Raw genomic sequence first — 56488 nt, 5'->3', positions numbered from 1 at the left:
TTCCAAGTAAGGGAACTCTTTTTTTAAGGCAAACACGCCTTGCAGGTCGGCGCCTTTAAAAAGAGGCGGTGCCGGAAGGGAACCGGTAGCCAGAATTAATTTATCATAAATAATATCTTCAGCGAAGGCGGTGGTGACGCATTTGCCCTGGCGGTCAATGGCTGTCACTTCATCGATTACCAGTTCAATTCCCTCATCATAAAGACGGTCGTCCCGCAAGACATTGTTATAGAGTGTACCTTTAGCGCAATTGTAAGCAAGGCACCACGGGATTAAAGCCCGGACTTCTTTACGCACCAGGGTGATCTTTTTGCCGCCATAGTAGCGCCTGGCAGCCAGCGCTGCCGTATACCCGCAAATACCCCCGCCCACAACCAGCACATCCGTCCGTTTCATGGCTGCACCCCTTTCCGGTTTTTAACCCAGGCAACTGGCCAGGCGCCCGTTATCCGGCATTGGTGGAGGGAGACGCAGAACCTTTACCGTTTCTTCGTCAATCCCGATTTCACCCAGTATCTTCTTGACACGGCGCCAGGCCTGCTCCTGGCAAATCATAGGGTCGGGTCCAGAGCGCTGGCTGCCGAAGGCCCTGGCCGGCCGGAAGTGGCACTGGCCTTCAATGCAGCCCGTCAGTAAAATCTCCTGCGCGCCGGCTTCAATGGCCTTAAGCACCTCCAGGGTGCCAATCCGGCTTAAACACGGTACCTGCAATACAAAAACGTCATTCTGGCAGTCCAGGCCAGCAGCATTTTCAAAGTTGGCATAAGCGCAGTAGCTGCAGGTGAAGATAACGGTAGGCAACACTTTTCCTGGCTCATCTGGCAGGGCCTTGAGTTCAGCTTCCATTTCAGTATGACTGTAACCTGTAAGGGTAATGGCTTGCGCCGGGCATGCCGCCACGCAGGCGCCGCATCCCTGGCAGAGCAGGGGATCGATATATGAACGGTGTTCCTTAATTACAGGGGCACCATGGGGACAAACACGCACACAGGTAAGACAGGCCGCGCAGGCGCCTTCTACCCGGGCTACCCGTTCGGGAATGGTTTGGCGCTCTTGCACCAGGAGGGCGGCCGCCTTCGCGGCCGCGGCCTGAGCTGAAGCTATGGCTTCCTCGAGATTCTTAGGCCCTTCTGCCAGCCCGCAGGTGAAGATGCCTGGCACCGGCGTCTCAACAGTTTTTAATTTGGGATGGCTGGTAGCAAAGAAACCATTCTCGTCCAGGGGGATGTGGCATAAAGACGCCAGGCACCAATTCTCCGCCCGTGGCTCCATCCCGGTCGCCAGCACCAGGAGATCGGCATCAATGACAATTTCTTCGCCCAGGATGGGATCGTAAACCCGGACTTGTACTTTGCCCTCTGGTCCTGCTTTCTTTGCGGGCACCGTTACTTCCGGCGGCGCTTCCAGGTTATAACGCAGGAACAGGATGCCCTGAGAGCGGGCGGTCTCGTACCACTGCTCCTGCAGGCCGTAGGTCATAATATCCCGGTTGAGCACGTATACATCAACTTCTGGGTTAATTTTCTTGAGTTCAAGGGCATTTTTTAAAGTTTCACTACAGCAGATCCGGCTGCAGTAAGGATGGGAGTCATCGCGGGAATCTACGCATTGAATAAAGACAACCTTTTGCAGGCTGTCCAGTCGCCGGCTCCGGGTTTTAAGCAGGTCTTCTAACTCCAGGCCGGTAATTGCTGCCGGGTGCTGGCCATACAAGTACTGCCGCGGCTTCTTTTCTGCAGCACCGGTGGCAATAATAATTACGCCGTGCCGGATGTTTTCCTTTCGCCCGCCTGTACCTTCTATCTCTGTAGCAAAACTTCCCAGCTGGCCGGTTATGGTCCTAGCTTGAGCGTTCAGGTGGATATGGATGCGGGGGTGTTTGCTGAGACGCTGGCTTAGCCTGGCCAGATATGCCTCAACGTCGGCGCCTTGTAAGGTGTACTGCAGGCGAAGGGCATTACCACCCAGTCGTCCCTCCTTTTCTACCAGGTGGACTTCGAAATCGAGATCGGCCAGGGTAAGGGCGGCAACCATGCCGGCCACCCCACCACCGATTACCAGGGCGGCGGGTGTTATTGACCATTCCTCCACCATGCCGGCAGGAGCAGTCAATGCCCTGGCCGCTCCCATCCGCACCAGGTCCCTGGCTTTTCTGGTAGCGCGATCTTTCCGGCCACTGTAAATCCGGACCGCATGATCCAGGACATTAACCACCTTTGCTACATTGCCCGGCAGGCCAGCCTGCCGCAAATAAGTGTTTACCAGGGGTTCCAGGGCACGCACACTGCAGGCAGCTACTACAATCCGGTTTAAACTATGTTCCTTTATGGCCTGGCGTAATTGTTCGCCCGCCCCCCCGGCGCAAAGGGATAATCTTTCCACCCAGGCAACCCCAGGCAAGGAGCGGCTATATTCTTCCAGCTCCTTTAAATCCAGGCCGGCAGACAGCTGGTCACACCCGCAGACAAAGACGCCGGTCCGCGGCGGGATACTATTGCCGCCAGGAAGTGAAACCAATTGTATTTTAGGGGGCAGGGAACTCCAATAAAATAAACCTGCTTCTTTTAGCCAGGAAGCGCAGGCAGCGGCAGCGGCCGAGCCCTGGGTGACGGCGTCGATTACGTCACAGGGGCCGCTAAAGGCGCCGGCGACAAATACTCCTTCCCGGGTGGTGGCCAAGGGAGAAAGGGCAGGGGACTGGCAGAAACCATAGGTATCGACCTTAATATCCAGCCTGGCAGCCAGTTCCCGGGCGCCATCCGGCGGTCGCAAGCCGGTAGCCAGTACTGCCAGGTCAAATTCTTCGACGTTGATCTGGCCGTTTTCCTGGGCATAGCGAATGACCAGCCGGGGATCTCCTGGAGACTGGATAATGCTGTGAATGCGGGAACGAACAAGCCTTAATCCGTATTCCCGCCGGGCCTTCTCCAGATATTCCTGGTAAGTTTTGCTGTAGGTACGCAGGTCCATGTAAAATAGGGTTATTTGCGGTAAAGGGAGTTTCAAAGCAGCAGCGGTCTCATAAAGCATCAGGGCCTCCTTCAGGGCATACATACAGCAGACGGCCGAGCAGTAAGCCACTCCGGTGGCGGGATCGCGGGAGCCGGCACACTGGATGAAAGCCACCCGTTGCACCGGCTCTTTGCCCGGAGGACGGTGCGGGTACCCACTGTTAGCCAACTGTTGCTCCAGCTCCAGGCCCGTCAAGACACCGCTATAACGGCCATAACCGTAACGGGCGTTTAAACTGGGAGGTAAATATTCCTCATAACCGGGACAAAGGATGATGGCAGCCACATTGATGGTTTCTTCCCGGCCCTGCCGGTTAAGATGGAGACAAAAATGGCCTGCTTTCCCGGTTAAGTTTTTAACTTCAGCACCGGTCAAGAGTACGATTTTATCTTCCCCAGCCAGCCTGATAAAGTGCGGGGAGCGTATACAGAAGAAACCATGCCAGGGCGTCAAAGCGCAGGCGCTGCAGTCGTTGGTGGGAAAGGTCTTGGATAAAATAGCCAGCTTACCGCCCGGCCGGGCAGCGCGTTCTACCAGGATTACCTGGTGGCCGAGGCAGGCCAGGTCTAGAGCCGCCTGGACCCCGGCGATGCCTGCTCCCAGTACGGCTACCGGCAACGAACCATTTTTATCCATCAATACCTCACTCCTTGCCATTAATTACGAGAGCGTCGGCTACCAGCTCGACTATGTTTTTCGCCTTAACATCGAGGTGATAATGACGGCACAAATCGTTCAATTGGTCAACGCAGTTATGGCAGGGAGTGGCGATAATCTTTGCTCCCGTGCGCTGGATCTGTTCTATTTTCACCTTTCCTTTAGCCATCCGTTCCTGGCCAAACTCGCTCAAAGAGAGCATGCCGCCACCGCCACCGCAGCAGTAGTTATTCTCACGGTTGGGTGTCATCTCCCGGAAATCTGCTACCGCCGCCCGGAGTATCTGCCGCGGTTCTTCAAAAATGCCCTCCTTGCGGCCTAGATTGCAGGGATCGTGATAGGTTACCGGTTCGCTGTTGCGGGAGGGGTCAAGGCGGATGCGGCCGTCTTGTAGGTATTCGGCCATGAGCTGGACGATACTGCGCACGCTGAAGGGGAGTTTGTACCCCAGCCACTGCTCCGGCCCCCAGCGAATGGCGCGGAAGGCATGGCCGCACTCGGTCATGATCAACTCCTGGCAGCCCAGGCGCTCCACCTCATCGGCCAGGCGCTGCACCAGGATAGCGCCGGCTTTGTCGTCCCCGGAGAAAAGGGCGTAGTTGGTCGCGTCCCAGTAGCGGCTGGAAAGGGTCCAGCTTTCGCCGGCGGCATGGAACACTTTGGCCGCCGCTAGAATGGAGAGGGGGAAGAACTTCGCTTCCCGCGGGTTGATAACGTACAATATCCTGGCGTCCTTCTTATCAACGGGTATTTCCGCCTCATTGCCGAACTCCGCCTGGAGCTCTTCTTGCATCCAGTCCAGGGTGTCGAGGTAATCCTCCTGGCTGATTCCCATATTATTGCCGGACTCTAGAGCCAGGTCTACCACTTTCTGCAGGTTTACAGGGACGCGGCCTTTTGCCGCCAGTTCCGACCGCATGGCCCGGACCAGGTCGCCCATATTCACGCCCACCGGGCAGTACACTGTACAGCGGCCGCACATGGTGCAGAGCCAGATCATATCTGACGCCAGGAGCCGGTCTTCCATCCCCAACAGGAGCAGGCGCACCATTTTACGGGGGTCTACTGGTGCGCCGATGTCGCCGGCAGGGCAGCCGCCGGTGCACACGCCGCAGGCCAGGCAGGCCTGCAGGCTGGCTCCGCCCATGGCCCGGGAGATTTTTGCTTGTAAATTTAGATGATGGGGTGTAAGGGTAGGCGCTTCTTTAGCCAGTAAAATGGCCATAAACAACACTCCTGTATAAAATTGAGATTCCCTTGCCTTTTAACCACGGCTATCATTTCCAGTGGAGCTGGGAGCCAGCCTTATGTTATGGGACCTGTCCCGGGCAATACCAGTTTTTCTTTTGCCAGCAAGGACGCGCCCCTTCCTTTGGCTCTTCTAAAGGGGTGCTTATACATTTGCCGTCCTGCCAGCAGGGGTAAAAGGCGAGGTAATTGGGGAGATTTGCAAGCTGGCAGTGTTTGCCATCAAGGAGACGTTTAATAAACATTAACCGCTGTAAGTCCAGTTCCGAATAGCAGCGCCGGCCGTTTTTCCTCGTGGGAACGACCAGTCCCTTTCGTTCCCAGCGACGCAGGCGGTGGGGAGAAATATCTAAAACCTGGATAACCATACCGATGGGATACACCGGCCTTCTTCGCCCCGCTTACTATTGATCTTACTTATATCATATTTCTTGAACATAACTGTGTCAATAAACTTATAAAAAATATTACAAGAAAGTTATTTAGATATAGCGAAAATATGTTTCCAAAAGGAGAAAAGCGACACTTGATCTGGGATGATAAGTTAACGTAAAATAAAGCTGTAAATAATTTATAACCTGATTGTTAAGCGAGGCGGCTTCCCATGCCGGAACAAATGTTATATACTATCAGCGTGGTCGCCGATTTACTGGGCATACAGCCGGGCACCCTGCGGGTCTGGGAAAGACATAAACTCATCCAGCCCGCACGCAAGAACGGGCGGCGCCTTTACTCAAATAATGACTTGAAACGGCTGCGCTTCATTCAAAAGCTCATCGATAAAGGCTTTAATTTAAACTCCATCAAACACTACCTGGCCTTCTATCCTTGTTGGTTATACGAGGACTGCCCGGCCTGCTCCCGTAAGACTGAACGTATAGGGTGCGCCAAGCCATGCTGGAAGGAGGAAGGGACTTACTGCCAGATCTCCTTTGACGATCCCTCCCTTTGTAATACATGCCCCCATAGAAGCCAGGAAATAAAGTAATTCCAACAGGAAAAAATAGCCCCTGGTGAATAAAAACCGTTATTGACCAGGGGGATAGTTATAACGGCAGGAATTTGCCTCTTCTTTGTCGAACATTACCAGAAAACGATTCTCGCGGGTGCCAGGGAAGCCGGTGCAAGTCCGGCGCGGTGCCGCCACTGTGAGGGGGAGTACCTGCTAAAGGAGCCACTGGTCCAGCACTCAGCAAGATATTTACCGCTACGGGTTAATTTCTTATAGTATTAAGAAGTACCCGGAGTAGTGCAGCTAAAGGAGCTGAGTGCTGGACTGGGAAGGCAGCAGGGAGCGTTGAACCCGAGCCAGGAGACCTGCCCGTGGGATTTCACCGTTAAACCACGGCCATGGTGAAGGTGAGGTAAGGAAGAATTTACCCCAGCTACGCAGGCGTGGTTGGGGTTTTTAATTAAGGCAGGCGAAAGGAGATTTAAATTTTATCATGATACCCAGGAAAATCATCAAGCGCGACGGCCGGGTAGTTGACTTTGACGAGGAAAGGATTATCAATGCTATTTATAAAGCGGCCCTGGCTGTTGGGGGCCAGGACCGCCGCCTGGCCAGTCGGCTGGCCAACCAGGTGACGGCCCTTCTAGCGGAAAAATTTGTCGATAGGCTGCCTACCGTCGAAGACGTGCAGGACCTGGTAGAAAAAGTATTGATTGAGAACGGCCATGCCCGGACGGCCAAGGCCTATATACTTTACCGGCAACAACATGCGGAATGGCGGGATTTCCGCCACCTCCTGGTCAACGTGCAGGAAATGGTCCAGGGCTACCTGGACGGCCAGGACTGGCGGATTAATGAGAACAGCAACATGAATTATTCCCTCCAGGGCCTCAACAACCATATCATTGCCGCAGTCAGTTCCAGGTACTGGCTGGAAAAGGTCTACCCGCCAGCTATCCGCGAGGCCCATGAAAGGGGCGATATCCATATCCACGACCTGGGGTTGCTGGCGCCCTATTGCTGTGGCTGGGACCTGGCCGATTTACTGGAAAGCGGCTTTGCCGGCGTGGGTCAAAAGGTGGAAAGCGCACCGCCCAGGCATTTCCGGACGGCCCTGGGTCAGATAGCCAATTTCTTTTATACCTTGCAGGGGGAAGCTGCCGGGGCCCAGGCCTTTTCCAGTTTCGATACTTACCTCGCTCCCTTTATCCGTTACGACGGCCTGGACTACCGGGAAGTCAAGCAGGCCCTGCAGGAGTTTATCTTTAATCTCAATGTGCCCACCAGGGTGGGCTTCCAGACGCCCTTTGTCAACCTGACCATGGATGTGGTCGTGCCGCAAGTTTTAGCCAGCGAGCCGGTCATCATCGGCGGCGAGCGGCGCGAGGAATGCTATGGCGACTTCCAGCAAGAGATGGACTGGCTGAATATGGCCTTTTGCGAGGTGATGATGGCGGGGGATGCCAGGGGCCGCATTTTTACCTTCCCCATACCCACGTACAACATCACGCCTGATTTTCCCTGGGAAACCCCGGTGGCAGATAAGATCATGGCCATGACGGCCAAATACGGCATCCCCTACTTCGCCAACTTTATCAACTCCGATTTAAAGCCCGAGGACGTCCGCAGCATGTGTCTTTTCCCGGAAGAGGATATTTTGGTTAAAGAAAATGGGATTATCCGGAAGTTAACTATCGGAGAACTCTTTGAACTATACAAAGGACAGCAGCTTGACCATGAGTGGTTTGAGGTAGATAACCATGTCGAGGCTCTTTCCCTAAACCCTAGGTCAGGTAAATTAGAGTGGGTTAAAATTAAAAGACTGCTTAAAGTTACTGATCGAGCTGTTGTTCATATTACAACCAAAGACGGTAAAACCATGAGAGTCTCTCCGAACCATTTAGTTGCCGTTTATACAAAAGATGGTATTACAACAAAAAAAGCCTGTGATATATCTGCCGGCGATTTTCTTTTAGTGATGCGTGATGGCTCAAAAGTTCTAAATCAAGAGACAGAATTTGTCTCCAAAGAATTGGCTTGGTTTATAGGATTATTTGTGGCTGATGGTAATTATTTATATGACTCACGGGAAAATTGGAAAAAACGGCATAGAGGGATCCAGATTAATTTTAATGAAAAACAACAAGCCCTAATTGAAAAGACTAAGACTGTTGTTCGTCGGCTTTTAAATTATGATATGAAGTTTATTCATGACCCTCGCTATGAGAACTCTCTAAGAGGATATATATACAGCAGCGATTTTGCTCGTACATTAGAAGAAAAGTATCAGGTTCATAAATATGGCAGTCTTCCTGAATGGATTTGGTCTGTATCTCCAGAAATAATCTTATCTTTTATTGAAGGATTCTTTGAAGGTGATGGCTATACCGTTGGAAAGGAGATTCATATTAATGACCAACGGCTGGCCGAAGAACTAAATTTACTTCTGCAATTAGTAGGGATTAGTACGACCTATATAGTAAAACAAAACTCTCAGGTGATTCGAATACAACACGTTTTAGGGCGCGGTGCAAGGGGGGACAGAGTAATCCGCGACAAGCTGCACAATAATATACCTGAATTCCTAGTTGAACAGAAATATATACGCTCTGAAGACGGTTCCATTCTTTATCAATGTTACGGTTGTAAAACTGTAGGATTTTCTACAATAGATAGATGGGGTATTACCACCGAAAAGATAGAATGGCTTCGTAATGCAGATTTTGCAGTAGTAGAAGTAGCCGTTTCAACCCTAGAACAGCTTGATTATGATCAGGTTTTTTATGATATAGAATTGAGCAAGAATCACTATTTTGTTCACTCGCAGGGCAATATTACGCACAACTGCTGTCGCCTGCGTCTGGATAACCGGGAACTTAAAAAACGCGGCGGCGGTCTCTTTGGGGCCAACCCCCTTACCGGGTCTATCGGGGTAGTGACCATAAATTTGCCCCGTCTAGGTTATCTTTCCAAAAACAAGGAAGAATTCTTCGCCGGCCTCAAGGCAAGGATGGATCTGGCGAAGGAGAGCCTGCTTTTGAAGCGTAACATACTAGAAAAACTTACGGAGCAGGGGCTTTATCCTTACTCCCGGTTCTATTTGCGGCAGGTTAAAGAGCGTTTCGGCAGGTACTGGGAGAACCATTTTAATACCATCGGTATTGTGGGCATGCACGAGGCCCTCCTGAATTTTATAGGGAAAGGTATTAATACCCGCGAGGGAAGGGGCCTGGCTTTAGAAATCCTGGACTTCATGCGTTCTGTCCTGGCCACCTACCAGGTAGAAACCGGCCAGCTCTTCAACCTGGAAGCCACGCCGGCGGAAGGCACTTCTTACCGCCTGGCCCGGCTGGACAGGCGCCTTTATCCTGATATTATCACCTCCGGGACAAAAGAACCGTATTATACCAATTCCACCCATCTGCCGGTCGGCTACACCGACGACGTGTTTACCGCCCTGGAGCACCAGGACGAGCTGCAGCTAAAATATACCGGAGGTACGGTCTTTCACGCCTACCTGGGGGAAAGGGTGACTGATACAGCAACCTGCCGGCGTTTTCTGCAGACGGTGATGCATAATTTCCGCCTGCCCTATTTCACCATTACGCCTACCTTTAGCATCTGCCCCGAGCACGGGTATCTTTCCGGCGAGCAGTGGACATGCCCGGCCTGCGGCTGGGAAACGGAGGTCTGGAGCCGGATCGTCGGCTATTACCGGCCGGTGAAGAACTGGAATAAAGGCAAGCAGGAGGAGTTCCGGGAGCGGCGGAGCTTTCGTCCTGTCACCGGCGGCGGCGAATAACCCGGCCGTCGAGTGGTTCGGGAAAAGCCAGGTAAGATGCTGCCCAATGTAGCCCCGTAAGGGAATATTGACGGCCTGTTGTTGCCCGGCGGGAACGAGGCAGGTCCACCAGGCCTGGCAGGGAGACCGGTTTTCCTCACGCTGCAGATGCAGGAGAAGAGTGCCAAGAGTGCCCTGGAGACTATTTTAAAGGGGGGGGGCGGTACCCATAACCATTAGAGGCATCCAGTTAACGAGCCTGGTGGACTTCCCCGGCGAGGTCTGCACCACCGTCTTTTATGGCGGGTGCAATTTCCGCTGCCCCTGGTGCCACAATGCCGACCTGGTGCTACGTCCTTTTACTTTGCCGGAAATCAGCCCTGAGGAGGTTTTAAACCTGTTGAGTCGGCGCCGCTCCTGGGTGCAGGCCGTTTGTATAACCGGAGGAGAGCCAAGCCTGGCGCCAGGCCTGGAGGAATTTATCCGCTCCCTGAAATCCTGCGGTTTTAAAGTCAAACTGGATACCAACGGCACGCACCCGGGAATACTGGCCAGACTATTGACTGATGGCCTCCTAGACTACGTGGCCATGGACGTGAAAGCGCCGCCCGAGAAGTATAACCTTTTAGCCGGTACTAAGGTTGATCTGGAGTCTGTCAGGGAAAGCATTGCCTTCATTAAAAATAGTAGGATCGCTTACGAGTTTCGTACCACGGTAGTTCCCGGCCTGTTACTGGAGCAAGATCTCCTGGCCATAGGCCGGCTGCTGCGGGGAGCACGGCGTTATGTACTACAGCAGTACCAGCCTGCCGGAACGTTGCTGGATGCAGATTTCCAGGCACTCCGGCCTTATCCCGGGGCAACTTTGCAAAGCATGGCGCAAAAATTGCATTCCTTTATTCACAAGGTAGATATTAGGAACTAACCGGGAAAAAATAGTACCACAGCAAAAATCCCCCGCCTTCGACAGGCAGGGGATTTTTATCTTAGCCACTATGGGCATATTTTTACCCGCAGAAGGAATGGTTAAGAAGAGTAAGATAACGGACGGACAGCCAGGCCTCCGGTTAATTTATCAATAGTTAAATCATAACAAAAAGGAATACAAATTATAAAGGAAAAATCCGGTGCAGCGCGAACATCTAGTTTAGATATTTTATCATGAGGAGTTGATCCCCTTGAGCGAAGCTTACCGGGAAATGTGGCGTGCACTGGACATGGATTTAGAAAAACACGACGTTTTTCTGGGGGCCCTGCCGGGAGCCTTCAGCGAGGTGTTTTTGCAGCAGAAAAACCGGCCGGCGAGGATGGCCTATTTTGATAATGCTTTAGCTGAAGCTCATGGCGGCAGGATTAAGGAAATCCTGGAACAAAAAAAGGCCGGTAGGCCGGTGGCCGGTACATTTTGCGTCTTTGTGCCCGAAGAACTTATCTTCGCCGTGGAGGGCATCAGCATTGGCCTCTGCGGCGGGGCCCAGTTTACCATTCCCACCGGCGAGCAGGTACTGCCCCGGAATCTGTGCCCGCTGATTAAGTCCTTAATGGGCTTTAAATTGGACCGGATCTGCCCCTACTTCCAGGCCGTCGACTTCCTCATTGGCGAGACTACCTGTGACGGCAAAAAGAAGACCTGGGAAATCCTCAATGAATACGTGCCCACTTACGTCATGGAGTTGCCCCAGAAGAAAACGGCGGCCGATCTAACCCTCTGGGAAGGAGAGATTAACCGCCTCAAGGGAGAGATCGAGCGGCGGTCCGGCCAGGCCATCTCGGCAGAAAAACTGGCAGCAGGAATTAAAAAGGCCAACGCCCGCCGGGCGGCATTGGCGCGCCTGTACCGGGCCCGCCAGGCCGACCCGGCGCCCATCAGCGGCAAAGACGCCCTGCTGATCTCCCAGCTTGCTTTCTTTGATGACCCGGAACGCTTTACGGCCCAGGTAAACAGCCTTTGCGACGAACTGGAAGAACGCATCGCCAGGGGAGAGGGCGTGGCCAGGAAAGGGGCGCCGCGCATCCTGGTCACGGGTACGCCCATGGCCCTGCCTTACTGGAAGTTACACCACTTGGTAGAGACGGCCGGGGCGGTAATCGTCGGCGAAGAGACCTGCACCGGCACCCGGTATTTTGCCGGCCAGGTGGCGGAAGACGGCCTGACGGTAGAAGAACAGGTTAAAAACCTCGCCCGGCGGCTGACGGCCATCAACTGCGCCTGCTTCACACCCAACAAAGAACGGGTGGAAGATATCCTGCGCCTGGCACGGGAGGCCAAAGCTGACGGAGTGATCTATTTCTCCTTGCAGTTCTGCCAGCCCTTTAGCGTCGAAGGCCGGCTGGTGGAAAAGGCCCTCCAGGAGGCAGGGCTGCCGATACTGCGCCTGGAGAGCGACTACAGCGAGGAAGACGCAGCCCAGCTAAAAACGCGGATTGATGCTTTTCTAGAAATGATTACAGCATGATAACAGCAACGGCCTGGGTATTTAACACCTGACCGTCCAGGCCGGTAGGCTACAGGAAGAAGTTCCTTTAGCAGCCATCGAACAGCCGGGCCATTTTTTTGCTGTTCAGAAGCCTCCAAAGGAGGAATTTTTAAACCAATGACGAATATAACTAGCGACTAAATTACCTGGCAGGTAGCCAGGGTAAAAAGAGAACCATGGAGGTTCTTCGCCGGCGCGGAGCTGCTTCCATGGTTTTTTATTTGCCAGGAATAGGTTCCGGGCCAGAACTGCATTCCGAAATTTTGGGAGGTCGATATTATGTTTTCCTCAAGAACCATGGGTCGTTTCCTGGCCAATATCATTTTGCTATTCCTTTTGCTATTTGTTGCTACTGGTTGTAATTCCCGGCAGACGAGTAATAAGCTCAAAGTAGTAACCGGCACCTCTCTTTTGATGACTGCTGTGCAGGAAGTAGGTAAGGACAGGGTAGAAGTAAAGAATATTATCCCGCCGGCCTCCTGCCCCGGACACTTCGACATCAAGCCTTCCGATGTAGCCGTACTTAGCCAGGCCCGGGTTTTCCTGATGCATGACTGGCAGGGCAAACTTTTTACCAAAGAATTAGTGGCTTCCGCCAATAATCCCCAGTTAGAAGTAGTCCCGGTGGCAGTAAAGGGTAACTGGATGGCACCACCGGTATGGCAGCAGGCGTTACAGGCAGTAGCCAGTATACTCGCAGAGAAGGACCCGGCTAATAAAGACTACTATAAGGCTAAGGCCCAGGAAGCTGTTGACCAGGCAGCCAGGGTGGGACAAGAAACGCAGGCCCGCCTGCAGGCAGCGGGTACGGGAAAGTTGAAAGTACTCTGCTCCGACCAGCAAGAGGGCTTTGTTCGCTGGGCCGGTTTCCAGGTTATAGGTACTTATGGCCGTCCGGAAGAACTTACACCGCAGCGAGTAAAGGAACTGGTAGATAAGGGCCGGCAGGCAGGTGTGCAATTAATAATTGATAATCTTCAGAGCGGGCCGGATGCCGGCGCCGGTATTGCTAAGGAACTGGGAATACCCAGGGTTACTATTTCCAACTTTCCCGGCGGCCTCCCTGGAACAGATAAATGGGACCAGGCTTTACAAAAAAACGTCGAATTGCTGCTGGCGGCCCTCCCCAAATAGGGAAGAAAAGCAATGGTACCAGTAGTTATTAAAATTAAAAAAGCAGTAGTATCCTATCGTGAAGATGTAGCGCTACGTGGCGTGTCGCTAGAAGTTAAAGCAGGGGAACTAATAGGGATCATTGGTCCCAATGGGGCCGGGAAAACGACACTGCTAACCCTGGTCAATGGCCTGGGACATTTGCTCCAGGGAGAAGTATGGGTGCTGGGCCATAACCTGGCACGTGGCTGCCCGGCGGCCCTGCGCAGTAAAATTGGCTACGTCCCCCAACTGCCAGCCATCGATCCCCGGATGCCGGTAACAGCAAGGGAAGTAGTCATGATAGGGCGCTACGGACGGTTGGGCTTTCTTCGCTGGCCGGGACCCGGCGATTGGCAGTTAGTAGACCGCATGCTGGAGCTGGTAGGTATGACGGCTTTGGCCAGGCGTCCCATCGGCCATCTTTCTGGCGGCGAACAACAGCGGGTAGCCATCGCCCGCGCCCTGGCCCAGGAACCGTCAATTCTCTTGCTAGATGAACCCACCGCTTCCCTGGACCGGCGGGCGCAGCAGCAAATATTACAGCTGGTACAACGTATTCACCAGGAACGCAAGTTAACTACTTTAATGGTTACCCATTCCCTGGCGGGGTTGACTGGACTGTGCGACCGCCTGGTGCTCATGAAAAAAGGGCGTATCTGGAAAACAGGAAACCCGGAAGAGCTACTCCAGGACAGGGTGTTGGAGCAGCTATTTTAACTTGCTTGAAAATAGCAACCGCCATTTTCATCCTCTAGTAGAGCCGTTTGTCGGCATGTGTGTTTAAATTTAATTTTAGGAAGAAGCAGGAAATGTCTATTTTAAGCTACAAGTTTATGCAGGAGGCTTTGCTGGCCGGCCTGCTGGCCGGCGTAGCCTGCTCCTTGATCGGCGTTTTTGTCGTTACTATGCACCTTTCATTTATTGGGGTTTCCCTTTCCCATGCCGCCTTTGCCGGGGCCCTCTTTGCTACCTGGCTGGGCTTTGAACCATTACTGGGAGCCATACTCTTCAGCCTGGCCGGGGCGGCTGCCATCGGACCCCTGGCCGACAGGGGCGAATTTAACCTCGATACGCCCATCGGCATTATATTTTCCATAACTATGGGCCTGGCTTTCCTTTTTATGGGCCTGCTGCCCGGTCCCAAAACCCAGGCCTTAGAACTCCTGTGGGGCAGTATCCTGACGGTCACGACAGCGGATCTCTGGCTCCTGGCCGTCGTGACGATCATAGTTACCGGGCTGGTCGTCATGTTTTTTAAAGAGATCCAGGTGGTTATCTTTCACCGGGAAATGGCCCGGGCGGTAGGCATACCTGCCGACGCCATCTTTTACAGTATCCTTTTTCTTACCGGCGCTACTGTAACTGCTTCCCTGCGCAGCATTGGCGGCCTGTTAATTTTTAATCTGATTTTAAATCCGGCAGCCGCTGCTTACCAGCTCACCTATAGCTTGAAATACATGTTTTTCCTGGCGGCGCTTTTTGGTGTCCTTTCCTGCTGGGCCGGGCTTGGTGTTTCTTATATCCTGGATGTTCCCAGCGGGGCGGCGATAGTCCTTACTTCGGCCGTTATTTTTGTCCTGGCAACAATTTTCTCCCCGAAACGCAAGGTAAAACAGTGGCAAGAAAATGAGTGATTGCGGGTTAAACAATATGCGAGCGCAGGAGGGAGTTATATGCTTACCCACCGCGAGTATTTTAACAGCAAGGCTGATATTTGGGACAGCCTGTGTGCGCCGGAAGAAAAAGCCAAGCTGGAAACAATTATTAAAGGATTAAACATTGCTCCCGGCAGCATGGTGTTAGATGTGGGTTGCGGCACGGGGATATTAATTCCCTATTTACTAGCTGCCGTAGGCCCTGCTGGCCGGATAGTGGCCATGGATATAGCCGAGGCTATGCTGGAACGGGCGCAAAGTAAAGGGTTCCCCGCTAATGTGGAGTTCATTTGCGCCGACGTTGTTTCCATACCCTATCCGGATGCTACTTTCGACGAGGTCATCTGCAACTCAGCTTTCCCCCATTTTCCCCATAAACTTAAGGCCTTAAAAGAGATGGCCCGGGTGTTGAAACAAGGCGGGCGGGTGATTATCTGCCATACGGCAGCACGGGAAACCATAAATAATTTGCATAGATCCCTGGGGGGCGTTGTGGCCGGGGACCAGATCCCGCCGGGCAACGAAATGATTGGTATGCTGGTAGCTGCCGGGCTAACGGAAATCGAGATTGACGATGGTCCTAATTATTACCTGGCATCTGGGGTCAAGGCGAGGTATGAGTAATCGCCAAACTACCAGCAGGATTTTGCTATACGGTTTAGAGAACTTTTAGAGTTTGATTAAAAGGTCTCTTAACCATTTTTATTTTTGGGGGTCCTGTTTTGTTTCATAGGTATAACAAAAAGTCATACAAAATATGAAGGAATATCCTTCCGGCGGATAGAAATGGATGTTAACCGGAGGTGTTTTAATAAATGAATAGGGTTTTTTCGCCAAAGAACTTCATGATTATGGCAGGGTTTGTTGGCGGTGCCCTGGCAGCCTTTATGACCTACCTTGGCAATCCCGCCAATATGGGCATTTGTATCGCCTGTTTCTACCGGGACATTGCCGGCGCCCTGGGTCTGCACCGGGCAGCGATAGTCCAGTATTTGCGGCCGGAAATTATGGGGATCGCTTTAGGGGCCTTCCTGTCCGCCCTTGTTTTCGGTGAATTCCGGGCCCGCGGTGGCTCGGCACCCCTGGTACGGTTCTTTTTGGGCGCCTTTTTCATGATCGGGGCTCTAGTGTTTTTAGGATGCCCGGTAAGGGTTGTATTGCGCCTTGCCGGCGGTGACTTGAACGCTGTCGCCGGCTTGGCGGGGGTAGTGACAGGTGCTTTGATGGGTATTTATTTTCTCAAGCGAGGTTTCAACTTGGGCCGCTGGCAATCTACCTATACAGCGGCCGGCTCGTTGATGCCGCTCTTCATGCTGGGGTTGCTCCTCCTTGCTATTGCCAGGCCCTCATTTATTTTCTTCAGCAAGGAAGGCCCCGGCGCTGCCCATGCCCTGTTGGGAGTTTCCCTGACGGCAGGTTTAATTATCGGTTTTTTAGCCCAGAGAACCAGGATGTGTTTTGTCGGCGGCTGGCGCGATCTTTTCCTGGTAAAGGATACCTACCTCTTCAGTGGCATCGCGGCCTTTTTTGCGGGGGCTCTTGTAGTTAACGCCATCCTTGGTAAAATTAACATCGGTTTTGCGGGCCAGCCCGTGGCCCATACAAATCAATTATGGAATTTTTTAGGAATGACCCTGGCCGGACTTACCGCTACCTTGCTGGGCGGCTGTCCCTTGCGGCAAACAGTTCTCGCTGGTGAAGGTGACACCGACGCAGGAGTGTCTATAATGGGCATGCTGGCAGGGGCTGCCTTTGCCCACAATTTCCAAATTGCCTCCAGCCCCCAGGGCCCCGGCCCCTTCGGGCCCACAGCTGTAATAATAGGTCTGGTTTTCGCCGCCGGCGTCGGTTTCTTTATGCGGGAGAGTCTAGATTAACGTAATAAGCGGGGGAATGCCAAATGGTTTTAAGCTGGCTGAAAAAAAGCTTAGAGGCCCGGGCCGGAACTGCTGACGCCAGGGGTTTGGTGATTTTCACCACGGTGGAAGAAGCTATGAAAGCCGAAAAGGTGTTGAAAAAAGCCGGCTTCGACTGCAAACTGGTAGCGCCCCCGCCCGATATGCGCAAAGGCTGCGACCTGGCCCTGGAAATCGACCTGGTCGAGCAAACGGCAGTAGCCAGAGCTCTTACCGGCAGGGTGTCCTTCATGGGTATTTATCCCTGCAAGGGCGAGATGGAACCCCTACAGGTAGAAAAAGTAACCCGGTTTGCAGAGCACATTATGATAAAGTCAGGTAATATGAAACTTGTTTTTGATATAAAGACAGGTGTGATAGTTAATATTTCCGGTGGTGGCTGTCCAGATATCCCCTATCTTTATACCAGGCTGGTGGGCACTCACCTGGCCGCAGCTCCTAGGCCCAAGGACGAAGGCCGTACCCTGTGCGCCCTGATGCTCGACCGCGCCATGGAAAAGGCTTTAGAAATTTGGAAAGGGGTAGCGCCCAGGTGATGCTTATTGCCGGGACCGTCCCAGTAACAGACATGCCCCTAATCTTTGGCCGGGTGGAAAAGGAAGGGAAAAAACTTCGGGTCGACGGCCATTATTTGCCTTGTACCCAGGGGACAATGGCCATGGTAAGTGCGGCTCTGGCCACTACCTGTCACCTTGGGCTGGAACCGCCCCGGGTACTGCTGGCAGGCGATATTGGTACAGGAAAAGGAAGCAGGTTGATTTACCAGTATCTGATTGAACATATAGAGGAGCTGGCGCCCAGGGTTTTAGCTCTCCATTATTGTCTACCCATCGTTACGTTAATGCAAAAGCTCTATACCGCAGTAGAAAAATGCCGCCCCAGGCCGGTGCTAATTGCCGATGCCGGCTCCATGTACGCGGCCAAGGCGGCAGGTGTAGCGCCCTACTTTGATATTTTCACCCCGGACCCCAGTGAAATTGCTTTCCTGGCCGACCCGGAAGCCGTCCACCCGGCTTATATCAGCCGCCATCTGTTCGAGGATGCCTTCGCCCGCGTACCCGATCTAATTAAACGCGCTTATGCTAACGGGGGTGCGGCCAAATGCCTCCTGGTTAAAGGAGCTGTCGATTATATAGTAAAAGATGGAGTTATCGCTGATGAGATTAAAGAGCCGGATGTTCCCCAAATGGAGTGCATAGGCGGCACGGGCGATACCATCACCGGTATGGTCACTGCTTTCGCTTATGCCGGGCTGGATCCGGGCCAGGCGGCCAGCATCAGCGCAAAAGCCAACCGGGCAGCAGGCCAGAGGGCAAACCCGACGCCTGCCACCAGTGTTGCCGAAATCATTGAGCAGTTGCCCGGTGTTTTCAGGGAAAATCTCTGCAGTTGGAGCGGTATTTGCACCAGGTAACTTCAGGATAAAAGGAGGAGATGTTTTTATGGTGGAAGTTGATGTGCGCGGGCTTTCCTGTCCCATACCTGTAGTAAAGACAAAAAAGGCCATGGAACAAAACCCGGGCCAAACCCTGGCAGTATTGACCGATAACGAGACCTCCAAAGAAAACGTGACCCGCCTAGCAGAAAACCGGGGTTATCAGGTCCAGGTGGAAAAGGTGGCCGGTGGCTACCGGCTATTATTGACCCCCAATAAAAGCTGAATTGGCTTCCTTCATATGAAACCCCTGGTAGAATAGTCGCCAGGGGTTATTTTTTTACTCTGCTTGCCAGGGAATGTTATATTGAAGCGGAGGGTTAGGCCACCACATACCTATGCTTGTTACAGGAATTTCCATAGCGTTCGGAGCAGGATCAAAGGCGACCTCCTACAGGGGCACAGGGGATCTGTTTTGGGCGGTACTATAAAGTTAGGTATTCCGGCAGGAATCTGCTTTTTTACAGCGAATACTATATAAAGAACATATGCTTAGATATACAATCCTCCGAGCCATCCTGGCCTAAAGGAGCAACCCATGGCAGGCTGGCCTGGACCGCTGGTCCACGGGGTGTACCGGGAAACGGGTATGCCTTCCAGGTATTGAAAAGGAGGGGGTTAGCTATAGGAGAGAGCTATGGCTTTTTCAGTTAACCCGCTCCGCCGTGGAGACGGGGTTTTTAATTTGTTGCTGATTAGCCAGGAAAGGGGATAGCTTTAGATGCAGTTCTTAGAAGGCATCAGAGAAAAATTATACAGACTGGTAAAAGACAGGCACCTAAGCGGCGAGGAAGAAATCAAGGTGGTCAGCGCCCGGCCCCTGACCCCCGAAGAAGCCATCGGCCGGCCGGAACGCCGGGACTTTCCCCTTTTGAAGGGTAAAGAATCTATGATCCAGGCCAGCTTTAAGGACGCCTGCGGGCAGGCGTATACCGATATGCCGGGGAATTACCAGGGCACCCTCAAGGAAGTCATGGCCCTGCCGTTACGTAACAACTACGAGCGGGCCATATTTATCGCCACCCTGAACGCCGTCATGCGGCACCTAAAGCTGGTAGATAAGACCGTCCACTGCCGCGATCAAGAACCGGGCCGTTGCGCCGTCCGCCTGGTTGAATACGTGCGGGAACGCTTTGGTAGCCCTCGGATTGCTTTTATTGGCCTGCAGCCGGCTATGGTGGCCTGCCTGGCCGGTCATTTCCCGATCCGGGTAACCGACCTGGACCCGGATAACGTCGGGCAACGCAAAGGCGGAGTTATGATAGAAGACGCCCGGCATACAGAAGAAATTATCGACTGGAGTGATCTGGTCCTGGCTACCGGTACGACAGCAGTAAACGACACCCTTCTTGCTCTAATTGGGAAAAAACCAGTTATCTTTTACGGGGTAACCATCAGCGGCATTGCCCGCCTGGCCGGTTACGAGCAGTATTGTTCTTTTGGGCATTGATAATTGGATTATGGGAGGAAATACAGTGAGGGTATCAAAATCTGGCACATTATTACTGGGTTTACTTTTGTTTGGGTTGCTGGTGCTTGCCGGCTGCGGTAAAAGCCAGGGCCAGGCGGGAGGGAATAATAAGGCGGACAACGCGGCTGGACGCTCCCTTTTAGTCTATAGCGGCGCCGGCCTCAAAAATCCGGTCGAGGAAATTGGTGCCGCTTTTCAAGCCAAAGCCGGGATAAAGGTTACCTATACCTTTGGCGGCGCGGCCCAGCTCAACAACCAGATCCTGTTAACCGGGCAGGGAGACGTCTACCTGCCGGGGGATATAGCGGAATTAAAGCCTGTTATAGAAAAAAACCTGGTAGCATGGGAAAAGAATGTTGTTTATCACATCCCGGTGTTGGCGGTACCGAAAGGCAACCCCGCCGGCATCCACAAATTAGCCGATCTGGGACGGCCGGGAGTGAAAGTAGCCCTGGGTGATTCCCAGGCCAATCCTATCGGCAAGCTGGCCGACCAGCTCTTACAAGAGCATGGCCTTTTGGAGACAGTAGATAAAAATGTGGTGGTCAGGACGCCGACGGCAAACGAGCTGGTGGTGTATTTAAGCACCAAACAGGCCGACGCCGCCGTGATCTGGGAGGAAAATTACCAGGGGGCAAAAGACAAGCTTGATCTGGTAGCAGTACCCGAATTAAAGGATTACGTCAAAACAGTGCCGGTGGCAGTGCTGAATTGTTCTGAAGACAAGGAGCTTGCCCAACAACTGGCTGAATTTATAGCTTCGGCGCCGGCCTACCAGATCTGGCAAAAATGGGGTTACAAGCCGGTTAACCCGTAAGGTTACAGGGGGGAAAACCTTGGGGGCAAAACTTTTTAAAATGGTTAACGTGTTGATAACTTCAATGGTAGTGCTCTTTATTTTAGCAGCCGTAAGTACTGTGCTGATAAGGGGTATTCCTTACATTATTCCTGCCTCTCTGAAGGCGCCGGAACTGGTCTTCGCCATCAGGCTCAGCCTGTTAACATCTATAGTTTCAACAGCCGCCTGCCTGCTGGTAGCTATGCCGGTGGCCTATACCCTGGCCCGCTACAACCTGACGGGCCAGGGTATAGCAGCCAATCTTCTCAGAATCCCTTTAACCCTGCCGCCCGTTGTCTCCGGCGTTTGCCTGCTCCTGCTTTTTGGCACTACGACCTTTGGCGAAATCCTGGCCAGGATGGGTTTACGTTTTGTGTTTACCGTACCCGGGATCATCCTGGCCCAATTTTTCGTCAATCTTCCTGCCTTGATTACCGTCCTGAAGGCTGCTATCGAGGCCGTGGATATCCGCCTGGAATATGTGGCCCGGACCCTGGGCTGTACCCCGGCCCGGGCTTTTCTAAAGGTTACTTTACCATTAATACGAAATAATATCCTCGCAGGGCTGGTTCTCACCTGGGGTAAGGCCCTGGGGGAATTTGGCGCCGTCCTCATGCTGGCCGGCGCCACCAGGTTTAAAACGGAAACCCTGCCCATTTCTATCTATTTAAATATGGCTACCGGCGACATGGAGGCCCTGATGGCCTCGGCGGCCATCCTGATCCTGATCGCCGCTATTTCCCTGGCCGTTTTTGAACGGGCAGGGGTAAAGCTGTACGAGCGGGTGCCGGGCCTGTGAAAGAACGATTGCCTGGACGTTCGCTGCGGCTATTCCGGATAACTAAAAAGACAGGCGAGTTTCAACTCCGGGATATATCTCTGGAAGTCTTTCCGGGAGAATACTTCGTTATCCTGGGGCCGACGGGTGCCGGTAAAACAGTCCTCTTAGAGGTTATTGCCGGCATGCATGCCCCGGATGCCGGCGAGATATGGCTGGGGGAAGAAAATATTACCGCCTGGCCGCCGGAAAAAAGGCGCTTCGGTTTTGTTTATCAGGATTATGCCTTATTCCCCCATTTAAACGTCAGGGAAAACATTGTCTTCGGGCTTAAAAACAAAAAATTGCCTTGTGACGAGATAAAAAGGGAATTAAAAGCCGTGGTGTCCCTGCTTGGTATCGCCCACCTTCTCAGGCGTCTTCCATATACTTTAAGCGGCGGCGAGCAGCAGCGGGTGGCCGTGGCCCGCGCTTTAATAATGAAGCCCCGGGTCCTTTTACTGGATGAACCCCTATCAGCCCTGGACCCCTGTACAAAAGAGATGCTCCAGCAGGAGCTAAAGCGCCTGCACCAGCTTACTGGCACCCTCATTATTCATGTAACCCACGATTTTGAAGAAGCCTTATACCTGGGTGAGCGCATTGGGGTTATAATGGGGGGAAAATTGCTCCAGGTGGGCTCACCGGAGGAAATCTTTACCCGGCCGCGGACGGCAGCGGTAGCCCGCTTTGTCGGGGCGGAAAATATTTATAACAGCGAGATTATCCTGCGCGGCGGCCGGAAATACGTCACCCTGGGAGAGGCGCTGCTGCAAGTAGAGACGAATTTAACCGGCCGGGCCGGTTTTTCCGTCAGGCCGGAGCATATCCTGGTGAGCAGTTTGCCCCAGCCCGGGAACTGCCTGCCGGGAAAGGTGCTTGCGGTTTACCCACGGGGCTTACTGACCAGGGTAATAATCGATGCCGGCGAAAGGCTTGTCGCGCTGGTTGTTGCCAGGGAAGATAAAGGTTGTACCCTGGCGCCGGGCAGCACAGTTTACTGCTCTATCCCGCCGGCCGCCATTAATGTTTTCCCGTTTTAACAACAATTCCAGGGATAAAATCAAAATGCCCTGGAAAGATAATCGGTAGCAGGCCTGAAACCGCGCAGGTGATCAATGCAAATATTCGTATCAAATATTACCTTCACAGGGTTTCCTCCAATCTTTTTTGGGCAGCTAAACGGAGTTCCTCGACATACTTTGAGTCTACATGCGGCCAGATTCCTGCTGTTTCTTCAAGTATCTGCTGCCAATCTTCTTTTTTGGATTTATTAAGTGGTTCAATTACAACTTTATCGCCCACCAGGTTAACAATTAAAATATCACCTTTTTTATACATGTTTTTTTCCTTAATTTGGCAGGTAACACAATCTGGCCTTTACTGGATACTTTTATCATACCCTGCAATTTTACTACACCTCCACAAAAGTAAGTCGCGTCTTACCATAATTATATCCCAAGTTATAGCTAGTCAATATTGCACATTATTTGCGCCAGATAGGAGGTGGGCCACGCCAAAAAACCCCAGGATTACCGGGCGCCTGCGAGGCAGAATACCAGCAAAAGCGAATTAAGCCATACTTAATAGTGAAAATAAGCACAAAAGCGGAGTTGATGTAGAGTGAAAGCGGGGAAAATAGGGAGGATGTAAGTTAAGTGCAATTTAACTCCTGCTAACTCTATTTGATTAATTAAGAAAGGGCTTGACAATTTATTTACCTGTGTGGTATTTTTTTATTAACCTAATGAGAATGAATGTCATTATCTATTAATGAAAATTAAGCAAACTTGATTTGCTTAAAGAAGGAAAGGAGGCTGTTGTCATGGAGGCTTTAGAAACTATTAGCACACGGGCCTTAAGCGAATTGGAAAAGGGTGCCCGCGGCAAGGTGATTAAAATTACCGCTACCGGCGAACTCCGCCGCCGGCTCTTGGACATGGGAGTAGTTCCTGGTACTGAAGTGGCTGTCGCAGGAGCAGCTCCTCTGGGCGACCCTATAGAAGTAAAAGTAAAGGGTTACCATTTGAGCTTACGCAAAAAAGAAGCAGCCGCTATTTTTGTCGAGCAACTCAATTAATGTTAAGAGGTGTTCAGTTATGAGCAGCGGGTTATTACCCCTGGAATTTTTAAATACAGGCCGGGAGGCAGTTATTAAAGAAGTCGCTGGCGGCATAAGTTTGCGTCGCCGGCTAACAGAGCTGGGCCTGGTACGCGGGTCAACCATTAAGATTATCCGCAATGATAACTTTGGACCCATAATTGTTTCGCTAGGGAATGGTTCAGGGGGCGGCCGCCTGGCAATCGGGAGAGGTATGGCCCATAAGATTATGGTAGAAGAAGTAGGTTGAGGGCAAGGGTAATCCTTTTTGCAGGCAGGGAGTGTATGTCAGCAAGATGATGTAAGTTGATGTTAGGCATACTTAACACTTTTCGCTGGGAACAGGCATTTTAAGGAGGGGAACCCATGGAGGCTGTAGCAATGGCTAAACCTGAAAGGGGAAAGGTTATTGCCTTAGTCGGCAATCCCAATTCAGGTAAGACCAGTATTTTTAATGATCTGACTGGCGCCCGCCAGCATGTTGGCAACTGGCCAGGTGTGACGGTGGAGAAAAAAGAAGGGAAGCTTAGTTATCAAGGACAAACTTTCAATATTGTTGATTTGCCTGGGACTTATAGCCTTGGTGCTTACAGTGAGGACGAGCTTATCGCCCGCAATTTTATCCTTTTTGATAAACCTGAGGCCGTTATCAATGTCGTCGACGCTTCCAACCTGGAACGCAACTTGTACTTGACTACCCAATTGCTGGAGATGGGGGCCAATGTCGTCGTCGCCTTAAATATGGTTGATGAGGCCCGGGCACGCAAGATCGAAATCAATATCCCCCGCCTGGCGCAAGCTCTAGGAGTGCCGGTGGTGCCGACCGTAGCCACACGTAACGAGGGTATAAAAGAACTTGTGGCTACGGTTGCGAAGAGGGTCCAGGAGACAATATGCCAGCCGCTAAAAGTGAACTACGGACGGGAAATTGAAAACGAACTAGATAAATTAGAACAAATCATTAAGCAGGACGCTAAGCTGGCAGCGAAATACCCTCCCCGGTGGCTGGCGATAAAACTCTTAGAAGACGATGAGCGCTTAGAGGCAGAGCTGCAAAAAGAAGGGGCCAGGCAGGTCCTTGATGCGGCAACTAAAAGCAAAAAACAACTGCATGAGATTTTAGGAGAAGAAGTAGAAGCCATTATTGCCGATCGGCGCTATGGTCTTATCAACGGCCTGGTAAAAGAGGCTGTTACCAGGCGCCAGACCCTGGAAGAAAGGCTTACTTTATCTGATAAGATTGACAGCATAGTAACTAATCGATACCTGGGGTTGCCGATTTTTCTCCTGGCTATGTGGGCTGTCTTTCAATTTACCTTTAAGCTGGGTGACCCCATGATTGGCTGGGTGGAAAGCGCCTTTGAGGGGTTAACCGGCCTTGCTACCGGCTGGTTGGAAGCCCTGGGTGCCCCGCAACTCCTGACTTCCTTCATAGCTGATGGGATAATCGGCGGTCTGGGTTCGGTGCTTGTCTTTATACCCCCCATCTTCTTGCTCTTCCTGGCCATTTCTCTCCTGGAGGACAGCGGTTATATGGCCCGTGCTGCTTATATCATGGACCGTCTGATGCACGCCCTGGGCCTGCACGGCAAATCCTTTGTCCCGCTTTTGATTGGCTTTGGCTGCAACGTACCGGGCATCATGGCTACCAGAACCTTGGAAAGCCGGCAGGACCGCTTGATTACTATTCTTATTAACCCCTTGATGTCCTGCACGGCCCGCTTGCCGGTTTACGTCCTTTTCACCGGTGCCTTCTTTACGGCTAAACAGGGATGGGTAATCTTTTCCCTGTACCTTTTAGGTATTGTGCTGGCCATTATCATGGGAAAAATCTTTAAGACCTTTCTTTTTAAAGGAGATACAGCTCCCTTTGTCATGGAACTGCCGCCTTACCGGGTACCGACTCTAAAAGGCACTTTGATCCACATGTGGGAACGAGGGAGTTCCTTCATCCGCAAGGCCGGCACCGTTATTGTCGGTGCCGTGGTGCTGATCTGGATCCTTTCTAACCTGCCCCTGGGCGTGGCATACGCCAGCCAGGAGAGCCTGATCGGGAGACTAGGAACTATACTGGCGCCGGTCTTTAAACCGGCCGGTTTTGGCACCTGGGAAGCGGCGGTAGCCCTGGTCTTTGGCATCCTGGCTAAAGAAGTAGTCGTCGGCACCCTGGGCGTCCTCTACGGCGTAGAGGAAGATGGCTTGACCGCGGCCATCGCTCAATCCTGGACGCCCCTTTCAGCGTACGCATTTATGGTTATGACCCTGATTTACATTCCCTGCGTGGCGGCCATTGGAGCCATCCGCCGGGAAACCAATTCCTGGGGCTGGACTGCCTTTGCCATCGGCTACAGTTTGCTGCTGGGCTGGGTGATGGCGGTGCTGGTCTTCCAGGTAGGCAGGCTCCTTGGACTTGGCTAAATTAAGGCAACCGGGGAGGGGAACCGGGATGCTTTCCTGGATATGCGGGCATACCCTGCATGGGGTCTACCATGACATTATTGAATGTTTAACGGCTGCCCTGGAAGCCAGGGATCCTTATAGCGAAGACCATTCGCAACGCGTGGCTGATATGGCCTTTGACCTGGCCAGGAGAGTTGGGATTAAGGGCGCAGAACTAGAGAAAATACATATGGCTGCCCATTTGCATGATATCGGTAAAATTGGCGTCCCTGACCAGATTTTGCGCAAACCGGGCCGCCTTTTACCTCACGAATGGGCAGTGATCAAGCGCCATCCTGAGATAGGCTATAAAATCTTGACCAAATCGCGGCGATTGAGCTCGATAGCTCGATTGGTCCTTTACCATCACGAACGCTGGGACGGTAAGGGTTACCCGGCTGGTTTAAAAGGCGAGGCCATCCCTTTAGGCTCACGGATTATTGCCTTATGCGATGCCATTGATGCCATGACCTCAGAAAGGCCTTATCGCCCGGCCCTTACCTGGCACCACTGCTGGGAAGAAGTTGTTGCCAACAAAGCCATCCAGTTCGATGCGGTGCTTGTGGAAGCGGCGGAGGCATTGTGGTCCAGGTGGGAGGAAAAGTGGTCCTTGAAAAAGGTTGCAGGGTAGATATAAATTTAAAACCGATTATACTAGAAGAATTTTTTTCTCCAACTATTATTGACATATGACCTAATAACCGCTATACTATTTACAAAACTAAGTTCTAGTATTAACAAAACACATGGAAAGGGGCGGCTGGTTTGAAGAGTACAGATGTATTGGTTATCGGCGGGAGCGCGGCTGGTCTTACGGCAGCTATTACTGCCAAAAGGTATTTTAAAGACAAAAAGGTAACCGTGGTACGTAAAGAAGAAAAAGTTTTGGTACCATGCGGCATCCCTTACATTTTCGGAACTGTGGGGAGCCCAGACAAGAACCTCATCCCGGACGCCACACTGGTTAATAACGGCATAGAACTGGTGATCGATGAAGTTATAGGGATTGACCGCCAAAGCAAGGCTGTTTCTACGGTGAAATCTGGTAGCATCACCTATGACAAGCTCGTCCTGGCTACCGGGTCGTCTCCTGTTGTTCCCCCGGTGAAAGGGGCTGACCTGGAAGGCGTTTTCGTAGTCAAAAAAGACGTAGCCTATCTTGAGAATCTCAAAAATGCCCTGGATAAAGCGAAAAATCTGGTGATCGTCGGTGGCGGGTTCATAGGGGTTGAGTTTGCCGATGAATGCCGGAAGGGGCGAGAACTAAATGTTACCGTCGTCGAACTTTTGCCCCATTGCCTGGCCCTGGCTTTTGATGATGAGCTCTGCACCCTGGCAGAGGATAAGCTCAGTTCTCAGGGGATAAACATTATTACCGGGACTAAAGTAGAAGAATTTCTGGGTAACGGTAAAGTAGAACAGGTGAGACTTTCCAACGGCGAAATCCTGCCTGCTGACGTTGTTATCTTTGGCACCGGCGTGGCGCCCAATATTAAACTGGCCCAAATGGCGGGACTGAAAGTTGACCATCGTTTCGGTATCTGGGTTGATGATTATATGCGCACCAGTGACGCCAGTATCTTCGCCATTGGCGATTGCGCCGAAAAAAGCTCGTTTTTCGGTCACGGGCCGTCCCTCATCAAACTGGCTTCCGTAGCCACCCATGAAGCCCGGGTGGCCGGTGCTAACCTGTTCGGCCTCAGGCGGGCCAGGGGGGCGGCAGTAGGAGTTTTTTCGACAATTGTCGGCGACCTGGCCCTGGGGTCGGTAGGCCTGACGGAAAGGGCGGCCTGGGAAGCGGGTATTGAGGTCGTAACTGGTACCGCCAAGGCGCCTGACAGGCATCCGGGGAGTATGCCGGGGACCAGAGAGCTGGGGGTAAAATTGATCTTTACCAAAGATACCGGCGTTATTGTAGGCGGGCAGGCTTACGGCGGTACTGCGGTGGGCGAGCTGACCAACCTGCTGGCGGCTGCCGTGCAGCATAAGATGCGGGCCGACGAGCTGGAAACCATGCAGGTAGGGACCCATCCGGCCCTTACCGCTTCGCCTGTCGCTTATCAAGTAACAAATGCGGCCGAGGAAGCCGTGCTTAAGCTAAGAAGCTAATTACCCACCTATCAGGCTTTCTTACAGCGAGGGTAATTTTTACGCCAGGGGCCCCTCTTGTGAAGGAGGGGCCTTTTTTGCAAGGTGATATTGACGTATGTTCTTTATAGATTTATACTAGAGTCAAGCGGGGGTGAACAGTAAATGCCGGAATTTGAATTCAAATGCAGCGATTGCGGGGCAATAAGTACTTTTAACAAACGGGAGGATGCTGATAGCTGCCCTAACTGTGGCAGCACGAGATTAGTAAGGATATTCTCGGCGCCGCATATAGTAAAAGGCCACCCGGGGGCTGGCGGGAAAACGCTGTGCTGCGGGAGGGATTCCCGGCCGGATAGCTGCCCGCCTGGCGGTTGCTGCCACGCTTAAAAACCTTATGTTTGTACCCCGGGGAGGAAATGGCTACTGCCCTTCCGGGGTAAAAGTTTAATGGGGAAAATACCGTCGGGAGGGTAAATAAGGATGGCTGGAACCGTTGAAATCATCAACCTAGTAGACAATACGGTCACCACCAGGGGCTTGATAGCCGAACATGGCCTGGCTTTCCTGGTACGAACCGGGGAAAGGACCATCCTTTTCGATACCGGGGCCGGGGGTGCCGTTGTCCAGAACATGTTGAGCCTGGGCCTCGATCCCCGGGAAATTACAGCTATTGCCTTAAGCCACGGCCATGACGACCATACCGGTGGCCTGAAAAAGATCTGTGAGATTACCGGACCCCTTCCTGTATACGCCCACCCCGATGTATTCACGGCAAAATACCGCCTCCGGGAAGGGGAGAAAGCCAGGTATATCGGCATCCCCTGGTCACGGGCAGAATTAGAAACAAGCGGGGCGATTTTCCACCTCTCCCGGCAGCCGGTCGAGCTGGTCGGAGGAGTTATTTTGACCGGCGAAATCCGGCGACGGCAGGCTTTTGAAGCCACCAGCAAAGAATTTCGCCTCCTTGCTGGTGGTGAATACCTCCAGGACAGCCTCTGGGACGACCAGTCTTTAATCATCACTACCAGGGAAGGGCCGCTGGTGCTCCTGGGCTGCGCCCACTCCGGCTTGATCAGCACCCTGGAGCACATCCTGGACCTTACCGGTGCCAGCCGCATCTTCGCCGTCATCGGCGGTACCCACTTGAAGGACGCCGGCCCGGAACGGCTGGAGGAGACAATCAAGTCCTTGCCGCGTTTTGGTCTCCAGTACTTAGTAGCCTGCCACTGCACTGGATTTCGGGCCAGCGCCAGCCTCTACCAGGCCCTGGGAGATAAATTTATTTACAATGAAGCAGGACGTGCCTTCAGGTTCGCTTGTTAACTGCATACAGGACTTGCGAGGCTCATATAACAAGAAAGAAGCAGTATGATAGCTTATGAAATGGCCAAACCTCAAAATTTTTTTCCAAGGACTTTTCCCATCAAGGCGGAAAATACCGGTCCTCCAACTGGAGGTTACCAGCCGCTGCCAGCTGAAATGTTCTTTTTGTCCCCACACCCTTTTAACAGACGGCTGGTATGACGCTGACTTCCCCTGGGAAGTTTTCGAGCGCTATATTGCACCTTATTTGCGCCAGGTGGGGCTAATCTACTTCCAAGGCTGGGGCGAACCCCTGCTGCACCCGCGGCTTTTTGACATGATGCGGCTGGCCAAGGAACAAGGTTGCCGGGTAGGCTTTACTACCAATGGCGTTCTCTTAGGGCCTGCTGTCCTGGAGCGGCTGGTAGAAATGCAAAGTGACATTCTGGGCCTTTCCGTAGCCGGGGGCAACCAGGTTATCCATGCCATGTTACGTTCCGGCTCCAGTCTCAAGCGATTGCTTACTAATATTAGCCGCCTGGCGGATATCAAACAAAAGCGAGGTAGCCCTTTACCCAAAATTATCTGCTCTTACCTGATGACCAGGAAAAATTTACTTGAACTCCCGGCTTTCATAGAACTTGCAGCCAGCGCCGGGGCCGATGAAGTGGTGGCCACTAACCTGGATTTCACCCTTTACCCGGAGATGGAGAATTTAAGGGCCTTTGCCTGCCCGGGAGAAGTAATTCATGAAGACTACCTTTTTGCCGTCCAGGCTGCCGAAGAACAGGCCGGGCGTCTGGGTCTTCCTTTAAGAGTTTATCCCCTGCAGTTTAATCTTAACGTCATGGTCTGCGATGCCTGGCCCTTAAACCATATTTTTATCAATAGCCGCGGTGAGGTGGCCCCCTGCGTCTATTTGGGACTGCCCTATAAAGGTGTGGTACCCCGTTACTTTTGCCGCCAGGAAGCGCCCTTTACACCTCTTAATTATGGCAACATTACTGAAGGGCTGGCTAGGGTGATTAAAAATAAAGCCGCCCGGGAATTTAAACAGCCCTTCCGTTACCGCCTGGAACTGACTAACCCTTTTCTCCTGGATAACCCTGAAGTACCAGCGCCTCCCCTTCCGTGTAGTAACTGCTACAAGCTCTTTGGCTTATAGCACTATATTTAAGGAGGCAAATGGATGAGGGTTCTTATGAACCCATGTGCAATCCCATAGGCCAGGCCAAGCTTTTAAATGCGGCCGGGACCGATTTGAACGTGATTGTCTGCCTGTGTGTAGGGCACGATACCTTGTTTATCAAGTACTCCGAGGCTCCGGTATGCCTTCCCAGGGATGTCAAAAAAATAAGGGGGAGTAGGCCCCCCTTTCTTTAATGCAGGTGGAGTGATTTTATCTCCTGGAGGAGCTTTTCGCCATCGTTAATATGTTCCTGTAGATGGTTTATCCTGGAAGGGTCGGCGTTGGTACGCCGCAATTCTTCTAGTTCTACTTTATGGGCCGCTACCGATCCCTCTACTTCCCTGTATATATCCATAGCCCGTTGAAAACTGATCCCTCTCACTCTTTCTTCTTCAAATCTGTGCCTCAGACTGGAACAGCTCATAATTGTTTCCCTCCTAGCCAAGATATCTTTGTCACCTTTATAATGGACAACTAACCCCAAAATATACGGAGGCAAGTTATTTTGGTGGACATGCTCTAACCGTAAATAATTCTTAATTTAATCAACAAGATTGCAGTCAAAATAAAAATTGCCACGATTATCTACAGCGCATAGCCCTGATTATGGTCAGCATCCTAAAACTGGATGTCACCATTGTGAACCATGAGCTGGTAGTCTGGAATATATTTTGTTTGCCTAAAGTGTGGCCGCACCTACGAATTTCATATGAAACAGGAACCTGTTGTTGACAGGGATATAAAAGATATAAAATAAAGATGGATTTGAGGTTATCAGCGCGTCAATGATCTTCTTTGGCTATTGTCCGGCTTGCCGAGAATAAACTGATAGGCCTGACACCCACCCTATAAATTCCTGATAAAGTGATGAGCTGTTGACATTATTTTCAATGTGATGGTATATAATTATAATGCAAATGCAAATTACTTGCAGGAGGCGAGGAACATAAATGAATGTTTTGCGTAGATTAAGCAGTGTTGCCCTGGTCTTACTTATTTTTAGCATTATTTTTTTTGCCGGCGGTTGCCGGGCAAGCAAAAGCCAGCTCCAGCCAGAGAGCGTTGCAGGCCCGATAAAAATTTATACTACCTTCTACCCGCTTTATGATTTCACCAAAAAAATTGCCGGCGATAGAGCCATAGTAGAGAATTTACAGCCGGTAGGCGTAGAACCCCATGGGTATGAACCATCACCCCAGCAGGTTGCTTCAATTTACACTGGTAAATTATTTATTTTTTTAGGTGAACCTATGGACCCCTGGGCCAAGAAAATAGAGGGCCAGCTCAAAGCGAAAGGGGTTATGTCCCTGGAAGCGGGTAAGGGCCTTATAGAAAATAATGACCCGCATATATGGCTGGACCCTGTCCTGGCGCGGGAGCTTTCCCGGCGGATATATGAAGCGTTAGTGACATTAGACGCGGACAATAAAGGGTATTATGAAAAAAACCTGCAGGAGCTGGAACAAAAATTTACCATGCTGGATAAGCAGTACCGGGAAGTCCTGGCCGGCGTGACCAGGAAAGATTTTGTAACCTCCCATGCGGCATTTGGCTATCTTGCTAAACGGTATGGCCTCAAACAAATACCCATCAGCGGGCTTTCCCCCCAGGAAGAGCCCTCGGCGCAGCAGATGGCAGAGCTTATTACCCTTTGCCGGAGCAAAGGTGTAAAGTATATCTTTTTTGAAACCCTGGCCAGCCCCAAACTGGCTGAAACCCTGGCCCGGGAAACAGGAGCCGGGACGCTGGTTTTAAATCCTATCGGTGGACTTACACCCGAAGAGATAAAGGCGGGCGAGGACTACTTCTCCATAATGGCTCAAAATCTGGCCTCACTTAAGCAAGCCCTGGAGTAGTGTAAAAAAGCTTGCTATAGCGCCTGTTAACAGGTAGCGTTTGCAGAAAGATGGTGACGGTATGGTTTATCGCCGGAATGAACGGGAAGTGGTTCGGCTGGTAGATGTTACCTTTGCCTATAACAGCAGCCCTGTTCTTGAGAGAGTTAATCTGGCGGTAGAGGCAGGGGAATTTTTGGCTCTTATTGGCCCCAACGGTGCTGCTAAATCCACCTTGCTCAAGATAATGGTGGGACTCTTACGACCAAAAGATGGGGAAGTAAGGCTTTTTGGCCAGGATATCAGGCGCTTCCGGGATTGGCACAGGATAGGTTACATTTCCCAAAATGCCAGCCATATCAACACGTCCTTTCCCGCAACCGTGGCCGAGGTGGTGGCTTCGGGATATTACAGCGGCTTAAAGGGGCTGTTTGACGGGAGCGCAAGAAAAAGAATGGTTGATGAGGCGCTGGAACTGGCAGGCATAAAGGAGCTGGCCGGCCGCCTGATCGGGGAACTTTCCGGCGGCCAGCGCCAGAAGGTCTTCCTGGCGCGAGCCCTGGTTAAAAGGCCGGCGGCCCTGTTTCTTGATGAACCTACTACTGGCATAGACGTTTCTTCCCGGGAGGAATTTTACCGGCTCCTGGCGCATTTAAACCGCGAAAAGGGTCTGACGGTAATTATCGTTACCCATGATATAGGAGCTGCTTTTTCCAGGGCGCAAAAGATAGGCTGCGTGCGTGACCGGAGCGTTTATATCCACGAAAAGCTCAGCGAAGTGGACCAGGACCACATTGCCGAAGTGCTGGGTTACCGGATAGGAGAGAACCATGTTTATCTTTAGCTTCGATTTCATGCAGCGGGCGTTCATAGCCGGGCTGATTACGGCTATTCTCGCCGCCACCCTGGGCGTTTTTATAGTTTTAAGACGCCTGTCCCTGGTGGGAGATAGCCTGTCCCATGCCAGCCTGGCTGGCGTGGCCGGCGGCATGCTTTTAGGTTTTTACCCCTTTTATGGCGCGCTGCTGGCCGCCGCTGGCGCCGCCCTGCTGATTGAGTTCATCCGCCGGGCTTTCCCCCGATATGCTGAAGTAGCCTTGGCGGTAGTCATGTCTAGCGCCATGGCCCTGGCGGTGGTAATGATCAGCCTGAAAAAAGCTTTTAATGCCGATCTTTTTTCTTATTTATTCGGCAGCCTGGTGGCCGTATCCCCGGCCGACGTGGCGGTTATTGCCGGCGCCGGTATATTTATTCTTACATCTATAGTTTTTCTTTACCGCGAGCTTTTTGCCATTACCTTCGACGAAGAGGCGGCCCGCCTGGCAGGGATACCAGTAGCCGCCGTAAACATATATTTTACCCTGCTCACGGCCCTTACCGTGGCCCTGGCGGTACGGGTAGTAGGGACGCTCTTAGTATCAGCCCTGATGGTTATCCCGCCGGCAGTTAGCCTGCAGATTGCCCGCAGCTTCAAGGCGGCCTTTGGTATAGCCATAGGAGTCGCTCTCCTGGCGGTCATCACTGGCCTTTATGCCTCGTTTATTTTTGACCTGGCTCCAGGAGGAACCATTGTTCTCATTGCCTCGGCCATCCTGGTAGCAGTCATGGTAGCGAAAGGAGCAATTAACAGGTGGAAATAGAAGAAATGTTAAAGCAAAAAGACCTCAAGGTAACCCCCCAGCGAAAGGCCATACTCACGGTACTTGAAAATACGCGCTCGTTCCTGAGCGCCCAGGAGTTGTTTCAAGAGGTTATCAAAATCCTCCCGGGAACAAATTTTTCCACGGTATACCGCAACCTTGATGTACTGCTGGGCAAGGGTCTCTTGTGCCGTGTCCCCTCGGATACCGGTGCTGATTTATATGAACTGCGGCGGGAGGAAGGGCACCACCATCACGCGGTATGCAAGGGCTGCGGGGCTTCTATTCCCGTCGAATTTTGCCCCATGGCCACAATGGAAAAAGAACTGGTCAGGAAGGGTTTTCTTCCCACGGAACACTGCTTCGAAGTTTACGGGTTGTGTCAAAGGTGCCGTGATGGGAAGGGCAATCAATAAGAAGACGGCAGGCGGAAGTTAGCAGGCAATGAGTATAGCACCCGCATTGGCTTCCAGGGTGAGGCTGATCTTGCCCCCCTGCACTTCAAAGCAGCGGCCGCTCAAACCGTCCTGCCAGGTCGTACCGTCGGCAATTTCCATTTCTCCTACTGCCAGGTTGATGCTCTGGGGCAAATCGCCGGCATTTAAAATCACGATCACCTTTTCCCGGGCCAGCCGCCGGGCATAGGCGTAAACTTCGGCCCGGTCATCGGTAAACAAGGGCTGGAAATAACCGCGCCTTAAAGGCGGCAACCGGTGCCGCAGGGCAATCAAGCGCCGGTAAAAGTTGAGCAGGTCCTGGTTCCAGGCCTGTGGTTCCCAGGGCATGGTCCGGCGACAGTCGGGATCCGGGCCGCCGGTCATTCCCACCTCATCTCCATAATAAATCAGGGGGGCGCCGGGATAGGTGAACTGCAGGATTAGAGCCGGCCGCAGGTGGGTGACGGCTTCGGCATAGCTGCCGGTATGGCCGGGGAGCCTGGCCAGGCCTTCCTGGAAAGCGGTAATCACCCGCGCCGTGTCATGGCTGCCCAGGAGGTTTAACAGGGCAAAGTTGGCCGCCTCCGGGTAGCGCAGGCGGATCAAGCCCAGAAGATAGTCCAGGGTGGAAATGGGAAAACGCCGCCTGGCGAAGTAATCGAGGACCAGGTCGCGGAAGAGATAGTTCATAACGCCGTCAAAGAGGTGGCCCTGGAGCCAGAAACGGGCGTCGTGCCAGATCTCACCGACAATATAGGCCTGGGGGTTGGTTTCTTTTACCTGACGCCGGAATTCCCGCCAGAAGGCAGGTTCGATCTCGTTGGGTACATCCAGGCGCCAACCGTCAGTACCGGCCTCCCGCAGCCAGTAGGTGGCGACGTGGAGCAGGTAATTGCGTACCTCGGGGTTGCTGGCTTTCAGCTTGGGAAGGCTGGGAATATCCCACCAGCAGGTATAATTTGGTCGGGGTTCGCTCCTGACGGGAAAGTCATGGAAATAATACCAGTCCTTATAGGGAGAACTGGCCCCACGGGCGACTACATCCTTAAAGGCAAAGAACTCCGTCCCCGTATGGTTAAACACTCCATCCAGGATCAGGTGCATGCCGGCAGCGTGGAGGGACTCCACCAGGCGGCGCAGGGCAGCCGCATCTCCCAGGGCGGGGTCAACGGCCAGGTAGTCGCTAGTATTATAGCGGTGGTTGGAAGGGGAGGCAAAGATGGGGTTCAGCCAGAGGGCGTTGACCCCTAAAAATTTTAAATAGGGTATTTTGGCCTGGATGCCCTCCAGGTCGCCGCCGAAAAAGTTTTCCCTGGTGGGGGCTTCACCCCAGGGCCGGGTCCCGGGAGGGTCATTGGCCGGGTTGCCGTTGTAAAAGCGGTCGGGAAATATCTGGTAGGAGACGGCGTCGTAAATCCAATCCGGGACGGTGAAGATATCCGCTGCCGTCCAGCGGTAAGTGAAAGGCCGGACACCTTGCCCGTCAATGCCGGCGAAAAAGTATACCGGTCCCGCACCTTCTACCTCTTGCCTGAAAAAATAACGGCACTTCCAGGGGCGGGAAAGCTCGATTTCTGCCTGGTAATAGAGGTAACGGGGGGTCCGGGCGTAAACATGCATGGGAGCGGTTTGTAGGCCCCGGTCTTCGTAAACTACCTGGCAGTGCTGTTTTTCCTGGCGGCGGGTTTTCAAGCGCAGGAGGAGTTTACCGGGCGCCAGGGGCTGGCAAAAACGCGGGGAAATACGGTGAAGGAGCAAGGCCAGATTCACCTCCTGCCAGGGCATTTCATTTGAGCGTCCACCGGCGAACCGGTAGAGATTATTATGCACGAAAATACAGTAAAAAGCAAGGCTAAAGGAGTTTGACGGGAAATGAAAAATATGGTACCATATAAATAGCGAATGGTTATAATTATTATTAAGTTATATTTAAGAAGATATGAAAAATGCATTAAGAGGGGTGAAAGGGGTGCTTGAACTTGCTGATGGCTTCCGTCAAAATGCCTTGGTCTGTTTACCCCAGGACTTACATACCCTCTACGTTTATTGGGACTTTACCCCTCAAAGAATCCAGAACTTACATGACTTTTTCAGTATAGTAAAGCCGGAAATGAAGTTAACCTTACGCCTGCGCCGCCTTGATGCCCTCCTGCCAGAACAAGAACTAACCTTAACTACCCTCGAACCTGGTGGATGCTATTTTTACAACCTCGAGGCCCATACCGGTTACTACGTCGAGCTTGGCGCCATAAGCCAGGCGGGTGAATTTGTCCTCTTCACCCGTACTCCCGTACCCCATACCCAACTCGTCGGCAAGGAGTCTCCCACCTCCAATTTCGTTACCCAGGCGCTTACCCTGGGGCAGGAATGGACAATCCTCCTGGAGGAGCCTCCTGACAGAATTTTTAGCTGGTCCTGAAAGAGGTGTTCCAGCGGACCTTTAACCCTTGATAATCCTGCGACACTGTATCTCAACCTTGCTTTATTTGCGCCCCGTCCCGGTACGTCCGCAAGTTTGCGGGGCTGCCAGGGAAAGGCAGGCCTAAAAGTAGAGAATATAGTTGAGGGGGCTTCTAAAATGGCTGCCTGGGAAAGCAATCGTGCCGGTTACCTGGCCCTCCTGCTTCATGCCCACCTGCCCTATGTGCGTAACCTGGAGGAATATATAAGCCTGGAAGAAAAATGGCTTTGCGAGGCCCTGACGGAATCTTACCTGCCCCTCATCTTGAGCTGGGAACGTTTGGCTCTAGAGGGAATAAACTTTAAACTCACTTTATCTCTGTCCCCAACTTTAATTAGTATGTTAATTGACCCGCGCCTCCAGGAGCGTTACGGCCGCTACCTGGATATCCTTAAAGGATTGGCCACCCGGGAAATGGAGCGGACGAAATATGATCCTGTTTTCTCCCCCCTGGCTAATTTTTATTATGAGCGCGTCAGTGCCATTGACGGGGCATTTAAAGAAACTTACCAGGGTAATTTGCTGGCACCCTTAAAAAGATTACAGGAGCAGGGCTACCTGGAAATTATAACTACTTGCGCCACCCATGGTTACCTGCCCTTGATGCTGACCAGGGAATCCTGGCGGGTGCAGGTGCGGGTAGCCTTAGATCTTTTTGCCGATATCTTTGGCCGCCGGCCGGCTGGGATGTGGCTGCCTGAGTGCGGTTACACGCCAGGCCTCGAAGATATCCTGCAGGCCGAAGGGATTAAATACTTTATTGTCGCCAGCCACGGTTTGTTAAATGCCGTTCCCGGGGTGACAACGGCCGTTTATGCACCGGTTAAACTCACCGGCGGGGTGGCCGTTTTTGGCCGGGACTGGGAGACTTCCCACCAGGTCTGGAGCCGGACGGAGGGCTATCCCGGTGATCCCCTGTACCGGGAGTTCTACCGCGATATTGGCTACGACCTAGACTTTAGTTACCTGGAACCTTACCTTATCGGAGGTACACGGGGTGATACCGGCTTAAAATATTACCGCATCACCGGCAAGACCGAATGCAAGGAGCCCTACGATTTCCAGGCGGCCAGGGAGCGGGCCCGGGAGAATGCCCGCGATTTTCTGGCCAACCGGGACCGGCAGCTGGCCTGCTGGGCCGGTGTTATGTCTGACAAACCGGTGGTAGTTGCGCCTTACGACGCTGAACTCTTCGGTCACTGGTGGTTTGAGGGATCGGCCTGGCTGGAAGACGTCCTGCGCCTGGCGGCCGGGCCGGATTACCAGACCGGGTTGACCACCGTGGCGGCTTACCTGGAGCAATACCCGCCCCGCCAGGAGGTGGCTTTAGGGCCTTCCAGCTGGGGGAAGGCGGTTACAATCGTGTTTGGTTGAATCCGGCCAATGACTGGCTTTACCCCTATCTCCACCGGGCCGAGAACACCATGGTAACCCTGGCTGCCGTTTGCTCCCATCCTACTCCTCTACAGGAACGGGCCTTAAACCAGGCCGCCAGGGAGCTGCTCCTGGCCCAGAGCAGCGACTGGCCCTTTATCCTCACCAGCCAGACGACGGCAGCCTATGCCCGCCGTCGCCTGGAGGATCACCTGGGCAATTTCTTTAAGATCTGCCGGGATTATCAAAACAACAACCTTGACGAGGATTTTTTATGTGCTTTGGAAGACAAGGACAACCTTTTCCCGCGCCTGGATTTCCGCCTTTATCGCCCGCAAGGGCGCGGGCTATCGGTAAATTACCCGCCAGGCAGGGAAAGACCGGTAATCCTCATGCTGAGCTGGGAGTTTCCCCCTCATCATGTCGGTGGTCTGGGTATCCACGTCCGTGATCTGGCGGGAGCCCTGGCCCAAATGGGGGTTAAGGTCCACATCCTCACCCGGGTACCAGGCCGGGAAGCGTTCACGACAGTTCAAGAAGGAGTATACATCCACTACCTACCTACATACCAGCAGCCGGAGGTGGAAATTGATTTCCTGTCCTGGGTCCTGCAGTTCAACCTGGCCCTGGCCGACTACGGGGAACCCCCTTGATCCTGCATGCCCATGATTGGCTGGTGGCCTGGGCGGCCCGGGAACTCCAGGAAGCTTGCGGCGTCCCCCTGGTAGTTACCATTCATGCTACTGAGTACGGCCGTAACAAGGGACTGCATACCCCTGGTTGGCGTCAGCCTCCTGTACCGGGAGGTCTACTTCCGCCAGCGCCTCGACCGCCATAATTTTTACGACCTGCCCCTGGAACTGGAACGCCGGGCCGGACGGCAGTCCCCTTACCATCCAGGTAGCCTTCCCGGACCGGGAGGTTAAGGCGCAGGTCTGGCGGGCAAAGGTCGGCCGCCTGAATCTCTACCTCCTGGATGCCGATTGCCAGGACAACTGGGAGGCTGATCGGCGGATTACCGACCGGCTTTACGGCGGCGACCTGGAAAAGCGCATCCAGCAGGAAATCCTCCTGGGTATTGGCGGGGTACGGGCGTTGGCGACCCTGGGTATCGAAGCAACCATCTGCCATTTAAACGAAGGCCATTCGGCCTTCCTGGCCCTGGAGCGCATCCGCCAGTTACAAGAGAAGCACGGCCTGGATTTTGCCGCGGCCAGGGAACTGGCCGCCAGCGGCCACATCTTTACTACCCATACCCCGGTGGCAGCCGGTATCGACCTCTTTCCACCCTACTTGATGGACAAGTATTTTACAGATTATTACCAGTCGCTGGGGCTTTCCCGCCAGGAATTCCTGGCCCTGGGCCGCCAGGATCCCAACAACCAGCAGGAGCCCTTCAACATGGCCGTCCTGGCCTTGCGCCTGTCGGCCTGGGCCAACGGCGTCAGCCGTCTCCACGGCCGGACGGCCCGGAGGATGTGGCAGGCTGTCTGGCCGGAAGTCCCGGAAGGGGAGATACCTATCGGGGCTATTACCAACGGCGTTCATACCCTCAGCTGGGTAGGGAGCAGGATGGCCTCCCTTTACGACCGCTACCTTGGCCCCGGCTGGCGGGAAGACCCGGCGGAGGCGGCCAACTGGGCCGGAGTTGAGCACATACCGGCGATGGAGCTGTGGCAGGCCCACGAAGAGCAGCGGGAAGAACTGGTGGCTTTTATCAGGAAGAAGCTGGCGGCGCAACTGGAAGCCAGGGGAGGCGGTTCGCTGGAGATTGCCGGCGCCGGTGAGGTCCTGCATCCCCGCGCCCTGACCATTGGCTTTGCCCGCCGTTTTGCTGCTTACAAGCGGCCGGTCCTTCTCTTCAGCGACCCTGAACGCCTGGCCCGGCTTTTAGGGGATCCCCGGCGGCCGGGTTTTACCAGCGCCTGGAGGCCGGGAGGCAGGAGAGGGCCAGGAACCTGGCCGCCTGGAAAAGCAGGGTGCATGCAGGTTGGCCCCAGGTGCGAGTGGAAAGGGTAGAGGATGATGGGGGGAGGGATCTGGCCGTTGGGAGTACTTTAACCGTCCGCGCCTGGATTTTCCTGGGAGCTTTGCAGCCTTCGGATGTAAAAGTAGAAATCTATCACGGGCCGCTGGATGCTGGGGGAGAAATTATAGCGGGAGAAAAGGAAACAATGAATCTAGTTCAGGAAACTGGTGAAGGCAGGTATTTATACAGCGGGGTGATTTTCTGCCGCCGGGCCGGGCGCCAGGGCTATAACGTGCGGGTGTTACCCTGCCATGTTGATCTGGCCCATCCTTTTCAGACTGGCCTGATCCTGTGGGGATGAAAATATTTTTCCAGGGAAAGGGGGGAATATATTATGCTGGCCAGGGATATTATGACCACGGAGGTAATCGTGATCAACGCCTCGGCCCGGATTTACGAGCTGACCAGGTTGCTGGCGGAGCACAAAATCAGCGGGGTACCGGTATGCGATGACGGCAATCGCGTGGTGGGAATCGTCACGGAAGGGGATTTGATCGGTTTAAAGAATGGTAACCGGGTGCGGGATATTATGAGCCGGGAAGTCGTTGGCGTTGACGCCGAGATGCCAGTAGAAGAGGTGGCCGCTATTTTACATGAAAAGAAAATCAAACGGGTACCTGTCTACAGTAACGGCCGCCTGGTGGGCATCATCAGCCGGGCCGACATTGTCGCCGCCATGGCCAGGAAATAAATCGATAAGGCAACCGAGAGGGCTATGTCTTTGTTAGTAAAAGAGTTGCGTCTTTTGTACCGGCTATGCCGGTTGTATGGCGTGGAGCCTGCCTATCGCGACGTGGAGGGTAAACTCCGGGCAGCCGGGCCGGAGACGTTACTGGCGGTGCTGCGGGCCCTGGGGGCGCCGGTGGCGGGCCTGGCTGACGTTCCCGGCGCCCTGCGGGAGCGGCGGCTGCAATACTGGCGACGTTTCTGTGAGCCGGTAGCTGTAGCCTGGTCCGGCCGGCTGCCGCACCTGGAGCTACGCTTGCCCGTCCAGAGGGCAACCGGGCCCCTGGAGTGCAGGCTGCGCCTGGAAGACGGCCGGTTATGGCAGCTGGTAATCGACCCGGCCCGCCTGCCTCTTATCCGGGTTACCGAGGTGGAAGGGGTAGCCTTTGAAGCCAGGCAGCTCACCCTTCCCGCCAGGCTGCCCTGGGGTTACCACCACCTCCATTTGCGCCTGCCGGGCCTTACCAGGGAGGTATTGATTATTGCCGCCCCCTCCCGGGCCTGGTACCGGGCAGCAGGCCAGGGGGAACACCTCTGGGGCTGTTTTTTGCCCCTCTATGCCCTTCATTCGTGCCGGAGCCTGGGGGCAGGGGATTTCGGCGACCTGGAGGCCCTATCCATCTGGGTTAACAAGCTGGGTGGCAACTTTACCGCTACTTTACCCTTTCTGGCAGCTTTCCTGGATGAGCCCTTTGACCCCAGCCCCTACCAGCCGGTTAGCCGCCTCTTCTGGAACGAGTTTTACCTGGATATTTCCCGCCTGGAAGAGGCACAGCAGTGCCAGGAAGTGCGGGACTTGCTAAACTCGGCGGCGGTCCAGGAGGAGATAGCCTCTTTGCGGGCTGTGCCCCTTGTCGACTATCGCCGGGGGATGGCCCTGAAAAGACGCCTGTTGGCCCTCTGTGCCCGCATTTTTTTTACTGGCAACACCGGTGGCCGGGCGGAGATGGAAGCCTGGCTGGCCGGCAACCCGGCAGCCCGGGACTACGCCCGTTTCCGGGCCGCCGTCGAAAAACAGCACGCCACCTGGACTGAGTGGCCCTCCCGCATGCGGGAGGGTTGCCTCAAAGAAGGCGATTACGATACGGAAGCCATGCAATATCACCTGTACGTCCAGTGGCAGGCCCACCGGCAGGTGAAGGCCCTGGCGGCTTGCGCCCGGCGCTCCGGCCCGGGCTTATACCTGGACCTGCCCCTGGGGGTCCACCGTGAGGGCTATGATGTCTGGCGCCATCGCCAGGATTTCGCCCTGGCGGCCAGCAGCGGCGCCCCGCCGGATACCTTTTTCCGCCAGGGGCAGGAGTGGGGGTTTCCTCCCCTGCACCCGGAGGGGATCCGGGAAGACGGCTACTCCTATTACATTGCCTGCCTGCGTCATCACCTGCGCCACGCCGGTATCCTGCGCCTGGACCACGTCATGGGTTTGCACCGCCTTTATTGGATACCTAGGGGCCTGGCAGCCACGGAGGGGGTTTATGTGCGCTACCACGCCGGGGAATTTTATGCCATCCTGGCCCTGGAGTCCCGGCGCCACAGGGCCATCCTGGTGGGCGAAGACCTGGGAACGGTGCCCGGTTACGTGCGCCTGGCCATGACCAGGCACAATATCAACCGCATGTATGTCCTGGCCGCGGAGTACACAGGAAATCCGGGCCGGGCCCTGGGACCCGTACCTCCCGGGAGCCTGGCCAGCCTGAACACCCACGATATGCCGCCCTTTGCCGCCTTCTGGCGGGAAAGGCAAAAGAGCGGCCGCCAGCGGGCGGCCTTACCGGTCTTCCTTTATAACCGCGGCTTTTTGCAGGTGGCCACAACAGCGACCGGGAGTCTCCTGCGGGGGTGCCTGGCGTACCTGGCCGCCAGCCCGGCGCGTTTGCTCCTGGTCAACCTGGAAGACCTTTGGCTGGAGACGGAGCCCCAGAATATCCCGGGTACAGGCACCGGCTACCCCAACTGGCGGCGTAAAGCCCGCTACAGCCTGGAGGAGTTCACCCGGCAGCCAGAGGTGGTATCGCTCCTGCGGGATGTTAACTACTGGCGAGGTGCTGCTGAGTAATAGCTTCCCTGACGTAAACAAAAATCTTGACAGCCCCCCTAACTTAATAAAAAATATCTAAAAAGAATATCTAGCGAAAAGGAGAGGACAGGCTTTGCGAAAGTTGTTGACGCGTTTGTTTTTATCTTTAGCAGGTATAATTTTAACTTTACTATTTGCTTCTACTAGTAGTTTCTCAGCTACCAACCCCTTTTTAATTCCCGGCCAGGATGACACGCCCGCTTCGGAGCAAATTCTCGTTAAATTTAAACCCAGCATACCTCAAGCCGTTAAGGAGAGGATACATGCTCAAAATGATGCCCAGGTAATTGACGCTATCCCTGAGATAGGAATAGAAGTAGTTAAAGTAGCAAAGGGAAAAGCCCGGGAGAAGGTGGCCAATTACAGCAGCAGTCCCCATGTGGAATTTGCCGAGCCAGACTACATAGCCCGCGCCGTCTTCATTCCTGATGATCCCTATTTTGAGAAACAGTGGGGGATGGCCGAGATTCTGGCACCGGATGCTTGGAAGGTGACCAAGGGGAGCCGGGAAGTAAAAATCGCCATTCTAGATTCCGGGATTGACCAGGACCACGAAGACCTGAGATCCCAAATTGTGGCCAACGTTGATTTTACCCCTAGCAAGACGGTAGATGATAAATTCGGTCATGGTACTCACGTGGCGGGAATTGCTGCAGCGGCCACCAACAACGGCAAAGGGGTGGCAGGTGTCGGCTTTAAGTGCAGCCTCATGAACGTTAAAGTATTGGGCGATGATGGGAGCGGTTACTATAGCTGGCTGGCCAAGGGTATTATATGGGCCACAAAAAATGGGGCCAAGGTTATTAATATTAGCGCTGGTAGCCACAGGCCGTCTAAGGTATTAGAAAAAGCTATCAATTATGCCTGGAGCCAGGGAGTGGTCCTGGTTGCCGCAGCTGGTAATGACAATTCCTCAGCTCCCTTTTATCCCGCTTTTTATACCAATTGCATCGCAGTAGGAGCTACAGACGAAAACGACAGCCGCGCGTTCTTTTCTAATTATGGGCCCTGGGTGGACATTGCCGCACCGGGTTTAAACATCTTTTCTACCACCCCCAACCACGACAACTATATTCACAATTATGGCATAGCCCTGGGCTACGACTACCTGTCAGGGACCTCTATGTCCAGCCCGCAGGTGGCCGGAATAGCAGCTTTAGTCTGGGCCGAGTATCCTGGCTTGAGCAATGCGGAGGTAAGGAAGAGGATCGAAGAAGGGGCGGATCCCGCAGGGGGCTTTGATCCGCCTATAGGGCGGGCTAACGCCTATAAGGCTTTACGGTGAAACATTAGTTTCGAGGCGGGCTAGTTCTAACCCCTTTTCTGCCACAAAGATAAACGTTAGCAGCCCGCGGGGAGATAAAGCAGTTTTAGCTACCTCAGCGACCATTAGGGGGTGAGTGACAACCTGGGGATAAAATTTTAGGGGTTCCGGCTCGATAAACTTTATTTTTATAATAACTTCCCAATCATGTTGGGCTATTTGCGAAATTGAGATCTTATAACCAGGATTGGGTTTTATCCCCCAACAGGCGAGGAGATAAACATTTTGGCTAAAGTCTGCTCCCTTGGGGGCTCCATGGTAATACTTTAGGTAGTTTTCTTCAGTAAGCACTAAAAAATGCGTTTCCGGGGAAGGTATGGCCCAGGAACCGGGATGGGGCAGGAGACGGAAGGGTATAGAAGCATCCCTTCTACAGATAGGTCTTCCGCTTTTCATATGCTTCTTTCACCGCTTCCAGAAAGATTTCTACGAGCAACGGGTCATAGTGCCTACCAGCATACCTCTGCAATTCTTGGCTGGCTTGTGAAAAGGTCAACGCCTTCTTGTAGGGGCGGTCGGTAGTCATGGCATCGAAGCTGTCGGCCAGGCGCACAATGCGCGCCGGGAGCGGGATTTCCTCTCCCTTTAAACCATCCGGATAACCAGAGCCATCGTAGTTTTCATGATGGGAGCGAATAATCGGTGATATATCTTGGAAAAATAGTAAAGGTTTGACTATTTCGCTTCCTAATATTGTATGGTTTTTCATGATCCCCCATTCTCTTTCGGTTAAAGAAGCTGTTTTATTTAGGATAACGCTCTCAACTTCGATCTTACCCAGGTCGTGTAAATAGGCACCGTAGCGCAAGGTATTTTTTTCTTCTTCGGAGAGGGGTAATTTCTTCGCTAGGGCCAAAGAATAAGACATAACCCTCTCTGAATGACCGAAGGTGTAGCGGTCTTTGATATTTATCAGCGCCACCAGGGTCTGGAGGGTAGGGAAAGCTTCCTTGACTTTTAAGTGGGTTATCTCGCTTATTATAGAATAATAAAGGTAAGCATCACCTCGCGAGTACTTGGTTCTGTATAGATCATTTTCTGCCGCCCTCACCAGGGACGAAACCCCGTCAGCGTCAGCCGGGTAGCTTGCTAATCCTGTAACAATGGTAAAGGGCTTAAAAGGCGGCGTCCTTTCACTCTCCAGCAAGGAAACGGTAGCCTGGCTTACTATTTTTTCTTTTATATGCGAAGTCACCCTGGCAGCCTCAATTTTTTCTTTTCCTGGAAAAACCAGGACGAATTCATCGCTGCCGTAGCGGGCTGCATAACACGGCTCTTTGATTTCCTCCCCCAATAGGTGCCCGATGTTGGCTAAAATTTCGTCTCCCTTCTGGTAACCGTAAACCGTGTTAAAGTACTTAAATTGATCTATGTCTAATAAGGCAAAGGATACAGGAAGATTTTCCGCTGCCGCTTTTTGCAAGGTTAGGGCCAGCTTTTCCTGCAGGTAGCGGTGGTTGTACAGTCCGGTTAATTGATCGTAATCGGCTATCTGGAGCAACTCCTGCTGGGTTTTCCTTTCTACTTCCATCAGCCCGCCCACCAGCCATGTGAGCAGGAGATTAACGCCGGTGATGATGGAGTTTGTTTGGAAAATTTCGGGAGGCAAATAATTATGCAGCCGGTAATCCAGGAAAAAAAGGAGGGCGCTGGCCAGAACAGCGGCTGCTGTCCCCCCCAGCTTGCCCAGGCTGGTGGAGGCGATTATGGAGGGGACCAAAATCAAAACCTTGGCCCCGAAAAAATTATGGCTGTACCAGAGAAAGATAAAGGCCAAAGGGAAAATGACGGCCAGCAGCAAAATCTCATCTATCTGCGGCTGTTCCAGAGTAGTTATCCTGGGGAGGAGCTTGCCGGCAGTATACGCTATAATTGTTGCAGCGAATATAATAAACATAAATAGCAAATACAAACGCAGATGAAAGCCTAACGGTAGATTATAAAAGCTGAAAACGATCATTAAAAAAATCAAAAGGCTGACGATATGGGTAACTAAAATATACTCGGATATCTCTTGCGCCCTCTTTTGTTCCCACTTGCGCATCGACGCTTCTCCTGTTGCCAGAATTAAAGCTGAGAGGTCTCCTATTTTCTTCACTTGACTGGACTGGACCCGGGAGCCCCAATAGTCTAAAAAAATTTCGTACCGGGAAGGGCGGGGCTTCCCGGTACCAAAAAGCTTTACTTGCGGAGGGACCTGGGCACCTCGGGCTGATGGAAAAAGAATACACAAGTCGGCTTGACCCCAATAGCAGCGGCGAAAGCCAAAACGCTGAATGCGGCAGGCAAAAGCCGGTAAAGTAAACGCTTCATCCTCTCTTACCTCCCTACTCACGGTGAGATTATTTCATCTATGAGAGTGGCAAACCGGTGTCCCGCCCTGGTTAAAGTAAAGGTCTGCCACCATAGACCCAGGCTCAGGGCCAGGACTACGGCCGGGACCCCGGCCGTAGCCAGCAGGACAATTTGTACGACGGCGATAAAAAATATGCTGGTGACGGATAATCGGCGCATTCTCTGGCGGTATTCCGGGGAAAGAAGGGGTTTGGCCGGAGAATCTACCGGGGCCAGGCGCCAGACGAAGGCTAACGATAAAAGCGAACCCAGGATAACTATTATGAAAAGGTGAAAAGAGTTCAAAAGAGGTGCCACCACTAGAGATATTTTCCCCAGGGCCGGGGAAACAACTGCCCCCAGCAGGGTGCAGGTAAGGGGCGACCGGCTGTGGGCCCCGCCGGACCACAGGCGCAGGAAAGCTCCCGTTAAAGTAGCGGCCAGGGTGGTATATAGGCAGCCTAAAAGCCAGCCTACCAAGCTGATGGACAGCAAGCTTATAAGGGGATAGATAATAACTTGCAGCCCATATAGGGCGATCTCTTCCTCCTCCGGGGTTAAATTGAGCTTCTCCTTCAAGTAGGCTGCAGCCGGCCGGCTCAGGTTAAACCTTAACAAATCAATCTCCTCTTCTGGTTATAATAATTCTTGACTAAAGCCAGGACCAACAATAGTACTGTGTAGGGAAGGGCAAAGGCTGCTCTCAAAAAAGGATTGGCGAAGACTTCCTCATATTCTAAACCGGTAAAGTTTAAAAGTGGTTGCGAGTATATTAGCTCGGCTGTGGCTATGAGAGCAAAGCATAGCAGGACGGCCAAAAATATTTTGGACAGTTGAGCGCGGGTGAAAAGCCGGGTATAGGTAGCCAAGGATAAGATCAAAATTACCGAATGCACGCCAAAGGTGATGGGCAGAAGGCGCACCAGGTTGGTAAGGGCCTGCAACAGGGCAATGGCAAGAACCTTTCTATCTTTTATCCGCAGGTTTAAAAGGCTAAAGACCGCCATCGTTAGTACCAGGCTCTCGGGAAAATCCTGGAGAAGCAAAGAATATAAGATGGCTGGAAAAGCTTCTTTAAACAGCTTAGGACACCTCGGCCGCCGTATTTTTTCTTCCATGAAAGTTTATTCGACAGAAAAGCTTTTTCTCCTGCCAAAAAAAAGCAAAGTTACCCTCCCAACTCGGTATTCAGGTACATTTCCTGCAGCCTTTCAGCGTGCCCTGCAGTAATGTAATCCTTTTCCTTCAGGGCTGCCAGCAGGGCGCCAACGATCAGGTTTCGCGCACTGGCCCGGTTCAGGAGCTTGTTGCGGTACATGAGGTCGTCGGCCTTCTTGAAGGTTTCTTCCAGGGATTCCGCTGCGTTCTGGCAGGTGGCCACCCCTAGGGAGAAGTGCAGGGGCAGCTCGGGATGTTTTTTATTGGAGGCCTCGATGGCCGAGCGGATCCGCTGGGCAAGGTCCTCTCCAGTTTTTTCGCCTGTTTTGGGCAGGATGGCGGCGAATTCATCCCCCCCAATGCGAGCCACAATATCTGAGCGGCGCAGGGAGGTTTTTAGAACACCGGCGCAGGCCTGTAACAGTTCATCGCCTTTAGCGTGGCCCAGGGTATCGTTGACCAGTTTTAGGCCGTCCAGATCCGCCACCAGGATGGTTATGGGATATTCCCGGCTGCCAGACAAGCGCCTGAGCTCTTCCTGAAAGAAGGCCCGGTTGTAGAGGCCCGTTAAAGAATCGTGCAGGCTTAAGAACCTTAACTGTTCCTCGTAGCGCTTGCGCTCGGTGATATCCAGGGTTGCCTCCACCGCCCCTATGACTTTTCCCTCTTTATCCTTCACCGGCGTGGCGGTAATGCTCCAGAAGCGACCGTCCGGGGAGGTTACCTCACCTGTGCATACCTGGCCGGTCTCCATAGCCTGGACCACCGGGCAGCCGGGGCAGGGAGCGCTTTTTCCTTGCCATATTTCGTGGCATTTGGCTCCGAATAGCTCCTCGGGGTTCTTACCCACGGATTGGCCGGCAGTCCGGTTGGCCCAGATGACGTGCATGTCCCGGTCCAAAAACGCGACCATCTCGGTAAGGCTGTCAAGAATCAGAGATTTTTCGGCCATTAACCTCTGCAGCTCTTCTTCCAGGATTTTACGCGGGGTGATATCGGTCAAAAAATGCAGGGTAGCGGCCTGCCCTTCCCACTCGATTACCACGGAGTTGGTCTCCATCCATTTGACGCTCCCGTCCTTGGCAAATATCCTGAAAGAGCAGGCATATAGAGGGCTTTTTTTCTCCAGCAATTCCCGGTAGTGCTGTACGGTACTTTCCCTGTCTTCGGGATGAATGAAGTCCAGGAAAGGTCTGGATAGAAGTTCTCCTGCCGTGTAGCCCGTGTGGGTCAGCGTTGCCCGGTTGACAAAGGTAACCACGCCGTCCTGGACCACGATGATGGTTTCAGTGGCGTTATCTACCAGAGAAGAGCATTTCTTTTCCTTCTCGCCTAGTTCCCGTTGGTATTCCTCAAGCCTTTCCAGCATTTTGCTGATTTCAGAGGAAAGAAGGGCAAGCTCATCCTTTCCCTCCAGAAGGGGTATTCCGGGGGCAGGGGAGGGAGAGCGGCCGATGCCAGTAACTGCGGCGGTAAGCCGGGCCAGGCGGGAGAGAACCGCCCGGTCCAGCCAGAATAAGGCAAGAAGGCAGCATAAAGCCGCCGCCAGCGCAAGAAAGAGGCTGAAGGCTTGTCTTGCGGACAGGAACGCCTGAGCGGCGCGCCGGTAGGAGTTCGCCTGAAGGATTAAGGCGCTTTCACCCTGCAAATCCTTAATGACGGCAAAGCCGGCGCTCTCCTCCGGGGAAACAATTTTTACGTAAAATGGTTCTCCGTTTTTAAGGGTTCCCGCTGGCTTGAGCTCGCGGAAGTCGATGGCCTCCGGTGGGTGAAGGGAGAGGGGGAGGCGGGTGATTTCCGAGAGCTCTTTTAAATCCTTGTCCCTTAAGGTGCGGGCGAAGATAAGGGTCCCCCGGGCGGGGCCGCTGCCATCACTTTTTAAAACGGGCCTGGCGGCCAGCAGCACCGGCCCTTGTGGCGTCACCACCACCCCTTTACGGCCGCCTGTTTGGTTATGGGCTGTAAAAACAATGCCGGGAGGCAAGGGTATTTCTTCGCCCGCTTCAGGGTCGTATCCTCTGGCGTATACTATTTCTCCCCTGGTATTTAGGAAAACTACATAATTAAGCCTCAAAATTTCAAACACGTTATCGACCAGGTTTTTTTGTATATATTCCCGGTTCCTGTCCTCCACGAAGCTATACGTGTCGTCCCAGGTAGCCCAGTCTGTGGCAGATTTATCCAGCGCCGCTATTTCCCTTTCCAGGGCCTGCAGGGCCCGCTCCACATTCTCTCGGATACTTTCGTTTTCCAGCTTACCTGCAATATTCCCTGCTATAACATGAGAAACAGCAAAAAAAATAAGGGCAAGAAGGGCAAAGACGGCGCAGAAAACAAGGAGTACTTTGGTTTTTAAGGACATCCCCATATCTCTCCTCAAGTCTTTAGCGGTAGCCGGGTCCCCTGCTGCTGCGAGGGTAGAGCGGCCAGCCTCCGCTGCGGCGGTTACCCTACTATTTATCAATCGCATTTTGAAATTGGTGATAGAAATTCGACATTTTCCTCCATATACCTGCAGACAAAGGGAATTTTACGCAGCGTCTCTTTTCGCGTGGTCCACATAAGCCGATGAGGGACACTTTCGTGAGCTAAGCCAAAGCAGGCGTAGGATTAAAACTGGGGATAGCCAGCCTTTAATATTTATTGACATGGGGTCATAATACGGGTATAATATTAATGAACAAATGCTCGTTAACAGATGAAAGATTAATACTTTAGCTGCAGCTGGATTTTCAGGGGGCAAGAGATAATGTACGGTGAACTACTTCTCGATCATTTTTTAAACCCGCGCAATGTAGGCAGCATTAAAGATGCGGATGGTATTGGCACTATAGGCGATCCTGGCTGCGGCGATTACCTTTGTGTCTATATCAAAGTTCAGGATAACCGCCTGGTTGACGTTAAGTTTCAGGTGTACGGGTGCCCGGCAGCTATAGCTACCAGCAGTATCCTTACGGAAATGGCTAAAGGGAAAACCCTGGAGGAAGGCCTGCAGATCACGGATGCTGATGTGGCGGCAGCCATTGGTGGTTTACCGGAAATCAAGCTGCACTGCTCTAACCTGGGCGCCAGCGCCCTTCATGAAGCCATCCTTAACTATCAAACGAGAATGAAGGCTGGTGGTTAGGAAATGACTGCCGGGACAGTTTTGGACCTAGGGAAGTTTCAAGAAAGCGAGCGGCGTTTAACGCCCCAGCGCCAGGCGGTACTTAAGGCCTTCCTGGAATTATCCCAGGAACACCCGACGGCAGAGGCTATTTACCAGGCGGCGCGCCGGTATTGCCCGACGGTAGGGATAGCCACTGTCTACCGTTCACTGGATCTCTTTGTCCAGATGGGCCTTATTCAAAAAGCCCCCTCTTTGAATGGGACGGCCCGGTATGAGACCCAAAAAGTTCCTCATAATCATTTTGTCTGCCTCAAATGTGGACGTATTTATGAATTTGATAAAGCTCAAAGGCCCGTGGTAGACAAGAACATAGAAAAAGAGGGTTTTGAGGTTATCAGTTCATCTACGGTTTGCTTTGGTTATTGTCCCGCCTGCCGTTAATAAATGAGCCGCCTCCGTGCTCCTTTTCGTTAAAATACCCCGGGCGGTAAATACCGCCCTGGTCCTGGAGGTAACCTCCGGGGCCATTTTTATTTCACTGTAACAGCCGCGAACTGAACTTATGTTTTAGGACTTTTATAATTGACCAGCAGGAATCTGGGCTTGCATAGCGAAAAGAGTAAAAGCAACCATGAAGGTTGTTGATGTAACCACGGAGGGTGCTAGAACCCCTGGAGGGGTACCTGAAGTGGTTATTTTTTATATTTTAATTAAGGAAGGAGCAGGTAAAAATGGATTTTTCCCCAACGGAATGGGAAAGGGCCGTGGCCTTTCACGGGCATAGCTGCCCCGGCCTGGCCATTGGCTACCGGGCGGCAAAAATTGCCCTGCGGGAACTGGCTGCCGGCCGGGCAGGCGATGAAGAGCTGGTGGCCATTGTGGAAACCGATGCCTGCGGCGTGGATGCCATCCAGGCGCTTACAGGTTGCACCCTGGGTAAAGGCAATCTCCTTTACCGGGACTACGGCAAGCATGTATTTACTATTGGGGATAGGAAGACTGGTGCTGCCGTCCGGGTAGCCTTAAAAAGTGGAGCCTGGCAGGAAGACGAGAGTTACCGAAGCTTGCGGGAGAGGGTTTTTAGCGGCCAGGCCACGCCGGCGGAAAAGGAGCTCTACGGCCGTTATCAGGAACAGCGTTTGCAACATATCCTGGAGGCGCCGGAGGAGGAAGTATTTAAAGCAGAGCATGTAGAACTGGCCATGCCGGCGAAAGCCCGTCTTTTTAATTCCGTGACCTGCGCTTTTTGCGGGGAGCCGGTAGCAGAAGTCCGGGCCAGGGTAAAGGAGGGGCGCTATGCCTGCATCCCTTGTGCTGAAAATTACAGCCGCGGCTGGGGGGTAAAGTAACCTTTTTACTTTTACTTTGCCGGTAGTGGACTCTGGACGAAGTTGGGGGCGCACCATGAATGTTTTTTGCCCCCGGGGTGCAATCCGCATAGTTTGACCAGGAGAAAAGGAAATGTTGCCGACGCTTATTACGCCGGCAAAGTGATCTTCCCCGAAAAGTTTAATGACATCGATCCGGCCAGGAAAGCCGACGAGATTTACCAGTTCCTTTTAGGCCAGCCTTTGTATGTGGCGGAGAGCAAAACATTGCCGCCGTGGTGGTCATGCACGACCTTAACCTGGCTTTACGGCGTGCCAGTAGTGATTGAAAAAATGAGAAACATATCGGTAATTGTACCGCTGGGTTAGCTTTTAATATTATGACAGCCTAGGCAGTTTGCCATCGAACCCTGGAGATGACCTCCGGGGTTTTTTAAAATGGTTGCTAACCTGGGCGTACCTTTGCATTTTATTATTGACAAATGGCCATAATAGGTTTATACTAATAATGAACATAAGACCGAAAGGAGGGAGAAGGAAGATGCCACGTGGTGACAGGACTGGTCCCTGGGGGCTGGGGCCACGCACCGGCCGCGGCGCCGGGTATTGTAACGGTTTCCCCGTACCGGGCTTTATGAATCCTGCTTTCGGCTTTGGACGGGGCCTGGGTCTGGGTCGCGGCCGCGGGCTGGGTTTGGGCCGCAGGTGGGCCTGGGGTTTTTTCCCGCCAGCTTATGGCTGGTTACCCGCAGGCTGGTGGGGTGCACCCTTTCCCGGTGCCGTCCCGCCCCAGGGCGCGGCGCCTGAGGTGGAATTTTTAAAGCAGCAGGCAGCCATGCTGGAAGGCCAGCTAAAAGCGGTCAAAGAACAGCTGAAGGCTCTACAGCAGGAAGAGCGGAAAAGCGAGTCCCGAGATCCGGAACAAGAAGACCTGTAAGTAAATCTAAAAAGCAAGGCCGGGTCAAGCGTCACCCCGGCTCTTTTTGTTTTCGCGCCAGGAGGTTGTTTTAATATTTTATTGACATAAGGTCATAATAACTATATAATGCTATTGGACAAATGCCCGTTATAGGAAAGGAGGCGAATTTTATGAAAGTGGCTATTACGGCCCAAGGGAAAGATCCGGCGGCACCGATGGATCCTCGCTTCGGCCGCTGCCAGTATTTTGTTATTGCCGATACGGAAAAAAGTACCTTTGAGGCCGTAGCCAACGATAACCTGGCCGCCGGTGGCGGGGCGGGAGTGGCTACAGCCCAGGCCTTGGTTAACCGGGGTGTAGAGGTTGTCCTCACCGGAAATGTCGGGCCCAATGCCCTGCGGGTTTTACAGGGCGCCGGGGTTAAGGTTTACTCAACTACAGCGCCGACGGTCCAGGCGGCGTTGCAGCAGTGGCAGGCCGGAGGGGCCACGCCTTTATCCCAGGCTACAGTAGGTTCTCATTTTGGTATGGGTCGAGGAGGTAATAGATGGTGAAGATCGCCGTAGCAACCGAGGGGAAAATGGTGGCCGAACACTTTGGCCATTGTTCCCAGTACAGCCTGTTTACTGTGGAAGATGGGAAGATAAGCAGTAAAGAAGTCATTGCCAATCCCGGGCATCAGCCAGGTTTTTTACCAGGTTATCTGGCAAATTTGGGCGTTAACTGCGTTATTGTCGGCGGCATCGGCGCGCGCGCCGTGGAATTGTTTGGTGAGCGGGGCATTGAGGTAATAAGCGGTGCTTCCGGCCCGGTAGAAGCGGCAGTGAATGCTTACTTGAGCGGTAATCTCAAGAGTACCGGCAGTACCTGCAGCCATGACCATCAGGGGCACGAAGGCTGCCGGGGTTAAAATTTTGGGAAAGGAGCGCGATAACATGGCAGCCAGGGTTGACGAGGATAAGTGCACCGGCTGTGGTAGCTGCGTCGAGGTTTGCCCGGTAGAAGCCATTATTGTGGAAGAAGTAGCAACTATTAATGCCGACGAGTGCCTGGAGTGCGGCGCCTGCGTTGATGAGTGCCCGAATGAAGCTATAAGTCTTGATTAAAGTGTGGTGAAGCAGATGCTTGTCACTGTGGCCAGCGGCAAAGGGGGCACGGGGAAAACGACCATTGTGACCAACCTGGCCCTGGCCCTGGTAAAGAAAATGCCGGTCCAGGTCCTGGACTGCGATGTAGAAGAGCCCAATGCCCATCTCTTCCTGCATCCGGTGTTTCAGGAAGAAGAGGAAGTGACCCTGCTGGTCCCGGAAGTGGACAATACCAAATGTAACGGCTGCGGCAAGTGCAGCGAGGTATGCGCTTTTCACGCCCTGGCCGTCGCTGGGGGCAAGGTCATGACCTTTCCGGAAATGTGCCATGGCTGCGGCGGCTGCGCTTTTGCGTGTCCCCGGGGGGCTATTAGCGAAAAGCCGCATCGTATCGGGGTAGTGGCCCGGGGCCAGGCCGGCAGGATTGATTTTGCCCACGGCAGGATTGACGTGGGCGTGCCCCTGGCACCCCCGGTGATCAGAGCAGTCAAAAGGCTCGCCCGCAAGGAAGGGCTCACCCTTATAGACGCCCCGCCGGGCACTTCCTGCCCGGTGGTAGCCGCCGTGAAGGACAGCGATTTCTGCCTGCTGGTAACAGAACCTACCCCCTTCGGCCTCAATGACCTCAAGCTTGCCGTCGGCATGGTGCGGGAACTGGGTATTCCCTTTGCGGTGGTTATCAACCGTTCCACCCTGGGTGACCTGCGGGTGGAGCGTTATTGCCGCCAGGAGAGAATCCCCATTCTGCTGAAAATCCCCTTTGACAAAAGATATGCTGCCACCTATGCCAGGGGGAGATGCCTGGTGGAAGAATATCCCGACTGGGTGCCGGCCTTTGTCGGCCTCTGGCAGGAGATAGAGAGGCTGGTGTCACAGCGTGCAAGAGCTGCTGGTAATTAGCGGCAAAGGTGGGACAGGTAAAACATCTATCGCAGCCGCCCTGGCGGCCCTGGCGGAGGATAAAGTCCTGGCTGACTGCGATGTCGATGCCGCCGACCTGCACCTGCTCCTGCGGCCAGAGGTGGAGAGCGTCAATGAATTTTATGGTTCCAATAAAGCGGTTATTGATGCCGGGCGCTGCACCGGGTGCGGCCGGTGTATGGAAGTTTGCCGGTTTGGCGCTATCACGAAGGCAGCACCCGTAGCAGGAGAAGAAAATAGTGCTTACGGCTCCAGGGGCTCCATTTTTCAGGTGGATTCTCTATCATGTGAAGGTTGCGGGGTCTGCACCCTTACCTGCCAGGCAGGGGCCATTACCATGAAACCCAACCTGGCCGGGTACTGGTATATTTCAGAAACACCTTACGGCCCCCTGGTGCATGCCCAGCTCGGCCTGGCCGAGGATAATTCCGGCAAGCTGGTGACGAAGGTACGCCAGGAAGCGCGGCGGCTGGCGGAGGAAAATAAGGCCCGGCTGATCATTACCGATGGCCCGCCCGGCATCGGCTGCCCGGTCATATCTTCCCTGACCGGGGTAACCCTGGCCCTAGTGGTGACGGAACCGACGGTAGCCGGCTGGCACGACCTGGAGCGGGTGGTTAAACTGGCCGGCCACTTTAAAGTGCCGTTGGCCGTTTGTATTAACAAATATGACCTGGCCCCGGAGAAAAGCCGGGAAATTGAGGCTTATTGTTATGAGCAGGGCCTTACCATAGCCGGCAAAATACCTTTCGATGCCGACGTGGCCAGGGCCCTGGTCAATGCCGTACCGTTGACGGCCTGTTCCCAGGGGGCGGCAGCAAATGCCGTCAAAGCCATGTGGGATAGCTTGCTGGTACAGCTGGGAAGGGTGGGAAAATAGTAAGCTGGACGTTATTGCTAAAAAATAAACACAACTTGCAGGTAAAAAAAGTTCTTGCCGGGAGGATTTTGGTAGTATTTGTAGAATGATCATACTAAAGAAAAACAAATAACCGCACAGGCATCAAGGGAAGCCGGTGCAAATCCGGCGCGGTCGCGCCACTGTAAGGGGGAGTGACCCCGCAGCAGGCCACTGGCCCAGCACTCAGCAAGATCTCTACCGCTACGGGTTATCTTCTTTAAGAAGTACCCGGGACGGTGCAACTGAAGGGGCTGAGTGCTGGACTGGGAAGGCGTGGGGGAGCGTTGAACC

60 protein-coding genes, 1 pseudogene and 3 riboswitches (1 of these 64 cut by a window edge) are annotated in these 56488 nt (G+C 53.1%); of the genes and pseudogenes, 48 read left to right on the top strand and 13 right to left on the bottom strand.

The genetic code is table 11. The annotated features are described in order from the left end of the window. From MOST_RS13990 to MOST_RS13975, 4 genes are all read right to left on the bottom strand, one after another. Positions 1–396, bottom strand: partial view of an NAD(P)/FAD-dependent oxidoreductase gene (locus MOST_RS13990; protein ID WP_054935652.1) — the start only. It extends 840 nt beyond the left edge of the window; only the first 396 of its 1236 coding nucleotides appear in the window; its start codon is at positions 394–396; the stop codon falls past the left edge of the window. 21 nt (positions 397–417) lie between these two features. Continuing rightward, positions 418–3648, bottom strand: coding sequence for an FAD-dependent oxidoreductase (locus MOST_RS13985; RefSeq protein WP_054935651.1), 3231 nt, complete (start codon positions 3646–3648; stop codon positions 418–420). Positions 3649–3655: 7 nt separating this feature from the next. Beyond that, a complete protein-coding gene (locus tag MOST_RS13980; protein ID WP_054935650.1) occupies positions 3656–4894 on the bottom strand; it encodes a (Fe-S)-binding protein in 1239 nt (412 codons plus the stop codon). A gap of 85 nt (positions 4895–4979) precedes the next feature. Further along, complete coding sequence (locus tag MOST_RS13975) at positions 4980–5300, bottom strand: MerR family transcriptional regulator (RefSeq protein WP_054935649.1); 321 nt, start codon at positions 5298–5300, stop codon at positions 4980–4982. Positions 5301–5521: 221 nt separating this feature from the next. On the opposite strand from MOST_RS13975, the gene MOST_RS13965 reads away from it, so the two are divergent. The 16 genes from MOST_RS13965 to MOST_RS13890 all read left to right on the top strand — a co-directional run bounded on the left by MOST_RS13965 (position 5522) and on the right by MOST_RS13890 (position 22457). Then, on the top strand, positions 5522–5905 hold the full coding sequence (locus MOST_RS13965) for a MerR family transcriptional regulator (protein WP_054935648.1): 384 nt from the start codon (positions 5522–5524) through the stop codon (positions 5903–5905). A 99-nt stretch (positions 5906–6004) separates the two neighbouring features. Next, positions 6005–6256: riboswitch (cobalamin riboswitch) on the top strand. Positions 6257–6362: 106 nt separating this feature from the next. Then, the gene (locus tag MOST_RS18050; RefSeq protein WP_083476456.1) at positions 6363–9671 is read left to right on the top strand and encodes a ribonucleoside triphosphate reductase; all 3309 of its coding nucleotides are present in this window, start codon (positions 6363–6365) and stop codon (positions 9669–9671) included. Between the two features lie 208 nt (positions 9672–9879). Continuing rightward, positions 9880–10575 carry an anaerobic ribonucleoside-triphosphate reductase activating protein gene (locus tag MOST_RS13955; protein ID WP_054935647.1) on the top strand — a complete coding sequence of 232 codons (696 nt, stop codon included), beginning with the start codon at positions 9880–9882 and terminating at the stop codon, positions 10573–10575. 274 nt (positions 10576–10849) lie between these two features. Next, positions 10850–12106, top strand: a complete 1257-nt coding sequence (locus tag MOST_RS13950) for a double-cubane-cluster-containing anaerobic reductase (protein ID WP_054935686.1) — start codon at positions 10850–10852, stop codon at positions 12104–12106. A 300-nt stretch (positions 12107–12406) separates the two neighbouring features. After that, entirely contained in the window at positions 12407–13261 is an 855-nt protein-coding gene (locus MOST_RS13945; RefSeq protein ID WP_208974785.1) for a metal ABC transporter substrate-binding protein, read from the top strand. Between the two features lie 12 nt (positions 13262–13273). Next, complete coding sequence (locus MOST_RS13940; protein ID WP_054935645.1) at positions 13274–13999, top strand: metal ABC transporter ATP-binding protein; 726 nt, start codon at positions 13274–13276, stop codon at positions 13997–13999. Between the two features lie 92 nt (positions 14000–14091). After that, positions 14092–14916: a metal ABC transporter permease gene (locus MOST_RS13935; RefSeq protein WP_054935644.1), complete on the top strand. Its 825-nt coding sequence runs from the start codon at positions 14092–14094 to the stop codon at positions 14914–14916. 39 nt (positions 14917–14955) lie between these two features. Continuing rightward, entirely contained in the window at positions 14956–15561 is a 606-nt protein-coding gene (locus tag MOST_RS13930; RefSeq protein ID WP_054935643.1) for a class I SAM-dependent methyltransferase, read from the top strand. Between the two features lie 191 nt (positions 15562–15752). Further along, a complete protein-coding gene (gene yedE, locus MOST_RS13925; protein WP_054935642.1) occupies positions 15753–16814 on the top strand; it encodes a YedE family putative selenium transporter in 1062 nt (353 codons plus the stop codon). Between the two features lie 23 nt (positions 16815–16837). Continuing rightward, positions 16838–17389 carry a putative Se/S carrier protein gene (locus MOST_RS13920; protein WP_054935641.1) on the top strand — a complete coding sequence of 184 codons (552 nt, stop codon included), beginning with the start codon at positions 16838–16840 and terminating at the stop codon, positions 17387–17389. Next, a complete protein-coding gene (locus MOST_RS13915; protein ID WP_245909670.1) occupies positions 17365–18267 on the top strand; it encodes an NAD(P)H-hydrate dehydratase in 903 nt (300 codons plus the stop codon). Before MOST_RS13920 ends, MOST_RS13915 begins: the two co-directional genes overlap by 25 nt. A gap of 28 nt (positions 18268–18295) precedes the next feature. Continuing rightward, complete coding sequence (locus MOST_RS13910; protein WP_054935639.1) at positions 18296–18514, top strand: sulfurtransferase TusA family protein; 219 nt, start codon at positions 18296–18298, stop codon at positions 18512–18514. Between the two features lie 268 nt (positions 18515–18782). Then, positions 18783–18918: riboswitch (molybdenum cofactor riboswitch) on the top strand. A gap of 91 nt (positions 18919–19009) precedes the next feature. Beyond that, positions 19010–19738 carry a Rossmann-like domain-containing protein gene (locus tag MOST_RS13905; RefSeq protein ID WP_054935638.1) on the top strand — a complete coding sequence of 243 codons (729 nt, stop codon included), beginning with the start codon at positions 19010–19012 and terminating at the stop codon, positions 19736–19738. 25 nt (positions 19739–19763) lie between these two features. Then, on the top strand, positions 19764–20576 hold the full coding sequence (modA, locus tag MOST_RS13900; protein WP_054935637.1) for a molybdate ABC transporter substrate-binding protein: 813 nt from the start codon (positions 19764–19766) through the stop codon (positions 20574–20576). 19 nt (positions 20577–20595) lie between these two features. After that, positions 20596–21396: an ABC transporter permease gene (locus MOST_RS13895; RefSeq protein WP_106007202.1), complete on the top strand. Its 801-nt coding sequence runs from the start codon at positions 20596–20598 to the stop codon at positions 21394–21396. Beyond that, positions 21393–22457 (top strand): ABC transporter ATP-binding protein, encoded by a 1065-nt coding sequence (locus tag MOST_RS13890; RefSeq protein ID WP_083476454.1) that lies wholly within the window; start codon positions 21393–21395, stop codon positions 22455–22457. Before MOST_RS13895 ends, MOST_RS13890 begins: the two co-directional genes overlap by 4 nt. A gap of 103 nt (positions 22458–22560) precedes the next feature. On the opposite strand, the gene MOST_RS13880 is transcribed toward MOST_RS13890, so the two are convergent. Continuing rightward, positions 22561–22755: a hypothetical protein gene (locus MOST_RS13880; RefSeq protein ID WP_054935636.1), complete on the bottom strand. Its 195-nt coding sequence runs from the start codon at positions 22753–22755 to the stop codon at positions 22561–22563. Positions 22756–23239: 484 nt separating this feature from the next. Here MOST_RS13880 and MOST_RS13875 point away from each other — a divergent pair, with 484 nt between their 5' ends. The 9 genes from MOST_RS13875 (at position 23240) to MOST_RS18370 (ending at position 30730) form a co-directional block, all read left to right on the top strand. Further along, positions 23240–23494: a FeoA family protein gene (locus MOST_RS13875; RefSeq protein WP_054935635.1), complete on the top strand. Its 255-nt coding sequence runs from the start codon at positions 23240–23242 to the stop codon at positions 23492–23494. A 19-nt stretch (positions 23495–23513) separates the two neighbouring features. Next, positions 23514–23765: a FeoA family protein gene (locus MOST_RS13870; RefSeq protein ID WP_054935634.1), complete on the top strand. Its 252-nt coding sequence runs from the start codon at positions 23514–23516 to the stop codon at positions 23763–23765. A gap of 116 nt (positions 23766–23881) precedes the next feature. After that, entirely contained in the window at positions 23882–25933 is a 2052-nt protein-coding gene (gene feoB / locus MOST_RS13865; protein ID WP_054935633.1) for a ferrous iron transport protein B, read from the top strand. A gap of 28 nt (positions 25934–25961) precedes the next feature. Continuing rightward, complete coding sequence (locus tag MOST_RS13860; RefSeq protein ID WP_054935632.1) at positions 25962–26585, top strand: HD-GYP domain-containing protein; 624 nt, start codon at positions 25962–25964, stop codon at positions 26583–26585. 134 nt (positions 26586–26719) lie between these two features. Further along, positions 26720–28063 (top strand): NAD(P)/FAD-dependent oxidoreductase, encoded by a 1344-nt coding sequence (locus MOST_RS13855; protein WP_054935631.1) that lies wholly within the window; start codon positions 26720–26722, stop codon positions 28061–28063. Positions 28064–28207: 144 nt separating this feature from the next. Continuing rightward, the gene (locus MOST_RS18620) at positions 28208–28432 is read left to right on the top strand and encodes an FmdB family zinc ribbon protein (protein WP_083476453.1); all 225 of its coding nucleotides are present in this window, start codon (positions 28208–28210) and stop codon (positions 28430–28432) included. Between the two features lie 93 nt (positions 28433–28525). Continuing rightward, on the top strand, positions 28526–29368 hold the full coding sequence (locus tag MOST_RS13845; RefSeq protein ID WP_054935630.1) for an MBL fold metallo-hydrolase: 843 nt from the start codon (positions 28526–28528) through the stop codon (positions 29366–29368). Positions 29369–29423: 55 nt separating this feature from the next. Beyond that, positions 29424–30512 carry a radical SAM protein gene (locus MOST_RS13840; protein WP_054935629.1) on the top strand — a complete coding sequence of 363 codons (1089 nt, stop codon included), beginning with the start codon at positions 29424–29426 and terminating at the stop codon, positions 30510–30512. A gap of 20 nt (positions 30513–30532) precedes the next feature. Continuing rightward, complete coding sequence (locus tag MOST_RS18370; protein ID WP_054935628.1) at positions 30533–30730, top strand: DUF1847 domain-containing protein; 198 nt, start codon at positions 30533–30535, stop codon at positions 30728–30730. On the opposite strand, the gene MOST_RS13830 is transcribed toward MOST_RS18370, so the two are convergent. Then, positions 30727–30960 carry a hypothetical protein gene (locus MOST_RS13830; RefSeq protein WP_054935627.1) on the bottom strand — a complete coding sequence of 78 codons (234 nt, stop codon included), beginning with the start codon at positions 30958–30960 and terminating at the stop codon, positions 30727–30729. The two genes, MOST_RS18370 and MOST_RS13830, sit on opposite strands and share 4 nt — an antisense overlap. Positions 30961–31486: 526 nt before the next feature. Here MOST_RS13830 and MOST_RS13820 point away from each other — a divergent pair. The 4 genes from MOST_RS13820 to MOST_RS13805 are packed head-to-tail and all read left to right on the top strand — an operon-like array spanning position 31487 to position 34427. Continuing rightward, entirely contained in the window at positions 31487–32392 is a 906-nt protein-coding gene (locus MOST_RS13820) for a metal ABC transporter substrate-binding protein (protein ID WP_054935626.1), read from the top strand. A 40-nt stretch (positions 32393–32432) separates the two neighbouring features. Then, positions 32433–33215 (top strand): metal ABC transporter ATP-binding protein, encoded by a 783-nt coding sequence (locus tag MOST_RS13815; protein WP_208974784.1) that lies wholly within the window; start codon positions 32433–32435, stop codon positions 33213–33215. Further along, on the top strand, positions 33202–34011 hold the full coding sequence (locus MOST_RS13810) for a metal ABC transporter permease (RefSeq protein WP_054935625.1): 810 nt from the start codon (positions 33202–33204) through the stop codon (positions 34009–34011). The genes MOST_RS13815 and MOST_RS13810 overlap by 14 nt, the downstream gene beginning before the upstream one ends. After that, positions 34002–34427 (top strand): Fur family transcriptional regulator, encoded by a 426-nt coding sequence (locus MOST_RS13805; RefSeq protein WP_054935624.1) that lies wholly within the window; start codon positions 34002–34004, stop codon positions 34425–34427. The genes MOST_RS13810 and MOST_RS13805 overlap by 10 nt, the downstream gene beginning before the upstream one ends. Before the next feature lie 18 nt (positions 34428–34445). Here MOST_RS13805 and MOST_RS13800 read toward each other — a convergent pair whose 3' ends face one another. Beyond that, positions 34446–36206, bottom strand: a complete 1761-nt coding sequence (locus MOST_RS13800; RefSeq protein ID WP_054935623.1) for an alpha amylase N-terminal ig-like domain-containing protein — start codon at positions 36204–36206, stop codon at positions 34446–34448. A gap of 211 nt (positions 36207–36417) precedes the next feature. Here MOST_RS13800 and MOST_RS13795 point away from each other — a divergent pair, with 211 nt between their 5' ends. The 9 genes from MOST_RS13795 to MOST_RS13770 all read left to right on the top strand — a co-directional run bounded on the left by MOST_RS13795 (position 36418) and on the right by MOST_RS13770 (position 44400). Further along, positions 36418–36867, top strand: coding sequence for a DUF4912 domain-containing protein (locus MOST_RS13795; RefSeq protein WP_054935499.1), 450 nt, complete (start codon positions 36418–36420; stop codon positions 36865–36867). A gap of 159 nt (positions 36868–37026) precedes the next feature. Continuing rightward, the gene (locus MOST_RS13790; RefSeq protein WP_129588692.1) at positions 37027–38283 is read left to right on the top strand and encodes a glycoside hydrolase family 57 protein; all 1257 of its coding nucleotides are present in this window, start codon (positions 37027–37029) and stop codon (positions 38281–38283) included. Continuing rightward, positions 38280–38936: a DUF1957 domain-containing protein gene (locus MOST_RS18045; protein WP_129588691.1), complete on the top strand. Its 657-nt coding sequence runs from the start codon at positions 38280–38282 to the stop codon at positions 38934–38936. Before MOST_RS13790 ends, MOST_RS18045 begins: the two co-directional genes overlap by 4 nt. Beyond that, positions 38933–39121, top strand: coding sequence for a glycogen/starch synthase (locus MOST_RS17010; protein WP_161952854.1), 189 nt, complete (start codon positions 38933–38935; stop codon positions 39119–39121). The genes MOST_RS18045 and MOST_RS17010 overlap by 4 nt, the downstream gene beginning before the upstream one ends. Then, on the top strand, positions 39064–40302 hold the full coding sequence (gene glgP / locus MOST_RS13785) for an alpha-glucan family phosphorylase (RefSeq protein ID WP_054935500.1): 1239 nt from the start codon (positions 39064–39066) through the stop codon (positions 40300–40302). Before MOST_RS17010 ends, glgP begins: the two co-directional genes overlap by 58 nt. After that, the gene (locus MOST_RS17335; protein ID WP_161952853.1) at positions 40284–40613 is read left to right on the top strand and encodes a glycosyltransferase family 1 protein; all 330 of its coding nucleotides are present in this window, start codon (positions 40284–40286) and stop codon (positions 40611–40613) included. Before glgP ends, MOST_RS17335 begins: the two co-directional genes overlap by 19 nt. A 33-nt stretch (positions 40614–40646) precedes the next feature. Beyond that, positions 40647–41003 carry a CBS domain-containing protein gene (locus tag MOST_RS13780; protein WP_054935502.1) on the top strand — a complete coding sequence of 119 codons (357 nt, stop codon included), beginning with the start codon at positions 40647–40649 and terminating at the stop codon, positions 41001–41003. 30 nt (positions 41004–41033) lie between these two features. Beyond that, on the top strand, positions 41034–43094 hold the full coding sequence (gene malQ / locus MOST_RS13775; RefSeq protein ID WP_244266958.1) for a 4-alpha-glucanotransferase: 2061 nt from the start codon (positions 41034–41036) through the stop codon (positions 43092–43094). 94 nt (positions 43095–43188) lie between these two features. Continuing rightward, on the top strand, positions 43189–44400 hold the full coding sequence (locus MOST_RS13770) for a S8 family peptidase (RefSeq protein ID WP_129588690.1): 1212 nt from the start codon (positions 43189–43191) through the stop codon (positions 44398–44400). Here MOST_RS13770 and MOST_RS18615 read toward each other — a convergent pair. The 6 genes from MOST_RS18615 to MOST_RS13740 form a co-directional block, all read right to left on the bottom strand. Further along, positions 44392–44835, bottom strand: coding sequence for a protease complex subunit PrcB family protein (locus tag MOST_RS18615; RefSeq protein ID WP_054935505.1), 444 nt, complete (start codon positions 44833–44835; stop codon positions 44392–44394). The genes MOST_RS13770 and MOST_RS18615 overlap by 9 nt on opposite strands. Next, on the bottom strand, positions 44810–46483 hold the full coding sequence (locus MOST_RS13760; protein WP_054935506.1) for a bifunctional diguanylate cyclase/phosphohydrolase: 1674 nt from the start codon (positions 46481–46483) through the stop codon (positions 44810–44812). Before MOST_RS13760 ends, MOST_RS18615 begins: the two co-directional genes overlap by 26 nt. A gap of 137 nt (positions 46484–46620) precedes the next feature. Then, positions 46621–46752: a cyclic lactone autoinducer peptide gene (locus MOST_RS18610; protein WP_083476429.1), complete on the bottom strand. Its 132-nt coding sequence runs from the start codon at positions 46750–46752 to the stop codon at positions 46621–46623. A gap of 18 nt (positions 46753–46770) precedes the next feature. Then, positions 46771–47391 (bottom strand): accessory gene regulator ArgB-like protein, encoded by a 621-nt coding sequence (locus MOST_RS13750; RefSeq protein WP_054935622.1) that lies wholly within the window; start codon positions 47389–47391, stop codon positions 46771–46773. Continuing rightward, positions 47385–47780: a hypothetical protein gene (locus tag MOST_RS13745; RefSeq protein ID WP_208974772.1), complete on the bottom strand. Its 396-nt coding sequence runs from the start codon at positions 47778–47780 to the stop codon at positions 47385–47387. The genes MOST_RS13750 and MOST_RS13745 overlap by 7 nt, the downstream gene beginning before the upstream one ends. A 161-nt stretch (positions 47781–47941) precedes the next feature. Further along, a complete protein-coding gene (locus MOST_RS13740) occupies positions 47942–50293 on the bottom strand; it encodes a CHASE4 domain-containing protein (RefSeq protein WP_054935508.1) in 2352 nt (783 codons plus the stop codon). Positions 50294–50680: 387 nt separating this feature from the next. Here MOST_RS13740 and MOST_RS13735 point away from each other — a divergent pair, with 387 nt between their 5' ends. From MOST_RS13735 to MOST_RS13690, 10 genes and pseudogenes are all read left to right on the top strand, one after another. Beyond that, positions 50681–51058 (top strand): iron-sulfur cluster assembly scaffold protein, encoded by a 378-nt coding sequence (locus tag MOST_RS13735; RefSeq protein ID WP_054935509.1) that lies wholly within the window; start codon positions 50681–50683, stop codon positions 51056–51058. 3 nt (positions 51059–51061) lie between these two features. Next, positions 51062–51481 carry a Fur family transcriptional regulator gene (locus MOST_RS13730; protein ID WP_054935510.1) on the top strand — a complete coding sequence of 140 codons (420 nt, stop codon included), beginning with the start codon at positions 51062–51064 and terminating at the stop codon, positions 51479–51481. A gap of 290 nt (positions 51482–51771) precedes the next feature. After that, positions 51772–52389, top strand: a complete 618-nt coding sequence (locus tag MOST_RS13725) for an FmdE family protein (RefSeq protein WP_054935511.1) — start codon at positions 51772–51774, stop codon at positions 52387–52389. 114 nt (positions 52390–52503) lie between these two features. Continuing rightward, positions 52504–52632: pseudogene (locus MOST_RS18605) on the top strand (iron ABC transporter substrate-binding protein); the annotation flags it as partial. Between the two features lie 277 nt (positions 52633–52909). Next, positions 52910–53305, top strand: coding sequence for a DUF5320 domain-containing protein (locus tag MOST_RS13715; protein ID WP_054935513.1), 396 nt, complete (start codon positions 52910–52912; stop codon positions 53303–53305). A gap of 152 nt (positions 53306–53457) precedes the next feature. Then, the gene (locus tag MOST_RS13710; protein ID WP_054935514.1) at positions 53458–53841 is read left to right on the top strand and encodes a NifB/NifX family molybdenum-iron cluster-binding protein; all 384 of its coding nucleotides are present in this window, start codon (positions 53458–53460) and stop codon (positions 53839–53841) included. Continuing rightward, positions 53835–54197, top strand: a complete 363-nt coding sequence (locus tag MOST_RS13705; RefSeq protein ID WP_054935515.1) for a NifB/NifX family molybdenum-iron cluster-binding protein — start codon at positions 53835–53837, stop codon at positions 54195–54197. The genes MOST_RS13710 and MOST_RS13705 overlap by 7 nt, the downstream gene beginning before the upstream one ends. Then, positions 54163–54393 carry a ferredoxin family protein gene (locus MOST_RS13700; protein WP_244266966.1) on the top strand — a complete coding sequence of 77 codons (231 nt, stop codon included), beginning with the start codon at positions 54163–54165 and terminating at the stop codon, positions 54391–54393. Before MOST_RS13705 ends, MOST_RS13700 begins: the two co-directional genes overlap by 35 nt. 15 nt (positions 54394–54408) lie before the next feature. Beyond that, complete coding sequence (locus tag MOST_RS13695; protein ID WP_054935576.1) at positions 54409–55275, top strand: ATP-binding protein; 867 nt, start codon at positions 54409–54411, stop codon at positions 55273–55275. Continuing rightward, entirely contained in the window at positions 55253–56176 is a 924-nt protein-coding gene (locus MOST_RS13690; RefSeq protein WP_054935517.1) for an ATP-binding protein, read from the top strand. Before MOST_RS13695 ends, MOST_RS13690 begins: the two co-directional genes overlap by 23 nt. Before the next feature lie 52 nt (positions 56177–56228). Further along, positions 56229–56488, top strand: a riboswitch (cobalamin riboswitch). This riboswitch is flagged as partial in the annotation.

Origin of the sequence: Neomoorella stamsii, from assembly GCF_002995805.1 — a bacterium.
Lineage (GTDB): Bacteria > Bacillota > DSM-521 > Neomoorellales > Neomoorellaceae > Neomoorella > Neomoorella stamsii.
Note: the sequence above shows the minus strand (reverse complement) of the source record. Positions and strands in the feature narration are given on the sequence as shown.

Coding starts and splice junctions, on each gene's coding strand:
- MOST_RS13985 (WP_054935651.1), bottom strand. CDS start 3,648: ATGGATAAAAATGGTTCGTTGCCGGTAGCCGTACTGGGAGCAGGCATC.
- MOST_RS13980 (WP_054935650.1), bottom strand. CDS start 4,894: ATGGCCATTTTACTGGCTAAAGAAGCGCCTACCCTTACACCCCATCAT.
- MOST_RS13965 (WP_054935648.1), top strand. CDS start 5,522: ATGCCGGAACAAATGTTATATACTATCAGCGTGGTCGCCGATTTACTG.
- MOST_RS18050 (WP_083476456.1), top strand. CDS start 6,363: ATGATACCCAGGAAAATCATCAAGCGCGACGGCCGGGTAGTTGACTTT.
- MOST_RS13950 (WP_054935686.1), top strand. CDS start 10,850: ATGTGGCGTGCACTGGACATGGATTTAGAAAAACACGACGTTTTTCTG.
- MOST_RS13945 (WP_208974785.1), top strand. CDS start 12,407: ATGTTTTCCTCAAGAACCATGGGTCGTTTCCTGGCCAATATCATTTTG.
- MOST_RS13940 (WP_054935645.1), top strand. CDS start 13,274: ATGGTACCAGTAGTTATTAAAATTAAAAAAGCAGTAGTATCCTATCGT.
- MOST_RS13935 (WP_054935644.1), top strand. CDS start 14,092: ATGTCTATTTTAAGCTACAAGTTTATGCAGGAGGCTTTGCTGGCCGGC.
- MOST_RS13930 (WP_054935643.1), top strand. CDS start 14,956: ATGCTTACCCACCGCGAGTATTTTAACAGCAAGGCTGATATTTGGGAC.
- yedE (WP_054935642.1), top strand. CDS start 15,753: ATGAATAGGGTTTTTTCGCCAAAGAACTTCATGATTATGGCAGGGTTT.
- MOST_RS13920 (WP_054935641.1), top strand. CDS start 16,838: ATGGTTTTAAGCTGGCTGAAAAAAAGCTTAGAGGCCCGGGCCGGAACT.
- MOST_RS13910 (WP_054935639.1), top strand. CDS start 18,296: ATGGTGGAAGTTGATGTGCGCGGGCTTTCCTGTCCCATACCTGTAGTA.
- MOST_RS13905 (WP_054935638.1), top strand. CDS start 19,010: ATGCAGTTCTTAGAAGGCATCAGAGAAAAATTATACAGACTGGTAAAA.
- MOST_RS13880 (WP_054935636.1), bottom strand. CDS start 22,755: ATGTATAAAAAAGGTGATATTTTAATTGTTAACCTGGTGGGCGATAAA.
- MOST_RS13875 (WP_054935635.1), top strand. CDS start 23,240: ATGGAGGCTTTAGAAACTATTAGCACACGGGCCTTAAGCGAATTGGAA.
- MOST_RS13870 (WP_054935634.1), top strand. CDS start 23,514: ATGAGCAGCGGGTTATTACCCCTGGAATTTTTAAATACAGGCCGGGAG.
- feoB (WP_054935633.1), top strand. CDS start 23,882: ATGGAGGCTGTAGCAATGGCTAAACCTGAAAGGGGAAAGGTTATTGCC.
- MOST_RS13860 (WP_054935632.1), top strand. CDS start 25,962: ATGCTTTCCTGGATATGCGGGCATACCCTGCATGGGGTCTACCATGAC.
- MOST_RS18620 (WP_083476453.1), top strand. CDS start 28,208: ATGCCGGAATTTGAATTCAAATGCAGCGATTGCGGGGCAATAAGTACT.
- MOST_RS13845 (WP_054935630.1), top strand. CDS start 28,526: ATGGCTGGAACCGTTGAAATCATCAACCTAGTAGACAATACGGTCACC.
- MOST_RS13840 (WP_054935629.1), top strand. CDS start 29,424: ATGAAATGGCCAAACCTCAAAATTTTTTTCCAAGGACTTTTCCCATCA.
- MOST_RS18370 (WP_054935628.1), top strand. CDS start 30,533: ATGGATGAGGGTTCTTATGAACCCATGTGCAATCCCATAGGCCAGGCC.
- MOST_RS13830 (WP_054935627.1), bottom strand. CDS start 30,960: ATGAGCTGTTCCAGTCTGAGGCACAGATTTGAAGAAGAAAGAGTGAGA.
- MOST_RS13820 (WP_054935626.1), top strand. CDS start 31,487: ATGAATGTTTTGCGTAGATTAAGCAGTGTTGCCCTGGTCTTACTTATT.
- MOST_RS13810 (WP_054935625.1), top strand. CDS start 33,202: ATGTTTATCTTTAGCTTCGATTTCATGCAGCGGGCGTTCATAGCCGGG.
- MOST_RS13790 (WP_129588692.1), top strand. CDS start 37,027: ATGGCTGCCTGGGAAAGCAATCGTGCCGGTTACCTGGCCCTCCTGCTT.
- MOST_RS13780 (WP_054935502.1), top strand. CDS start 40,647: ATGCTGGCCAGGGATATTATGACCACGGAGGTAATCGTGATCAACGCC.
- MOST_RS18615 (WP_054935505.1), bottom strand. CDS start 44,835: ATGAAAAGCGGAAGACCTATCTGTAGAAGGGATGCTTCTATACCCTTC.
- MOST_RS13760 (WP_054935506.1), bottom strand. CDS start 46,483: ATGCGCAAGTGGGAACAAAAGAGGGCGCAAGAGATATCCGAGTATATT.
- MOST_RS18610 (WP_083476429.1), bottom strand. CDS start 46,752: ATGAAGCGTTTACTTTACCGGCTTTTGCCTGCCGCATTCAGCGTTTTG.
- MOST_RS13745 (WP_208974772.1), bottom strand. CDS start 47,780: ATGGCGGTCTTTAGCCTTTTAAACCTGCGGATAAAAGATAGAAAGGTT.
- MOST_RS13740 (WP_054935508.1), bottom strand. CDS start 50,293: ATGTCCTTAAAAACCAAAGTACTCCTTGTTTTCTGCGCCGTCTTTGCC.
- MOST_RS13735 (WP_054935509.1), top strand. CDS start 50,681: ATGTACGGTGAACTACTTCTCGATCATTTTTTAAACCCGCGCAATGTA.
- MOST_RS13730 (WP_054935510.1), top strand. CDS start 51,062: ATGACTGCCGGGACAGTTTTGGACCTAGGGAAGTTTCAAGAAAGCGAG.
- MOST_RS13725 (WP_054935511.1), top strand. CDS start 51,772: ATGGATTTTTCCCCAACGGAATGGGAAAGGGCCGTGGCCTTTCACGGG.
- MOST_RS13715 (WP_054935513.1), top strand. CDS start 52,910: ATGCCACGTGGTGACAGGACTGGTCCCTGGGGGCTGGGGCCACGCACC.
- MOST_RS13710 (WP_054935514.1), top strand. CDS start 53,458: ATGAAAGTGGCTATTACGGCCCAAGGGAAAGATCCGGCGGCACCGATG.
- MOST_RS13705 (WP_054935515.1), top strand. CDS start 53,835: ATGGTGAAGATCGCCGTAGCAACCGAGGGGAAAATGGTGGCCGAACAC.
- MOST_RS13700 (WP_244266966.1), top strand. CDS start 54,163: ATGACCATCAGGGGCACGAAGGCTGCCGGGGTTAAAATTTTGGGAAAG.
- MOST_RS13695 (WP_054935576.1), top strand. CDS start 54,409: ATGCTTGTCACTGTGGCCAGCGGCAAAGGGGGCACGGGGAAAACGACC.